Source organism: Candidatus Blastococcus massiliensis AP3 (assembly GCF_000582785.1).
Lineage (GTDB): Bacteria > Actinomycetota > Actinomycetes > Mycobacteriales > Geodermatophilaceae > Blastococcus > Blastococcus massiliensis.
Map to the genome: position 1 here is coordinate 1,511,546 of NZ_HG931173.1, position 54,537 is coordinate 1,566,082.

Genomic DNA, 54,537 nt, shown 5'->3' on the forward strand with positions numbered 1-54,537 from the left:
GGCGCCGGCCCCCTGCCGGACACCGGACCTCCCCCGAACGCCGGCCCGCTCCCGAACGCCGGACCATCGCCTGACGCCGCCGGCCGCCCGGACGACTCCACCCGACCGGCCGACGCACGGCCCGTGACCGCACCGGCCTCCGACCCGGAGCGCGAGACCGCCGCATCGGGCGTCGGGCCGACAGCGAGCACCGGTCCCCCCGCCTCCCCGCATGCCGCCGGGACCGGCGACGGTGCCGACGCGCACGTGGCCGAGCCACCGGACGCCGTCCAGCCACCGGACGCCGTCCAGCCACCCGACGCGGTCCAGCCACCGGACGCCCCCCGGCTCTCCACGACTGCCCCCGTCCGGACCGCCGGGCTGTTCGGCTCGGGCGACCGCGATGCGCCCGCCCACGAACCGCTCGCGCCGGGGGTGGCCTCCTCCGGTGGGTCCTCCGGCACGTCGTCGACCGGGGGTTCCGGCTCGGGGCCGTCGGTCCCGTGCGCGGTCCTCGGCACCCATGGCACGTTCCCGGCGATGGGCGCAGCACCCCCGCCGGGCCCGGACGTCGGCGGCCGCCTCCTGAGCCGCGCCGACGAGCCGACGACCAGCCCCGGATGAGAGGGCGGGCCGGCTCCGCCTGAGCGGACCCGGCCACCGCCTGCTGCCTGCACCCGCCGGCGCTTCCGTCGTCGGTCGCGCCCTGCGCACCACCGCCAGCGAGCGCTCCCCGTGCCCCTTCCGGCCGGGCGAGCCCCGCGCATCAGCACGCACCCCAGACAAGGACAGTCCGATGAGTCAAGCAGCGCACTCACCCACCGCTCCCCGTGCCGGGGAGCCCGAGCACGTCCCGTCGATGCGACCCGTGCCTCCCCGCCTCGCCGCCGTCCGCCGTGACCGCATCGCGGTCGTCGGCTACGGCTACTGGGGCTCCAAGCACGTGCGCGTCCTCAGCAGCACCCCGGGCGTGGACGTGACCATCGTCGACGGCGTGCCCGGACGCCTCGCGGAGGCGGCCGCCCAGTTCCCCTCGGCCAGGCTGGCGGCCTGCCTCGACGACGTGCTGGACAGCGTCGACGCCGTGGTGATCGCCACGCCTCCCGCCACCCACGTCTCGCTCGCCCTGCTCGCCCTCGAGGCGGGCAGGCACGTGCTGGTGGAGAAGCCACTGGCCACGTCGGTCGAGGACGCGGAGCTCCTCGTCGAGGCCGCGGCGCGGCGGCGTGCCTGCCTCATGGTCGGGCACACGTTCGAGTACAACGCGGCCGTCTGGAAGCTGCGCGACCTCGTCCGGTCCGGCGAACTGGGCAAGATCCTCTACGTCGACACCGCCCGGCTGAGCCTGGGCCGCTACCAGAGCGACGTGAACGTCATCTGGGATCTCGCGCCGCACGACATCTCGATCGTGTCCTTCGTGCTGGACGAGATGCCGGCGGGCGCGACGGTGTGGGCACACAGCCACATCAGCCGGCAGCACGCCGACGTCGCCCACCTGCGCTTCGACTTCCCGCGGTCCGGGACGCGGGCGTACGTGCACGTCAGCTGGCTCACCCCCAAGAAGGTCCGGCAGGTGACCGTGGTGGGCGAGCACCGGATGGCCGTCTACGACGACATGTCGGACAACGAGCGGATCCGGGTCTACGACATCGGCGTCGACGTGCAGGAGATGGACGGGCCCGAGGCGGCGCACGCCCTCCCGGTGACCTACCGGACCGGCGACATCGTCTCCCCGTACGTGGCCTTCGAGGAGCCGCTGCTCGTCCAGGACCAGCACTTCGTCGAGTGCATCCGCACCGGCGCGGTCCCGCGGACGCCCGGCGAGCGCGGGCTGGACGTCGTCCGGGTGCTCGCCGCCACCGACGAGTCGATCGCGGCCGAGCACGCCGACGTGGGGGAACAGCGCGACGACCGCACCCGGGCGACCCGGGTGGCGTCGTGAGCGGCCAGGCGATCCCGTTCCTCGACGTCGGGGGCATGGTCGAGATGCTGCGCGAGGACCTCGACGTGGCCTGGAAGGCCGTGCTGTCCCACGGCCGCTTCGTCGGCGGTCCCGAGGTCGAGGTGTTCGAGGCGCGGTTCGCGGAGTACTGCGAGACCGCGTCCTGCGTGAGCGTCGGCAACGGGACCGACGCGCTGGAGCTGATCCTCGCCGCGGCCGGCATCGGCCCGGGCGACGAGGTGATCGTGCCGGCCAACACGTTCGTGGCCACCGCGGAGGCGGTCTGCGCCGTCGGCGCCCGGCCACGGTTCGTCGACGTGCAGCCGGACACGCTGGAGGTCGATCCCGACGCGGTGGCGGCCGCCGTCGGCCCCCGGACGGCAGCGGTCGTGGCGGTGCACCTGTTCGGTCAGATGGCCGACGTCGACCGGCTCGTGCCGTTGACGCAGCGGCACGGACTGGCGCTCATCGAGGACGCCGCCCAGGCCCACGGCGCCCGCTTCGGGGGCCATCGGGCCGGCAGCGTCGGTCTCGCGGCGGCCTTCAGCTTCTACCCGGGCAAGAACCTCGGCGCCCTGGGCGACGGTGGGGCGGTCGTCTCCCGCGACGAGCAGCTGATCGGGCGGGTCCGGCAGCTGGCGAACCACGGCCGGGCGGTCGACCGGCGCCACGTCCACGAGCTGCGCGGGCGGAACAGCCGGATGGACACCCTGCAGGCGGCCTTCCTGACCGCGAAGCTCACCTATCTCGACACGGACAACCAGCTCCGCCGGGCGCTGATGCGGCGCTACCGGGAGGGCCTGCCGCCCGGCTGCCGGCCGCTGACCCAGGACCCCCGGTCCGAGCCCGTCCACCACCTCGCCGTGGTGCGGACGGCCGACCGCGACCGCGCGATCGCGGCGCTGGACGCCGCCGGCATCGGCTGGGGCCTGCACTACCCGGTGCCCTGTCATCGGCAGCCGGCGTTCGCCGAGTTCGCCGACGGGCCGCTGCCGGTCGCCGAGGAGGCGGCCGAGCAGATCCTCTCGCTGCCGATGTCCCCGAACCTGTGGGCCGAGCAGGTGCAGCGGATCTGCGCCGTCCTCCGGCAGGTGGCCGCATGACCCCACGGCACGCGCTCGCCCGGCCCGCACACCACCCGGCCCCGCGCCACCGGCCGCCCCCGCGCCGGTGGGACGAGTGGGTCCGCCGGGTCCTCGACGTCGCGGTCTCCGCCGTCCTGCTCGCCGTCACGGCGCCGCTCTCGCTCGCCGTCGCCGCCTGGATCCGGTCGGACGGTTCCGGACCGGCGGTGCTCCGCCAGGAGCGGGTGGGGCTCGGCAGGCGCCCGTTCACTCTCTACAAGTTCCGGACCATGCGCGTCGGTGGCGACGACGGACCGCACCGCGCCCTGATCGCCGCCGAGCTGCGCGGCGAGGGCACGTCCAGCGACGGCAGCACCAAGCTTGCCGAGGACGACCGGATCACCCGCCCGGGCCGGTTCCTGCGCAGGACCAGCCTGGACGAGCTGCCGCAGCTGGCGAACGTCCTGCTCGGGGACATGACGCTGGTCGGGCCGCGGCCCTGCCTGCCGTGGGAGGCCGACCTCTTCCCGGAGCGGTACGCGGAGCGGTTCGACGTCCGCCCCGGCCTCACGGGCCTCTGGCAGGTGAGCGGGCGCAGCACGGTCGGCACCCTCGACATGCTGGAGCTCGACGTGCGCTACGTGCGCACCCGCAGTCTCCGGCGCGATCTCGGACTGCTGCTGGCGACCGTGCCGGCCCTCCTGCGCGGGGACGGTGCCCGATGACCGCCGGACCGGCCGGCACCCGGCACGTCGACCCCCGCACCGACCCGCTGTGGCGGGAGCTGGTGAGCAGCCCGGGGGGCAGTCTGTTCACGTCCCCGCCCTGGCTCACCGCGGTGAGCGACACCTACGGCTTCACGCCGGCGGCCCGTGTGCAGCTGGACGCGTCCGGCCGGCCGAGAGCAGGCTTCGCCTGGACGGACGTGGACGACCTGCGCGGCCGCCGGCGGATCGCGCTGCCGTTCTGCGACCGGGCCGATCCGATCGTGCCCGATGTGGCGGCCTGGTCCGCCGTGGCCGACGAGGCCCTGGCCGGCGACCTGCCGCTGACCCTGCGGTGCCTGGACGGCTCGCCGATCGTCGACGACGGCCGGCTGGCGCTGACCGGTGAGGCCGCGTGGCACGCCACCCCGCTGACCGGGGGACCGGACGACCTGCACGCCGCGCTGCGCCCGCAGGTGCGCCGCAACATCGCGACGGCCGAGCGGTCCGGCGTCCAGGTGGTGCTCAGCGACTCCGTGGGGGCGGTCCGGGAGCTGCACACGTTGCACGTGGAACTGCGCAAGCGGAAGTACCGGCTGCTGGCCCAGCCGCGCGAGTTCTTCGACCGGATCTGGACGGCCTTCGCTCCGTCGGACGGCGTCCTCACGGCTCTGGCGATGGTCGACGGCCGGCCGGTCGCCGGTGCCATGTACCTCGTCTGGCAGGACGTCGTCTACTACAAGTTCGGCGCCTCCCGGGCCGAGTTCCTGCCGCTGCGACCGAACGACGCGATCCACTGGCAGCTGATCCGGTGGGCCGTGGAGCGGGGGCTGCGCGTCCTGGACTGGGGTCTGTCGGACCTCGACCAGCCGGGGCTGCGCCACTACAAGGCGGGCTGGGCGGCCGTCGAGCGCCGCATCCGCACGTTCAACGTCGGGGGGCCGCCACTGGGGCGCCGGTTCGACGTCGAGGAGCTCCTGTCCGTCGTCACCGAGTTGCTCACCGACCCCGACGTACCCGACGACGTCACCGCGCGCGGCGGCGCCGCCCTCTACCGGTACTTCTGCTGATGACGACGGCAGCCACGGCGGACGGCGGGGCGCCCGCGGGAGGCTCCCGCCCGGTGCCGCGCGTCGTCGACCGGCCGGACGGCGCTCGGCTGCGCGCCTGGGACGGGCTGGTGCAGGCCTGCCCGCTCTCCGACGTCGCGCAGACATCGGCCTGGGCGAGGGTCCGCGCGCAGGTGGGGTACGGGGCGCGGTACGTCCTGGTCGAGGACGGCGGCCGCCTGGTCGCCGGCGCCCAGGTCCTCGTGCGCCGGCTGCCGCTCGTCGGCGAGATCGGCTACGTGCCCTACGGGCCGCTGGTGGCACCGGAGGCGGCGACGCGCACCGAGGTCGTCGACGCGGTCGCCGACGGGTTGCGCGCCCTGACCCGCGACCGGACCCGCGTGCTCTTCGTGCAGCCGGCGGAGGGCGGCGAGGCGGCCGCCGCCGCGCTGCGTCGCGCCGGATTCCGGTCCTCCGCCGCGGAGGTGGCACCGGCGGCGTCCCTGCACGTGGATCTCGGTGTCGACGAGGAGGTCCTGCTGCACGGGCTCAGCCGCCGGCTGCAGCGCTGGACCCGCACCTGGGAGCAGCGCGGCGTCACCGTCCGGCTCGGGTGCGCCGACGACCTGCCGCTCCTCTCGGCGCTGCTCGCGCAGACCGCGGAGCACCAGAGCTTCGTCCCCCTCGGACACGACTACCTCCAGGGCATGGTCGCGGAGCTCGACGTCGACGGCCACGTCGTGAGCTTCGTCGGCGAGGTCGACGGTCGCCCGGTGGCGATGGCGCTGCTGACCGGCTCCGGCTCGGTGCTCAAGGCCCGGCTCGTGGGGCTCGACCGCAGCGACGAGGCCGCCCGGCTCAACGTGGCCGCCGCCGTCTACTGGACGGCGATGCGGTGGGCCAAGGATCAGGGCTACGGCTGGTTCGACTTCGGCGGCCTGCTGCCCGAGTCGGTTCCCGCCCTGCTGGGCCCCGGTGCGCCGCGGCTGGACGACCTCGCCGGACCGGACCGGTACAAGGCCCGCTTCGGCGGCGTCCCCTACCGCTGCCCCGAACCGGTCGAGATGTTCTCGTCGCGGGTGGTCCGGCTCGGCTACGACGTGGCCCGCCGGTCGGCGACCGGCGCGCGGTTGCTCGAGGCCGCCCAGCGCACCGCCCGCGGCGGGAGCCCGTTCGGGCGGCAGGGCGGTCGCGGCCCCGGCGCGGCGTCGTGAGAGCACTCTTCTCCGCCGTCGTGCGGCCTCCCTACGTGCGTGCGCGGGACGCCGCGCGCACCGCTCTCTTCGATCGGCGGTACGGCGTGGACACCGAGGGCGTCGTCAGCCCCGCCGACGCGGGCATCTCCGAGCCGGACAGCATGGAGTACAGACCGGCCGGACTGCTGGCGCTGCGCCGCATCCTGCCGCCCCGGCTGGTCGGCCCGGACGACGTCTTCGTCGATCTGGGGTCCGGCAAGGGCAGGGTCGTGCTGCAGGCCGCCATGGGCTATCCGTTCCGGGCGGTGTACGGCGTGGAGCTCTCGGCGGCGCTGCACACGGTCGCCGAGCGGAACGTGGCCACGCTGCGCGACCGGTTCCGCGGTTCGGAGGTCCGGCTGGTCCACGGGGACGCGCGGACGGCCGAACTCCCGGACACGGTCACGGTCGCCCACCTCTACAACCCCTTCCGCGGAGCGGTGTTCGAGGCGGTGGCGCACCGCCTGCTGGCCTCGGTGGACCGCAACCCCCGGCGGCTGCTCATCGCCTACGGCAACCCCGTCGAGGAGGCGGCGCTGCTGGCGACGGGGCGGGTCCGACAGGTGCGCGCCGTGCGCGGATGGCGACCGGGACGCGAGTGGTCGAGCTCGAACTCCTACCGGCTGTACGAGGTCACCCCGGCGAGCTGACCGGCCCTCAGGTGGGGAACCCGCCCAGCACCCGCTCGTAGGCCGCCAGGTAGAGGGGCTTCTGCGCCTCCCAGCTCAGCGTCCGGCAGCGGTCGCGCGCGGTCTCCACCAGTGACCGCCGCCGCTCGGGGTCGTGGGCCAGGGCCACGAGCGCCTCCGCGAGGCTTTCGGCGGAGCCCGGCTCGAAGTACTGCACCGCGTCGTCGTCCAGGTAGCGGGCCGTCGACCGCAGCCGGCTCGCCACGACGGGCAGGTCGAAGAGCATGTACTCGTACATCTTGTTGGTGTGCACGAGGTTGGAGTACGGAGAGCTCTTCTGCGCGACGATCCCGACGTCGGCCCGCTGCAGCTCGCCGACCAGCGTCGGCATGTCCACCCAGCCGAGGTACTGCACGCGGTCGCCCACCCCCTCGGCCTCGACGAGCTGCCGGAGCTCGTCGACGTAGTCGCCGGTGCCGGTGATGCGCAGCCGGAGGTTCGGCACCCGGTCGGCGGCCAGGGCCACCGCGCGCACCATGAGGTCGTGGCCGTACCGGTCGTCGACCAGCCCGTGGCAGACGGCGGTGAAGTACGCGGGATCGGGCCGGGCCGAGTCGCTGCGGTGCTCCAGCAGGTGCCGGGCGTCGGGGCCGTTGAGCACCACGGCGATCTTCCCGGGATCGGCGCCGCGACCGACGTAGACCTGCTTGAGGTCCTCGGTCACGGTGATCGCGCCGTCCGCGTAGCGCAGGGCTGCCTGCTCCACCGCCTGCAGCACGCGGCCCAGTCGCGGCGAGCCGTACTTGGTCTCCCCCAGCTCGGGTGTCGGCTCCTTCAGGAAGACGATCGCCTTCGCGCCCAGCAACCGGGGCACCAGGGCGGTGAAGGCGAGGACGTCGGGCATCGAGTTGGCCTGCACCGCCCGGAACGGCCGCTGCAGGTGCAGCCGCGCGACGGTGACGGTGGCGGCGAGGAAGAAGGAGAAGTAGTCCAGCAGGTAGTTCAGCGGGCCGCCGCGCCGCCGCCGCAGCGGGAGCCGGTGCAGGGTGACCCCGTCGATCACCTCGACGGCGGGGCCACCGGGTTCGCGGAGGCAGACGACGTCGACGTCGAACCCGGCGTCCCGCAGCGCCTCGGTCTCCCGGCGCAGGGAGAGCTCGTAGTAGTCGCGCTGCCGGACGATGCAGACGCGGTGGGACGACGCGGACCGCTGGGCGGTCCGGCGCCGGACGGCCGGGAACTGCACGTGCCACCTCCTCCGTCGGGTCGTCATCCTGCGGGCCCGGAGCCGCTGCGTGCCGGTTCCCCGGTCGTCGGCCGGGGAGCCGGTTCGCGGTGGGTCCACGCCACCACGCCGCCGCCCAGGCCGAGCAGGACGAACAGCACGTCCCCGGCCCCGCGGAACGTCAGGTGCGGGTCGAACAGCATGAGCACCGCGAGCGTCCCGGCCACCGTCGTCAGCAGGACGCCGACGGCCACGGCGGCCGGCTCGGTTTCGGCCGTCAGGCGGCGGCCGGTCCGCACCATCACCACGAGCAGGGCGATCACCGCGGCGAGCAGCACGATTCCACCGGTCCACACGACCCAGGCGTACCCGCTCTCGATGTACACCCACTCCCGCCAGCGCTCGCGGCCCGGGACACGGGCGGCGGTGCGCACACCGAGGACCCACTGGAAGTCGGCGGCGATGTCGGGCAGGAAGTACTGCTTCAGGTTCTCCCACCGCCCGTAGCGGCCGGTCCAGGACTCGGGGAGCCCGGTCGAGGGATCGGTGTCCTGCAGGCGCGCGTCGAGGACCGGCCGGAGCAGCGCCAGCGCGACGAGCCCCAGCCCGGAGCCCGCGAGCGCCAGGTCCCGCACCATCCCGGTGACCAGCGCGAACACCACGCCGGCGACGACCACGCCGACGAGGACCGAGGCCTGCCCCGAGGCGACCGCGCCGAGGGTCAGGGCCCCCGCTACGGCGAGCAGCCTCGGCCGCGCGCGGGGGGTGGTGGCCGCCAGCGCTCCCGCCGCGATGCCGGCGTAGATCATCACCACGCCGTAGGCGACGGGGTTGCCGAGCGTGGAGGTCGCCCGGCCACCGTCGAGGGTGTAGCCGCCCTCGGGCAGCGGGAGCAGCGCGGCCAGCAGGTCGATCACCGGGCCCACCCGCAGCGCCTGCAGGACGCCGACGGCGCCGATGAGACCGGCGGAGACCATCACCGCGACGAGGGCCCGGCGGGCCAGCCGCGGGGTGCTCAGGACGAGCCGGGCCGCGGTGTAGACGGCGAGCAGCTTCCACCAGGAGACGGCGTAGAGCAGGTCGTCGGTGGTGATCTCCTGCCCGCGCGCGAACATCGCCAGCAGCGGGGACACCGAGCCGGCCACGCCGACGGCGACGACCGCGAGGTCCAGCGGTTGCCGCGGGTACGGAACCGCCCGCCCCGCCCGCAGCCAGCGCACGACCAGCCCGGCGGCCACCCCGATGAGGAGCGGCACGAGCAGGACCTCGTTGAGCCGCAGGCCCGGCACCACGGCCCCCCGGTCCGAGCCCGCCACGAGGGGGGCCAGGGCCAGGTACGCGATCACCGCCCCGGCGGGCCAGAGCCCTGCCAGCAGGACCGCCAGCGCTCCACCGGCGAGCACCACGGCGGCCACGGGCCGGGCGGCCACCGCCGGCACGAGGAGCACGGCGAAGGCGAGCAGCACCGCACCGACGAGGAGGTCCCGCCGGTGGACCGGTCCGCCGGCCGTGAGCGGCTCAGCCATGGCCCCGGCCAGCGACCGCGCCCCGCCCGCGCAGCAGCGCCAGCATCCCGGCCAGCTCGGGGGACCGCAGCGCCCACTGGACGCCGCCGTAGACGAGGGCCCCGGCTCCGCCGGCGAGCAGGATCACCAGCAGCCCCTCGCCCCGTCCGGACACCTCTCCGGCGAGTGCGCGCACCCCGAGGACGACCGGCAGCATGGCGAGGCCCGCACCCGTGGTGCGCAGCAGCGTGGGGACGGCGGACGACGTCCCGCGGGCGAGCGGGTGCGTGATCGCCCAGCAGAGGAACGCCGCGGCGACGAGGTCGCTGACCGCGATGCTCAGGCCGACGCCCAGCAGCAGCGCCGGCCCGTCGAGCAGGGCCAGGCTGCCGAGCATCCCCGCGACCGCCAGGACCGCCCGCAGGGCGACCGCGCGCAGCGGACGTCCGGCGTCCCCCCGCGCGTAGGCGGCCGGCGTCGCCACGTCGAAGGCCGCCTGACCCACGATGCCGAGGCTGATCCCGAGCATGCAGTGCTGCAGGAGTTCGCGGCCGGCCGGCGTCGCCATCTCGCCGAAGGCGACGACGGTGGCCAGCGGACCGCTGAGGACGGCGTAGAGCACGGCGGCCGGGACGGCGAGGAACAGCACGAGGCCCAGCCCGCGGTCGAAGCCCTCGCGATAGCCCGCCTCGTCCCCGGCCGCGTGGGCGCGCGAGAGGTGCGGCAGCGAGGCCTGGGCGATCGGCCGGGCGGTGACCGCCGAGGGCAGCATGTAGAACGCCCACGCGACGGTGAACGCCACGACGCCCCCCGGAACGGCGGCCGCCACGACCAGGAGGCAGAAGTAGCGGGCGGCGGTCAGTCCGGCGTGCCCGACCGACGGGACCGCCAGGCGCACGATTCCGCGGACCTCCGGGTCCCGCCGGCCGCCCCGGGCGAGTGCCAGGCGGACGCCGCAGCGGCGCGCACCGGCCCACTGCACGGCCGCGTGCGCCAGGACCGCCGCCGTGGTCCCGCCCCCGAGGAGGAGGATCTCGGCCGTCCCGTGCTCCCCGGCCCGGCCGGTGCCGAAGAGCACGGTGTACGCGCCGAGGACGACGGTGATGGCCACGTTCTCCACGCTCGGCGCACCCGCGGCGAGGGCGAACCGCCCGCTCGCCTGCTGCACCGCGGCCGCCACCCCCACCACCATGTACAGCGGCACCTGCACCAGGAGCAGGGCGAGGAGCAGCCAGGCCGATCCGCCGGGAACCGCCCGCTCCCCCTCGGGGATGCCCGCCCGGAGCAGGCCGACGACCCAGGGCCCGGCGAGGACCACGGCGAGGGTGAGGACGACGGCGGTGCCGACCGCCAGGGTGAGGAACCGGCTGGCCAGCCGGGCCGCGGCGACCGGATCGCCGGCGTCGACGTGCCGGACCACGGCCGGGACCAGCAGCGAGGCGAAGAGCGCGCCGACCAGCAGCTCGAACAGCAGGTTCGGCACGGTGTTCGCGGCCTGGTAGAGGTCCGCGAACTGCGTCGGGCCCAGGACGGCCGCGACCGCGACGATCCGGACCAGGCCCGTCGCCCGGCTGACCATGATCCAGGCCGAACCGACCACGGAGTCGGTCGCCACCCGGCGCGTGGTCGCGCCCGGCGGGGGCCTGTGGGGGGTCACGGCTCCGGGCGCCGGTTCCCGCTCCCCCGGAACCGCAGCAGCGCCATGAGGGCCACGGTGAGGACCAGGCCCACGAGCAGTCCCGCGGCGGCTGCGCGCACCGGCTGGGGTCCGACCGGGTCGTCGAGGACGGCCGGCGGGATCACCGTGCTCACCCGCCCGATGTCGGACTCCGAGGCCAGGCCGGACGAGATGCTGACGTAGCGATCGGCCAGGAAGTCGGCCGTGCGGCGGGCCCGGTCGGCGTCCCGGTCCACGACCCGCAGCCGCAGCACGCTGCTGGCATCGACGATCCGGACGCTGGCGTCGCGCGCCAGGGCCTGGGCGTCGCGTCCCACCGAGGAGGCGGCGTCCTCCACCAGGGGCCGGCCCAGCATCAGCACCTGGTGGGTGGCCAGCTGCCGGTCGACGTCCTCCGCGCTGGTCGCGTCGCCGGGCTCGTGGAGCAGGTCGACCTCGACGGCGTACGTCGTCGGCTGCTGGTAGTAGCTCCAGGCGGCGGCCCCGGCCGATGGGATCACCAGGAGCGCCACGACCAGCAGCCCTAGCAGCACCTGCCCGCGCCGGCGGGAGCGGTGATCGCGAACGCGCACGCCCATGCACCCACCCCTGTCCGACGGGCGGGGCGCGGAACGCCACCTCCCGGATAGAGGCAACCTATGCGGTTCAGCTGCGTCTTTCATCCCGGACCGCGTGCTAGCTTCGGCGACCTCGCGGACACCCTGCGAGCCGGGCGGCGGTGCGATGAACCGGGTGGAACGACTGCTGGACCGCGGTCCGGCGCGGCTCAACGCGCGCCTGCGGCTGGCCAAGAAGGCGTGGCAGGGCGACCGGTTGCTCCCGTTGATGCGCCGGCTCGTCGGTCCCGGGGACGTCGTGGTCGACATCGGAGCCAATCGCGGCGTCTACACCGTCCTGCTCGAGCGGCGGGTCGGCCGGCAGGGCCGGGTGCACGCCGTCGACCCCTTCCCGGACAACGTGCGCATGCTGCGGGCGGCCACCGCCGGGCAGACCTCCGTGCACGCGGCGGCGCTGTCGGACCACACGGGCGTCGCGACGCTGTTCGTGCCGGTGCAGGACGGCCGTCCGATCCACGCGCTGGCCACCCTGGTGCCGCCCGATCGGAGCGGGGACGTCGAGTACACCGAGACCCCGGTCGACGTCCGCCGCCTGGACGACCTCGTGGGTGCGGAGGCCGGGCGGGTCACGTTCGTCAAGTGCGACGTCGAGGGGCATGAGCTGCCGGTGCTCGAGGGAGCGGCGTCCATCATCGAGCGCGCGCGACCGCACCTCGCCGTCGAGATCGAGCAGCGTCACCAGCGGCAGGACATCCGGGAGGTGTTCCACCGCATCGAGGCCTGGGGCTACGACGGGTACGCGATCTTCCCCGGCGGGCTGCGTCCGGTGGCCGAGTTCGACGTGACGCGCGATCAGCTCGCGTTCACCGGCGAGGGGTTCGTGCCCTACGGGATGCCGGACGGGTACGTGGGCGACTTCCTGTTCGTCCGCGCGGGCACGCCGGTCGAGGGGTTGCTCGGCTAGGGAGGGGCGAGCCCGCTCCGGCTCCGGTGGGTGAGGTTGGCGGGGTCCTCGATCACCGTTGCGTGCACGTAGGCGGTGTCGAGGACGAGGGCGGCGGCCGAGGACGTGCTGCGCGAGGCGCCGTAGACGAGCAGGTTCTCCGTGGGCGGCCACCAGGCCCCGGCGCACCAGGCGGTGACGTGGAAGCCGTAGTCGTTGAACCGCTCGTAGGTCCGCGCCGCGAGCGCGGACCACCGCTCCGCGGACTCGTCCTTGGCCCAGCCGGTCTCCCCGATGTAGCCGGTCTCCCCCTCCAGCCAGGAGTGGAAGGCGTCGATCTCCGCGACCGCGCGGGTGTGCAGCGCGTCGGGCCTGTCCCCGGCCGTGTACCCGAGGGACTCGGCGAACTCCACCGCCCGGGCGTAGCTGGTGCCCTCGTCCTCCAGCGTGAAGTACTGGTGGGCCTCGTACCAGATCGGATTGGCGACGCCGGTGATCCACGGCCCGCCGCCGTGCGAGACGCGTGGGTCGGTGTAGAGGTTGTAGCCGTAGACGCTGACCGCGATGGGGGTCGCGGGGTCCACGGCGGCGACGGCCTCGCACGCGGCCTGCGCGGCGCGCTCCCAGAGGGCCGTCGCGGAGTACCCGTCGACGGCGTCGAGGAGCGGCTCGCCCGTCAGGCCGTACGCGGCGAGGGAAGGGCGGCCGGCCAGCGCCGTCGCCAGGCGCGACCAGAAGTCGGCGAACTGCTCGATGCCGGGCCCGCGGGCGGAGCCGATGGCGCGCCGGACACCCACGCCGTCCTCGTGCACCCAGTACGCGCCGTACGAGGCCAGGGCCGGGACCACCCGGATCCCGTGGGCGGCGGCGAGATCGAGCGTGCCCTCGAGCCGGCCGAGCTCGGCCGGCTCGAGGGGGGCGTCCCAGGTCGGCTGCAGGCGCTCCCACCGGACCGGCAGACGCACCATCCCGACGCCCCGCCCGGCGAGGTACGCGAAGTCGCCGTCGGTCGGGTAGTGGTATGCGCGCAGGTCGGAGCCGTCGTGCGTTCCCGGGTCGAGATTGGAGAACGTGTCGCCGGATCCGGTGCCGCCGAGGTTCCTCCCGACGCCGAACTCGGGCCCGTTGAGGTTCACCCCGCGGAGCACCTCGCGAGCCGGGGGCGCGGGCGGCTCGACGGGCGCACCGCTCCGGGTCAGCCCGTAGGTCACGGCGCCGATCGCGGCGAGCTTGAGTGCCGTGCGACGGGACACCGGCTCCGCGGCGCGGTGCCGTCCGCTGGTCGCCATGGCAGTCCCTGGAGCTCCCGTCGCGCGTCGCGGTGGGACCGGCGGCCCCGTGCACCGATCCTCGCCCGCGGAGCGCCGCGGAACCAGCCCACGCGGCGCGCGGAGCCGGGTGGCCGCGGTCAGTCGCGCCGGCCGCCGTCGCCGGGCAGGGCGCCGGTGTCGGTGAGCTCGAGCGCGACGTCGACGAGCTTGCGGTTCAGCTCCTGGGAGACGCGGGCGAGCACGCCGAACGCCTGCTGGGCGGTGAGCCGGTGGCGCTCCATGAGGATGCCCTTGGCCTGACCGATGAGGTCGCGGCTGTTCATCCCCGCGCGCAGGTGCTCCTCGTGCTCGGCCCCGGCCAGCGCGACCGCGGCGTGGCTCGCGAAGATCTGCCCGATCTCCCGGCTCTCGGCGTCGAAGGCGCCCGGGGTCCGCGTGTAGAGGTTCATCGCACCCAGCTGATCGCCGACGACGAACAGCTGGAAGCACACCATGCTCCCGATGCCCCGCGCGGCGGCCTGCACCGCGAAGCGGGGCCAGCGTTCCTCGGATCCCATGTCGTCCACCAGGACCAGCCGGCTCTCCCAGATGGCGTCCAGACAGGGGCCCTGCTCCAGCTGCTGCTGGAGCTGGTCCAGTTCCTTCGCCAGCTCGCTCGTCGACGCCCGCGGCTCCACCAGCGAGCGGCCGATCACGTAGCTGACGCTGCACTCCTCGGCATTCGGCACCGTGGCCACGGCGGAGGCGGTGATCGACCGGAGCGTGGCCTCGACGTCGCCGTGTTCCTCCTGGAGCTCCCTGGCCACCCGGCTCATGGCGTCGCCGAGGTGGAGCCTCGGGTCGGGGACGGTGTCGTGGGCTGACATGACGGGAGCCTAGTGACGTCGGGGGCCGTGGATGCCTGCCCACGACGCGGGACGAGGGGACGCCGCGAGGTTGGGCGGGGCGTGGCAGGGAACATCGCTGCTCAGGCCCTGTCGGCCGGTCCCGGGAAGCCGCGGGGGCCCAGGTCCCGCCAGTCCAAAGCCGCGGGCTGGCGGGGCCGCCCGGGTCGCTGACCACGACGGGCCATGTGCCCTCGGTCGGCGGGTACTCTCACCCGCACACCGCCTCGGCGGTCTTCGGGTCAGACAGCGGCCTCGGGATCACGGCGCCCCCATCGAGGGAGCGCGCTCCGGACGAGGGCTCACCTCGGCAGCCGGACCCGACAGGCTGGATCAGTACGTGACGACCGACATCCCGTCTCCGCGCCCGCTCGAGGGTGCCCGCGACGCCTTCGCCGAACTCGGGCGGGTCTCGTTCGAGAACACCTCGATGGAGGACCTGCTGCAGCGGGTCGCCGAGCTGGCCAAGCAGGTCATCCCAGGAGTGGCGGAGGCCTCGGTCAGCCTCGTCGTCCACGACCGGCCGACGACCGTCGGCTTCACCGGACCGCTGGCGCTCGACCTGGACGAGTCGCAGTACGGCTACGGCTACGGCCCCTGCCTGGAGGCCGCCGTCGGTCAGGAGATCCGCGAGATGACCGACGCCCGGGAGGAGCGGCGCTGGCCCGAGTACACCCAGGTGTGCATCGAGCGCGGGTCGCTGAGCTCGTTGTCGGTGCCGGCGCCGATCCGGGAGTCCATCCAGGCCGCGGTGAACCTCTACGCGCGGGAGGCGCACGCCTTCGACGACGTCGCCCGCGACACCGGGCGGGAGTTCGCCTCCTACGCCGCCCTTGCCGTGGGCAACATGCACCTGTACGAGACCACGCGCGAGTGGGCGCTGAACCTGGACGCCGCGATGCGCAGCCGGGCGGTCATCGAGCAGGCCAAGGGCATCCTGATGAGCCAGCGCCGGTGTGACGCCGCGGAGGCGTTCAACATGCTCGCGGCGGCATCGCAACGGTCCGACCGCAAGCTGCGGGACATCGCGCAGTCCCTCGTCGACGGCGTCAGCGGCACCTCGCACAGCCAGAACTAGCCAGAACCCACACCGAGGCGCGCGGTCTGCCACGCTGGTGCCGTGTTCCTCCGGAAGCGGGTCGCGTGGCTGACCCAGGCGCGGCGCCGGACGAGCATCCGCCGTCCCGCCCCGTGGCACGTGCACCGGTTCCGTAGGACGGGCGACGACCCCCTCGGCCCGGACGGGCTCTACGCGTGCCGCTGCGGCGAGATCCGCTCGGGCATCTGACGAGGCACTCTTTGGGGGCTGCTCCCGCCCACAGCGGACCAGTTCGTCACTTTGTGCCCGCGTGGGATCACGGAGAATCACTGCCGAGCCCGTAGGAATGGGACATGGCCTTGGTGATCACGGTGGGAGCCGCGTGGGTGACGCTCGCCCTGCCCGTGGCGGTGCTGCTCGGCCGGGGCATCCGGCTGGCCGACGACACCGCGCGGGCGCCCTTCCGCACCGACGGCGTCGAGCGCTTCCTGCGCGAGCAGGCGTCGGCCCCCACAGCCTGACGCGCGGAGCTCACTCCGTGCCGGGGTGCCTCGGCGCCTGACGGCGCTCGGGCCGGTCCAGGTAGCGGGGGATGACGTCGCGCCAGCCGGGAGGCGAGAAGCCCGTGGCGATGATCTTGCTGAGGTCGAGCACGCTGTTGAGCGGCCGGTGTGCGGAGTCGGGCTTGTCGGCCAGGTAGTCGCGGGTGCTGATCCCGGTCACGTCCGCGGCGTCGCGGCCGCAGACGGCGAAGACAGCCGCGGCCACCTGGCACCAGGAGACGGGGTCGCCGTCGCTGGTGATGTTGTAGGTGCCGAAGTCGGCGCCGACATCGAGCAGGTGGACGATGCCGTCGGCGAGGTCGCCGGCGAAGGTGAGCCGGCCGATCTGGTCGTCGACGACGCGCGGGGAGACGCCGTTGTCGGCGAGGCCGGCCATGGTGCGGACGAAGTTCCGGCCCTCCCCCACGACCCAGGTCGTCCGGGCGATGTAGTGCCGCTCGACCGCGGCGGCGGCGAGGTCGCCGTCGGCCTTGCTCTGGCCGTAGACGCTCAGCGGCGAGGGCGTGAGGTCCTCGGGCATGGGGCCGGGGTGGGTGCCGTCGAAGACGTACTCGCTGGAGACGTGGACGAGCGTGGCGCCGGCCCGGTCGGCGGCCTCGGCGAGATGGGCGACGGCGTCGACGTTGGCCGCGCGCACCGCGGCCAGGTTGGCCGGGTCCTCGGCACCGTCGACGTCGGTCCAGCCCGCGGCGTTGACGATCGCCCGGACGCCGCTCCAGTCGTGGGCGCGGACGGCCGCGGCGTCGGAGACGTCGAGCCCCTGCCGGTCGAGCGCGACGGCGTCGGGCAGCCGCTCCTGCAGCGCCCGGCCGAGCTGGCCGTTGGCGCCGACGATGACGATCGCGCTCTGCGGGATCACTGGCCCTGGGCCGCGTACTGGGCTTCGACCTGCTGCTTCTGCGGGCGCCACCAGCTCTCGTTCTCGCGGTACCAGTCGATGGTGGCGGCCAGGCCCTCTCGGAACTCGGTGTAGCGGGGCGCCCAGCCGAGCTCGTCGCGGAGCTTGGTGGCGTCGATCGCGTAGCGCAGGTCGTGGCCGGCGCGGTCGGTGACCGAGTCGAAGGCGTCGGTGGGCTGGCCGGTCAGCTCGAGGATGAGCTGCAGGACCTCGAGGTTGTTCTTCTCGCCGTCGGCACCGATCAGGTAGGTCTCGCCGGAGCGGCCCTTCTCCAGGATGGTGTGGACGGCGGAGTTGTGGTCGTCGACGTGGATCCAGTCGCGCACGTTCTCACCCTTGCCGTACAGCTTGGGGCGGAGGCCTGCGAGCACGTTGGTGATCTGCCGCGGGATGAACTTCTCGACGTGCTGGTAGGGCCCGTAGTTGTTCGAGCAGTTCGAGATGGTGGCGTGGATGCCGAACGAGCGGACCCAGGCACGCACCAGCAGGTCGGAGCCGGCCTTGGTCGAGGAGTACGGGCTGCTCGGGTTGTACGGCGTCTCGGCGGTGAACTTGGCCGGGTCGTCGAGCTCGAGGTCGCCGTAGACCTCGTCGGTGGAGATGTGGTGCAGCCGGACGCCGTGCTTGCGCACCGCCTCGAGGATCGTGAACGTGCCGATCAGGTTGGTCTGCAGGAACGGCGAGGGGTCGCGCAGCGAGTTGTCGTTGTGCGACTCGGCCGCGAAGTGGACGACGACGTCGTGGCGGGCGGCCAGCTGGTCCATGAGGTCGGCGTCGGCGACGGAGCCGTGCACGAACTCGATGTCGTCCTTGACCGGCGCCAGTGACGCCTCGTTGCCGGCGTAGGTGAGCGCGTCGAGCACGGTGACCGAGTGCTCGGGGTGCTCGCGCAGCGTCTGGTGCACGAAGTTGGCACCGATGAATCCGGCACCGCCGGTGACGAGCATGCGCATCGTCGAAGAACCTCCGCTGTCGTCGCCCAGCGCGGCTGCGCCACCCGGGTCCCGCCGCGGCGGGAAATGGTCAGTGGACGACGGTAGTCGCGCCGGCAGCGGCGTGCGCGCGGCCGTGCGTCAGATGGGGCACGAGGGAGTCAGGTGCCCGGCTTACGCCGTCAGTGGGATGCGGGGCGCCGTACGACATCGGAGACCGGCGCGTCCAGGGTCTCGGCGTCCGCCGTGCGGCGCAGCGCCCATTCGGCGGGGAGCACCAGACGCGGAGCAACACCGAGCATGACGGCCATGAGGAAGGCGACGCCGGCGAGCGCCTCGCCGGACTCCTCGAGGTAGGTGGCCGCGGCGGCGATGTTGACCCCCGCGCCGCTGACGGAGGCAGAGATGGCGGAGAGACCGACCGAGGCAACGGCGTAGAGACCGAGGACGCCCAGAACCCGGCGCCGGTCACGGCGTTCGGTGCGGCTGAGGAACCAGAGGGCACCGATCACCGCGACTGCCGCGGCGACGCTGACAACAAGCGCACCGGCGTCCCCGAAAGCGTCAGTGAGCGAGGACATGGCGTTGACGTGAACGGTGCTGCCGAGCTTCACGGTGGCGATGACTCCGGCTACGAGTCCGACACCCAGCCACCAGGCGCGGCGGCCGGGCATGCGGGCTGCGCCGGCGACGGCTGCGACAGCCGCGGCGGCGAAGAGTGCGGCGACGAACGTGCGGGGCGCGGAGTAGGCGGCGTCCATGGAGAAGGCACGAGCGATCGGACCGGTGTCTCCGCGGAGACGGGCGACGAAGCCGGCGGTCTCGAGCGCGACGGCGAGCGCGGCGAGGCCGACGCCGATAGGCGGAAGAGGCACGGCGCGGCGGCGGGCGCGCGCGCCGGTCGGCTGCCATGCGGGGGCGACGTCCGGCCGGTCAGCGGGGACCAACCAGCTCGTGGGCCGGAGCTCACGCTCGTCGGCCATGCGCATGCCTCGGCCCAGGACGACGCCGCCGACGACGGCGAGCGCCGTCCACACGGCTACTGCTGCCAGAACCCAGACCCACCACACGCCTGCACTATCGGCAGGTTGACGTGGAAACGTGAATGTCCCGTCACGCGCGTCCGTGTGTCAGGGGCTGGTGAGTCAGCCGGGACGAAGCCTTCATCGCCGACCGCCGCGGCTGCCCATTGACTGGCCCAGAGCGCGGCTGGCTAGCCGGTGGCCCTCCGGCCCAGCGGACTCCTCCTCGGGGATGCGCTGCGCTAGCTCTTGGACCTCGGCGTTGGCGATGGCCAGCCCCCACCACAACGCGCAGACGACTCCAGTGCTCGTCCAGGCGAGCAGCGCCCAGCCCCACCAAGGCATGACCGGACGATGCTCGCGGTCGGCGGCGCCCACAAGGGCCCTTGGTCGCACGGACTGGGGCGCTCTGGTGCGGCTCCAGGCGCCCTGATGACTATCCGGCGCGGCGCCCCAGGGCGCGATACGCCCAGCCGGCGGCGGTCCACGCGTCGCGGTCCAGCGCATTCCGGCCGTCGAGCACGCGCTTCTGTGCGACGACCTCGCCGAACGCCACCGGATCGAGCTCGCGGTATTGCCGCCACTCCGTGAGCACGAGAACCGCGTCGGCGCGTTCGGCCGCCTCCTCCGCTGTCTCCGCATAGTCGAGCTGCGGCCACAGCCGCCGACTGTTCTCGACGGCCGCTGGGTCGGTCACCCGGACAACGGCCCCCTGCAGCTGGAGCTGGGCGGCAACGTTGAGCGCCGGGGAGTCGCGGATGTCGTCGCTGTCGGGCTTGAAAGCCGCACCAAGCACGGCCACCCGCTTGCCGAGCAGCGAGCCGTCGCAGACCTCACGGGCCAGCTCGACCATCCGGATGCGGCGGCGCATGTTGATGTTGTCGACCTCGCGCAGGAACGTGAGGGCTTGGTCAGCACCCAGCTCGCCCGCTCGGGCCATGAATGCGCGGATGTCCTTCGGCAGACAGCCGCCGCCGAATCCGAGTCCAGCGTTGAGGAACTTGCGGCCGATGCGGTCGTCGTAGCCGATGGCGTCAGCCAGGAGCTTCACATCGGCGCCCGTGGCCTCGCACAGCTCGGCCATGGCATTGATGAAGGAGATCTTCGTAGCGAGGAACGAGTTCGCGGCCGTCTTCACCATCTCGGCCGTGGCGTAGTCACTCTCGACCTTCGGCGTGCCCCGTTCCACGATCGGCGCGTACACCTCGTCGAGCAGCGCTCGCGCGGTATTGCCGTCGGATCCGGAGGGGAGTCCGTAGACCAGCCGGTCGGGGTGCAGCGTGTCCTGGACGGCGAAGCCCTCACGCAGGAACTCAGGGTTCCAGGCGAGCAGCGCTCCAGGCACCTTGCTCGTCACGAGCTCCGCCAAGGAGGAGGCCGTGCCGACAGGAACGGTCGACTTGCCGACGACCAGTTCGCCCGGCCCCAGAACACCGATCAGGGACTCGACGGCACCCTGCACGTAGCGCATGTCGGCGGCGTACTCGCCGCGCTTCTGAGGCGTGCCGACACAGACGAAGTGGACCGATGCGCCAGCCGCATCCGCGAAATCAGTGGAGAACCGCAACCGGCCGGTGGCCAACGTGCGAGCGAGCAGCTCCTCGAAGCCGGGCTCGAAGAAGGGTGCCTGAGCCTGAGACAGCGCTTCGATCTTGGCTTGGTCCACGTCGATGCCGACGACGTCATGGCCCAACTCCGCCATGGACGCGGCGTGCACCGCGCCGAGGTAGCCACAGCCGATGACTGAGATTCGCACTGGTCCTCCGTGTTCCCCGAAATGCCACGGCCGGGCTCGTGGCACTCAAACCGTACGGGTCCATTGGGGTGCCCGGCCAGGCCACGAGCGGGTGGTCCGTCAGCGGCCTGACTGCCGCTCACCACCTGTGTGACCTGCAATGCTCGTGGCGGTTTGGCCGCGGGATGCGCTCACGCCCTACCCCCTGGGGTGAGGGATCGCTTTGACAGAGCAATTGCCGCCGTACCCTCGGCATAGTGGTTCGGCTAACGGGGGTCGCATGAACGCCGACGAGTACGACGCGTCCGCCAAGGACGCCGAGGACCGCAACCTTGGGCCCGACCCCATGTCTGCCTCCGAGGGAGACGAAGGCGCTACCGCGGACGGAGACACAACCGAGTCGACGGGAGACGAGTCCGCCTCACCCGCCCGTCGTCGCTCGACCCTTCGGCGGGTGCTGATCGGACTAGGGGTCCTGGCACTCGTACTCAGCCTGATCATCGGAGGCGGCGCTTGGTACCTCGTCAATCGGTACGCCGGCAACATCGACCGTGTCGCCGACGTCTTTGACAGCCTGGACGAGGAGGCACGACCGGCCCCTCCCACGCCGGCCGAAGCCACGTCCGAGGACCCGGTGACCTTTCTTCTCGTCGGTTCGGACACCCGCGTGGGCCCTGCGGAGGACGAGGACCCGGGTGGACGGTCGGACGCGATCATGATCGCGAGGTTCGCCGGGGATCGAGAGAACGCGCAGCTCATCTCCATTCCGCGCGACTCCTGGGTCGAAATTCCCGGTCGCGGCATGAACAAGATCAACGCCGCCTATGCCTTCGGTGGTCCGTCCTTGCTGATCCAGACTGTCGAGCAACTCACCCAGGTGCGCATCGACCACTACATGGCTATCGACTTCGACGGGCTCATCCAGGTGACTGACGACCTCGGCGGTGTGGACGTCGTCGTGGCCGAGACCACGAAGAACGGCCGGTATACGTTCACCGCCGGCGTGAACCGCCTCGATGGCGAGAAGGCACGCTGGTATCTGGGCCAGCGCTACGGCCTTCCGGGTGGTGACTTCGACCGGGTGCGGCGTCAGCAGCAGTACCTGCAGGCGATGTTCAGCAAGCTCTTCAGTTCGAACACGTTCACCGATCCGGGGCGGCTGGACAGCGCCCTTCGGGCGGTGACCAGCGCGGTCAGCGTGGACGACACCCTGTCCAACACCGACCTGATCGGTCTCGCGTTGTCCATGCGCGGCGTCAGGCCTGAGAGCGTCGACTTTTTCACCGCGCCGGTGCTCGGCACTGGGATGGAAGGACCGGCGAGTGTCGTCTATCTCGACGCAGTCGCCTGCGAACGCATGTGGGGGTACCTGCAGAGCGATTCGCTGGCCCAGAACTCGGCCCAGTTCGCAGAGGACAGCCTTCCGGACGTTCCTCGCTGAAAGAGCCGACTCCGCAGCGGCCATCGATTCAGCGCAGGTCGGCGAGACGTCGCAGGAGCGGGAGGAGCGCTTCGGTAATCGCCTCGCCCACCTCTTGGTGAACGTCGAGCGGCTGCCGGATGGGGTCTTGGATGTCGTCTTCGTCGCCACCACCCTGGCGCCGCGAGCGAGCGGACGCCAGAGCAGCAACGAGGCTCTCCGCGCGCTCGGCAGCCGACTCACCAGCCAAGTCGGCCGCCCTGGGCACATCGTCGAGCAGGGCCGCCGCCTCGCGCAGGGTGAAGGTGCGAGCGAGGCCTCGCGGTGCCATGGCGAGGACGTCCCGTCGATGGCTTCGCGTCATGGTCAGGATGAGGTCTGCTCGCGCTGGAAGTCGCTCTGTGAGCTGCTGGGCTCGGAAGTCTCCGGGCTCTGCGCCGAACCCCGCGAGGACCAGGGCACTGTCCGGGTGCATCGCTGAACCCACCACGGCGCGAGTGCCGGCGCTCACCAGCCCGATGTCAGCCGCTGCCGCACCCATGATCTCGTCTAGATACGCCCGCCCTAGCCGCTCCGCCAGCGCGGACCGGCAGATGTTCCCGGTGCACACCATCAGAATCGTGAAACCCGGGGGCATGCCTCCGGAACTGCTCACCGGCACATTGTGCGGTCAGTACGCCCCTGAGCCGCGCAGCACTGCCCCGAGCGTCTTCCACAGGATCATGAAGTCGAAGGTGAGCGACCAGTTCTCGACGTAGCGAACGTCGATCCGCACCGAGTCGTCCCAGGAGAGGTCCGAGCGGCCGCTTACCTGCCACAGCCCCGTAAGCCCGGGCTTCACCAGGAAGCGACGATGCATGTCGAAGCCGTACCGCTCTACCTCTGTCGGCAGCGGCGGCCGAGGGCCGACGAGGGACATGTCGCCCCGGATGACGTTGAACAACTGGGGCAGTTCGTCGAGCGAGTAGCGGCGGATAAACTTGCCGACGCGGGTAACGCGGGGATCGTCCCTCTTCTTGAACAGGACGCCGTTGCCGTCGTTCTCGGCTTCCAGAGCCGCGACCATCCGGTCGGCACCGGTGACCATGCTCCGGAACTTCAGCATCGAGAAAGTCTGACCGTCGCGGCCCACCCGCTCCTGCCGGAAGAGCACCGGCCCGGGACTCGTGAGCTTCACCGCCAGCGCGAGGCCGAGGAGCACCGGCAGGAGGAAGAGAACACCGAGGGTGGCCGAGACACGGTCGACCGCGGCCTTGGCCAGCCGGCGAATACCGGTGAGTTCAGGCCGCTCCATGTGCATGAGAGGAAGCCCGCACACCGGACGGATGCGAACGCGGGTACCGACGATTTCCGTTACGGCCGGCGCCAACAGGAGCTCGGCATCCGTCTTCTCGAGGTCCCAGCCGAGCCGGCGCAGGGCAGCCCCGTCCAGCTCGGGACAGGGGAGAACAGCGACCGTGTCGACTTCGTACTGCCTGACGACGGCCGCGACATCGGATAGGTCCCCGAGAATGGGCAAGCCGTTGAAGGCGTCAGCTGACGGCCGGTACTGATACTCCGGCAGGCAGCAGCCGATGACCCGGTAGCCGTGAAAGGTCTCGCGGGCCAACTGCTCATCGAGGGCAGCGATGGCGTTGCGGTGACCCACGAGCACGGTGGTCTGAAGACGCTCCCCGTGGCGGCGAGCTCGGTGGAGCGACTTACGTTGCACGTACCTGTGCGCCAGCGTTAGCAGGAGCGCCATCGGAACGGCCAGGACGACGAATCCGCGTGCCACGTCGAGCTGGAATGCCCAGGAGACGGTCCCGAGGGTCGCCAAGAGCATCATGGCCGCGAAGAAGACGCGACGAAACTCCTCTGCACCAACCCAGAGGAAGCGCTCTTCATACGCCCGAGCGATCGTGATTGAGATCAACCACACGCCAGGGAGCGCAAGACCCGCCAAGGTGGACGCACCCGCCGTCTGAGCGTTCTCGGGGCCGAAACGTACGAGGTAGGCGGCCAGCCCCGCGACCATCGCGCACAGCAAGTCTCCGACGACGAGCCGGCGAACGTAGGACCCTCGCCAAGCGCGCCGCGCACCGGTGCCCTCTCCCCCGAGGCGGGCAGCGTGCCAAGCCCACCCACTCGCCACAGAGGTCGACATGCGCTCCTTGGAGCTGCTGCCATTCTCGTTGCTGCGGACATCGAGCATCGGAACTGGGCACCCCCGTGCGCCTACCCGGGCGGAATCGCCCTTGTAATCCCTGAGCGCCGGGAACGCACCGTCCAGCCGGCAGACCCGAACCTTACAGGCAAGGCGGCCGACGCGTCAGGGATAGAGCAGCATGTGATCGGGGGCACCCGTTGTGGGGATGCTCGCCGCGGCTCGCCAGCCGAACTCGCTGCGCACAGCGCACCAATCCGATTCCGGGCAGTCACCTGATTGCCTCGGCACCGATCAGTGAAACGACCCGCGGCGCCTACGACCAGCAGTGCGTTCCGCGCGGCCCCCGCCCGATTCGGCTATCCCGAAGCACTCCGGCCACAGCGAGCTCTATGCGAACCGAACGCCGATGCAGTCCAGGTTTCTCCCGGAAGCCTGCCGACGACGAAATCCGAAAGACCTGGTGGTCAACCAGCGGGTGTAGCCTCCTCCGACATGGATGAGTGGGGACCGCTGCAGGTGGCACTACGACTGGTCGGTAGCGCGTCAACCCCAAGAGACAAAGCAAAGGTGGCTCTTCACCTGCTTGGGCGACGAATCCCCGCGCTACACAACTTCGCCGCCGTATCAGTCAACCTCGCGGAACTCAGCGGGCCGCTGAACGTTTCCGATGACACTGGCGGGCTGGCGACGTACTACGAGATTGTCGCTCGCCAGGTCTACACGCCGGATCCAACTATGCGACCCAAGGCCGGCGAGACCGTGGTCGACGTAGGCGCGAACATTGGCGTGTTCTCCATGTGGTCTGCACATCTGGTCGGCTCGACTGGTCGCGTCCTCGCCGTGGAGCCCAACCCCCTGGCAGCCGAATACGCATCCAGGAACCTGATTGACCAGTCTAATGTCACCGTGGTGCAGGCGGCCTGCGGAAGCGAGGCTGCGACCGCAACGCTTTCCTTTCCACCTGGGAGACTGTCGGTGGGCAGCCTGTACCTACGTCCGGACCGCACGGAGTCTGTCGTGGTTGACGTTCGCCCGCTCGACGCCGTCTTGGACGAGGCCGGGCAAGACGCCGTTGACTTCTTGAAGGTTGACGTCGAGGGCCACGAGTTGGAAGTTTTGGCTGGCGCTAAGGATACCCTTTCAAGGACACGCCGCGCGGCACTTGAAGTCGACACAGTCAACTTGCAGCGAGTCGAGCAGATAATGCAGTCCCACGGCCTGCGTCTCACAAACACATATAGCGGGATGTGGCATCTGCACACTTCGACGATTGCTTGCTTCTCACGAGCGTGAATCAAATCGGAACACAGGGCGATCGAACGGTGCGAGTCGCTCGCCACTACCAAGTTTTCTAGCCCTCATCCCGAATGGTAGTCATACCCATAGCCCTGTGCGCGAGCGATGTCAGCGCGCGGGGGGACCAGATTCAACACTGCGCCGAGAAGGCGGGCGTTCACGCGCTCAAGCTTCATTACGGCCTGCTGCAGCTGATCCCGCTTAGAGCTTCCGAATTTGACGCAAAGCACCACGCCATCTACTAGGGCTGCTAAACCGGATGCGTCAGCCACGGGAAGCAGTGGAGGAGCGTCCAGCAAGACGAAGTCGTTAGCCTCCTTTAGGTCATCCAGCATCGTCCGCATGGTCGCGGACGAGAGCAGTTCACCCGGATTCGGAGGCGTGGGCCCTGCCAGGATCACCGAGAGATTCGAACCTCCATACTGCTGGACCACATCACTGTATTGCGCTGCCCCCGCAAGTACATTGGTGAGACCGACGCCTCCCACCATTCCCAGATACGAAGCGACTTTTGGCCGCCGCAGGTCGGCTTCCACGATTACCACGCGATGACCCGCATCCGCGAGAACGAGGCCCAAGTTGCAGACTAGGGTCGTCTTTCCTTCTGCCGGCAGGGAACTCGTGACCATGATGGTTTTCGGCGGTGCGTCCACGTTGATGAATTGCAGGTTGGATCGTAATTGTCGGAAGTCCTCGGCCGACCGGTTTGCCGCATCCCGTTGGATAATGTGGCGCCGCTCGAGGTCACTACTGCGACTGACCATTCCGATCAACGGAGACTTTGCCAGATCGGCAATCTCATCAGGATCCGTTATCGAGCGGTTGAACCTGACGCGAGCAAGCACGACCGCCAGACCTATGAGACCCCCTAGGACCAACCCCAGAGCGACGTTCCGAGCAACAGCAGGCGAACTCGGCTCACTCGGGACCTCTGGGCTTCCAATCACAGAGACGCGGACCAAGGATTCCTCGTCGCTACTGGCCGGTTCCAGCTCCGCGACCATACCCTTGAATTCGGTTCCAACGGCATCGGCAATAGACGCCGCCCGCGCCGGCGATTCATCCACTACGGAGACATCGATCAGCACTGTCTCGTCGTCGGCGACTGCCTGGATGCGCTCGGCCAAGCTAGTCGCCGAGGAGTTCAGATCCAACCTCTCGATGACCCGGGCTGCCAAGTCCTCGCTCTCAATCAAGCGAGCATAGGAGGCCACCCGCTGCTGAGAGAACTGGCTGCCCTGGAAAACCTCCACTGTTGAAACAGACGCCGTGGTCGAGAAGAAGAGTTGGGTCTGTGCGGTGTATTGGGGCACGGCGAGGAGGCTCACGGCCAAGGCGGCCGCGCCCCCCACCACCAGGCCAAGCGTTGGCAACCACCAGCTGACGCGCAGCGCCTTCAGAACACGATCCAGATCCACGAAGCCCCCGACGGTCTCGCTAGCCGACAGGCCAGCCCCAATACCCATAGTCTTGCAGCCACCGCGCCCTTGAGGCCGCCCTGGGGCGATTTCAGGGACGGTTGCACTACCTTCCGCTTACGACCCGAGTCGCCGCAGCAGCCTCCACGTCGGCCCAAACCAACTGGTCGGCCTCCCGCCGGATGGCCAGGCCGCGTTCCTCCAACTCCATGGCGATTCCCAACTGGTGATCATCCACATGCTCGCCGAACGCTTGACGCCGAGGAACCATGATCGGCAACTTCCCGGCTTGCAGTGCTCTAATGCCACTACCGACACCCGAGTGAGTGATGACCACGGAAGCCTCCGCCATCTCACGCTGTACTTCTGCATCCGTCATGAAGTGGTATGCGCGGCCGGGAAGCTGCTCGAGGGGTCCAGCCCATGAGCCCACCTGCCACACGACTTCGACGCTTGCCGGGAGAATTGCTCGTACGCGCTCAATCAGCCGGTCAAAGCTCCACGTTCGCACCGTGCCGACTGTCACGAAGACCCGCAACTCTTGTCGAAGGTCTTGATCTGTGACCCGCTGGAACGCGCCCAGTGCGGAGAGGTGGTATTCCCACCCCTTCCCGATGTTCCGGGGATACTGCGTCCATGTCGCGACACCGGGGACTCGACGGAGCACCTTGCCCGTGACACTCGGCCCGCTCGTTCGAGCAAGGGACTCGATATACGTGGTCCGAAGACCGAGGCTACGGGAAGCCAGACAGGCTGCGAGTCCCACAGCAGCGCCAGTGGAGTAGACCTGAGTGATCTCCTCTTGGGCGAAGATGCGGCGCAGGTTGGTAGCCGTCTTGAGAACCGCCACCCCGTCCCGGGCATTCACGAACGGAACGAAATGTACGTCTCGTCCGGCCAAGATGTCTTTCGCCTGGTCTGTGCCGTGAGATATCCAGAGGACCGCCCGCTCCTCTATTCCCGGTAGCGTCTGTGCCAGTAGGTCGAGCTGGACTAGGTGACCGCCCGGAGTAGCAACCAACGCGGCTCGCATACTCTTCTCCCCCATCGAGCGATCCATCATTGACTCCTCGAGCTAGCGTTAGCAAAACGGGCACTTCCGGCTACTGGCGTCTCGTCAAACTAGGGCCCGGATTTCCGCAATTTGGCCTTCGTAGCGAATGACCGCCAGCCTCCTCGCTTCCACGCATTCGGCTGCGAACTCCTGATAGTTGCGCTGAACGAGCTCGAGTGACGCGCCGATACTATCCGCGTTGTTTGCAGTGTGAACCGCAAGAGGGAAGGTGGTGCGCAACGCAGGCCAGCCACTTGTGACCAAGATTCGCTGTTGATAGACCGCCTCATATGCGGACCGCAGAATCGCATTCCGGTCTGTAGTCAAGGAAAGCACCACATGGCAGTCGGCCACCAACTGCATGTACTCATCGTAAGGGAGAAGCCCTGTGAGACGGATACTATCCGGGACGTGCTGGACCATTCCATCGTCGGCCATACTGGAGTCCCCCGTCACGAACAGCTGAACACCCGCAAGATTCGTCGCTGCATGGAAGACCTCAGCTATGGGCTCATCCGGTGCGAACGTACATGCGACAAGCACTCGTAGTGGCTGAACGCTCTCGGGGGCCGGGACCGGGAGTCCAGCTGGCGGCGGTTCATGCAGGACTATTCCCTTACCGCCCCAACTGTCGACTTGCCGTGCCAAATCATCGACGGTGACGAACGTGGCAGACGCCCCGCGCACGATTAGTCGAGTCAACGGTAGTAGGAACTTGTGCAGGGCGCTCCGATCACCGCCAAATGCGGAGGGGTGCGCATCAACAATGAATGGGGCGCCACTGCAAACGCTGTAAATGCGGACGATCGCTGCGGGGAATACCGGGGGATGCTGCACCACAACGACTCCAGGGCGAATCCGCAGGAGCATGACGATTGTCCTGGCCGCGGCCAGGACATAGAAGAGCGGCACGAGACTCCTAGGCCAACGAGCCGGCCTCGAGTACACAACCGCCCGCAGCCCCAGCTCACGCGCGAGATCGACGCAACGCCCGGGTCTTGTGGTCCAAGCGAGCGCCACTCCTCGGCGCCTACCATGCCGATCGCCCGACCGGTGCAACGGATTGCTAGGGCCTTCCGCGTCCGGAGTATCCACCCCGCCCCTCCTCGCGCTCGAAGCTTGCATACTTGACGCTGAACGTCGGACTCGTTCGCCTTCTGCCCATGGCGGCGCCTAGGAACCCCAGCGCGAAGGCTGTCCAGTTCTTCAAATCGACCGCACCTCAACCTTCGGCCATGCGAACGCTGCGACCGATACTCCCGCGGCGACACCGTATGCACACGCGGAGGTGATGCACGCGCCCACCACCCCGTAAGAAGGGACCAGCATGACGAGGCCCAAAACAGTCACGACGAGGCCACAGAGCTCGGCCAGACTGGCCAAGCCAGGGCGGCCCTCCGCTTGCAGCCCATAGACAGCCACCGTGCCGATGGCCCACAAGACTGTGCCCGGCAATAGGATCTGCACATAAAGACCAGCGTCTGAGAACGCGTCCCCATAGAGCAGCGGTATCGCGAAGTCCGCGGCTAGTCCCAGGATGAGCGCGATTATGCTTGCGCTCGCACCAACCGCCACACCTACCTTCATTGTTAAACGCCTGCGGGACGGGCCCGCGATTACCAGGCGTGGAAGGAGGATGTCACTCAAGCGACCGAACAGCACAACGACGATGGTCGATACGCTCGTCGCCACCGCGTACTGCCCTACCTGGTAAAGGGGGACGAGGAGTGGCAATACCAGCAGATCCAATCGTGCATTAAGAACCTTCGCTACGACGAGCCCCTGAGCCCTTAGGCCGAACGCGATCGCAGGTCGAACGATCTCGCGCGAGAGATGCCCCGATGCGATGAAGGTCCGCATCGTGAACATGGAGAACGCCGTAGCCAGGACCGCTGCCGCCAGGTAGATCCAGAGCACCGAAGTCAGATCAACCGCCTGACCCGACAACCCGAGCAGAGCCAAACCCACAACCTGCGCTCCGGGCGTAAGAAGGCGCGCGATCATTACAGTCCAAACCCTGCCGGCGACAGCGCTGAGCCCGATCACCACCTCCTGCAGCATGAGGAGGACGATGAGCGGAGCGAAGAGAATGATTGCGGTCCGAAGGTGCTGCTCCTCAACCAACAGTGCGGCTGCAATCTGAGCGAGCACCACCCCAAGCACACCCAGCACCAGGCTTACGGCCACACCCGATCGGATAGCCGCGGGCAGCCTGTTCGATCGCTGGGCAGCGACTACGACGAAACCCTCCCGGCTGCCGAGTGCCGCGAGGACACTACTAACCCCGATCCAGGCCAGGGCGACACCCAGGCTGCCTCTGCCCTCGGGGCCCAACATGCGGGCGGTCAGGACTCCGGTGGCCAGGTTTAGACCCAGCGTCATCGCCGATGTGACCACCGTTGAGGAAAGTGCGATTGTACCTGCCCGGGTGGCCGATGTATCTGTCGTCATGTAAGCCCTGGTATCACTCGCGATTTGATCTGCGGGCCCGAAGACGGATTACAAGCGAAGTAGACAATGAAGATGAACGGTAGCATGAATGCGGGATTTGATAGAGGATTGTCGACCGCAGCCAAGATGGCAGCCGAGACCCAGAGCGCTCCGATCCTTACTCCCTGCGACGCACGCGCTCTCCGAGTTGTCGCGAAGGCAATATAGGCCAAGGCAACCCCGACAAGTGCGGAACCAACCAGACCATACTCGACCAGCGCTCGCAGATACTCATTGTGTGCAGCGTCGAAATGTCTTTCGAACAGCGTTCCTGAGACGAGACTGGGAATGCTGTTGATGCCTGACCCGAACCATGCATCGCTCCTACTGTCCAGGAGGAAGGACCATGCATCGGCTCGGCCCGTGGAACTGATGGACTCGCCTGTCGCCCCTTCTCTTGCAACGAAGGCCGTCAATATTGCAAGCACTACCGCGGTTATCGCGACGCCACTTCCAGCCAAGACGTCGAAGCGCAGCGTCGAGCGTTTAGGTGCCATGCTGTAGATCGACGCCAGGATCGCTACGACGATGACTGAGCCGGCCACGATTGATCCACGAGTCAACGTGGCTAGAAGGAGGACGAAGCTTACGGCCGCCCACGGCAGGAATCTCAGTCCTTCGCGCTGGATTAGGACATAAGCCGCCATCACCGAAACCAGGCATAGGAACGCGAAGTGAGCGGGGATCGTGGAGCCCTGGAGGCGAAGCTCGCCGGTCAGCCCATCGACCGCCAGGGGAGAACGAGCCAGTGGTGAGACCCAGAGAATGAGGCCGTATGCCAAGCTGACGTAAGGCAGATAGACGGCAGTCTTCAGGACGGTTGAACCCCATATGGCAGGCCACTTCACAGCCAACGGCAACCAATAGGCCGCAAAACCGACGCAAGCCACAACTCCCGTCGTGAGGGAATAGCCGCTCGGCATGTCGGAGAACAGCCAGGAGAGAAGCAGGACGGCCCAATACGCCATGACCGGCCATATCATGGAGACTCGAAGGCCATAGCGGATGATCGCTAGGCCGGCGGCCACAAGCGCGAACGCCTTAACGCCTTGCGTCAGATCCGGCAGACCAGAGATGTACGAGTTCGAAAGAGCAGGACTCAGTAGGATCAACGGCACGGCAAAGCGCAGGCTGTGCAGCAGTAGTGTTGCTATCAACAGCGCCGCTACGGCACCGATGGCCACGAACGGACTACGAGTGGCGACGGCGGCAGCGATGACTGAGAGGATGCCGGTAGCTACGCCAAGTAATCCGCCCTGCCTGAGGGTGCCGTGCGTCATACCTGCCTCCATCCGGGCCCCTCGAATAGGTCCCAGGGCGCACAACTTTTCATTCTACCGTCCCCGATTCGCTACCCATCCCTCCCATGCCGAGGTCAGCATCTGACCAACGTCGTGCCGTGCCCGCCAGCCCAGCGCGTCACGGATTCGATCCGTTGCCGCCACGACACGCGGCGGGTCCCCTGCTCGAGCCGGCGCGACTATCGGTTCCGCCCACGCATCGGATTCGTGCCCAGTGATGACTCGCAGCGTCTCAACGATCTCGCGTACCGAATACCCGACCCCCGTACCAATATTGGCCGTGAGAGCCTTGATATCCCCTCCTGCCAGCGCATTTGCTGCCGCTGCGTGAGCGGATGCAATGTCCGCCACATGGACGTAGTCGCGGACGCAGGTTCCGTCTTGGGTTGGATATGAATCCCCGAAGATCATCGGCGCTTGCTGCGCGTCAAGTCGCCGCAAGACCATTGGCACGATGTTGGCGCCGCCGAGATCTGCGAGAGTGGGAGAGCTACAGCCCGCCACGTTGAAGTACCGCAGGTTTGCGTAGCGCAGACCTGCTGCCGCGGCCGCAGCCTCCACCATCCATTCGCCGGTCAGTTTGGTGTGCCCGTACGGATTGATCGGGCTGCACTGCGTGTCCTCGGTCACCCAGCTTTCCGTCGGTGCGCCATAGACAGCTGCACTGGATGAGAAGACTATAGCCTCGACGTCCGTAGCTATTGCGGCCTCAAGCAGCCGTCTGAGGCCTTCAACGTTCTCCCTATAGTAATAGAGGGGCAGCCGTACCGATTCATCCACCTGCTTCTTGGCTGCTAGGTGGACTATTCCTGTTACCGCATGTCTGCGTAAGGTGTGTTCCACCAGTTGATAGTCTAGGACGCTGCCATGAACCAGCGGAACACCATCTATGCGGGTGGCGTGTCCAGTCGATAAGTCGTCGAGGACCACGACAGTCTTGCCTTCAGAGCGCATGGCCTGAACGATGTGCGCCCCGATATAGCCTGCGCCACCTGTCACCAGCCATGTCATGGACGCCGCCTCCCTTGCAAACTCGCGGCCCTACTGGCCATCACGGGCGCGTCTGAGGATCCTCGTGCTTCGATCCGCTGGACTTCCCGTTGTAGTGCACTCGAGAACGCCTGAGTGGAGAACTTGCGCGCGTGCGCCACTATCTCCTCGGCGACCCATTCTTTGGCCTCAGCTTGCTGCAGGGCGCTACGCAACGCTGAAGGCGTTCTGGGCTCGAAGAAGACGCCATTGATTCCCTCCAGGACCGTATCCAGGTAGCCGCCTGCCCGAGGCACAACTGCCGGTTTTCCGAAGCTTCCCGCTTCAAGAGGCGTGAGTCCGAAATCTTCATGACTGGCTGAGACTACGGCGCGGGCCTCGTCGTACAGCCAACGCATCTGCGCATCCGTCAAGTCTGACCGAAAGGCGACGCGATCAGACGCCCGTCGGCGAAGTTGAGTCAATTCAGGTCCGACGCCAACCACCACCAACCGCCGCTCGGCGGAATCGAACGCGTCCACGACAACGTCAACGTACTTGTAGGGCAGGAGTCTGCTGACACACAGGTAGAACCCGTCCTCTATGTGCTCACGCGGGAGATCCACAGGTTCTCGAGATCCACTTGCGTCAAGCGAATGAGGCGCCGGCAGAACTTCGGACTCGATGCCGTAGGCCCTCTGGACCCTCTCTCGAACGACCGAGGAGATGCTGAGGTATCCCGCCGCCCGCCGTGCCACGTGTCGGTCCCACAGGATCAGCGGCCTACGGACGATTCCCAGCAGGGCACGTTGCGACCGCTTCGCATCAGTGCCGAGATACTGCTCCTTTTCGTACAGCCAGCGAGCTGGCGAATAGCAGTAGACCAGGATCTTCCCGGTCGTTCGTACGCCGTGCGCCCATCCACTCGAACTCGCGACAACCACGTCGGCGTCGACCTTCATGGATCTGGCGGCGAAGGGTAGGAGCGGAAGTGCAAGCCTATGGTGCCGACGGAAGAACGGGATGCGATCCAGCCATGATGTCTTGATGTTCACACCGGAGAATTCGGGGTACGAGCTGGAGGGCTCATAGAGGAGCGTGTGCAGTTCGGCCCCCGGGAACGCCTGAAGCATGGCCAAGACCACGCGTTCGGCCCCACCGCGTTGGGTGACGTAGTCGTGCGCGATCGCCACTCGAGGCGAGCTACTCATTCACAGTCCCCCTGAAGGTATGGACAACGATGTTCGCGGGGCCACGCACCCCTGCCTGTATCAAATCATCGGCTCCGCTTGCCCGCCTGGCCCCGGTGACGGGCCCTAGCACACCGCTCAACGCGCAAAATGCCGAACTTTGCGTGCGCACTGTCCATGCAGGGTGGACGGGGCGGTGCATCGGATCGGGGCGGGCGGAGTCAAGTGTTCACTAATCTGAGCCCTCATCGGCTGGCCTTCCGCTGCGGTCACGCTGGAGGGTGATGAAGATGCTGCAGGGGCCTGGGTCGGCTGCGCATCCCGGAACCGTCAACTAGCTCCGAGGCTCAAGTTCTGGAAGGAACGCGACGGCATGCTTGGCTCGACGGCGGGTCAGGCACTGTCGGAACGACGATCGGGGCCGTCCTGCATGCGCCGGTCTGGCCACTCCACCTGTTGGCGGGCGTCGTTGCGCGCCGGGACTAGGCGGGGCGTGCCGGCAGGCATCGCATGTCCAAGTGGGTAGCCGAGCTGCCTAGGTCTCAGATGCAGTCGGCTGGGGCGCCTGTGGCGGGCGTGTTGAGGCGTTAGCGACACGTCGCGCTCCTGGGGTATGTGCGCACCCGATTCCTCCTAGCCTTCGGCCATGCCTTGTCCCACGTGTGGGGCGACGGACGAACGCACACAGATCCTTCCCGGTTACTGGCGGTGCGATGCCGTCGTCCGCGTCGACGAACTCGTGAGCGTCCCCGGCGGGACCGCTCCCCAATCGGCGGCCGGCCCGGCCGAGTCGAAGACCTGCGGCGCCGTCTACTTCCAGACCGGCAGCGGCGACGAGGACGACGCGGCCCTCTGCCGCTGCGGCGACCCGGCCGTCGGCGAGTGCACCGAGTGCACCCGCCCGGTCTGCGCCGACCACTCCGACCTGTGGCTGGGCTGGCGGGTCTGCGACCGCGACCTCGCCAATGCCCGCCTGCGCGCCCGCCAGGCCGCGGTCGAGGAGGAGCGCCGCCGCGCGGCCGAGGCCGCCGCCGCGGAGGCCGAGCGCGAGCGCCAGCGCACCACGCTGCTCGACCTGCCCCCCGAAGACGCCGCCTGGCTGCTCTACCTCCAGGACGGTCCGCGCACCGACCAGGAGATCCGCTCCGCGGTGCACACCCTGCGCGGCCTCACCGCCGAGGACTTCACCGCCGTCTGCCTGCACGTCCTTCCCCACGCCTCGGAGCCGGAGACCCGCCGCACCGGCCTCACCCGGCTCTCCGGGTGGGCGTTCGAGGGCGCCGACTACCACGGCCGCTCCTGGTTCCTGACCCGCAAGGGCGAGTGGCACCGCAGTGGCGCCTACGGCGCCACGGAGACCGACGGCCGCTGGAAGAAGGTGCGCTTCGACGACGTCGAGAAGCGCGCCGTCATCGACGAGATGGCCTGGCAGAAGCGGGTCGAGAGCGGCCTGAGCTGACCGGCCAGGGCGCCCGCCGCTGCAGTGCCGGCCGCTCGACCAGCCAGTAGGTCGCCGACGCCAGCACCGCCACGATGGCCATGACCAGCAGCGTCGTCAGCACGAGCCCCTGCGTCGACTCCCCGAAGGTCAGGGACCGCACCTGCAGCCAGGAGATCACCGGCAGGTGCCACAGGTACACGCTGTACGAGATCAGGCCGGCGTATCGAGCCGGGGCCCACTCCAGCGCGCGGGCGAGCCGGTTGGCCGGTTCCCCGGTCCGGCTCGCCGGAAGGACGACCACCGCCAGCAGCCCGGCCGCCGCGACTCCGATCAGGTTGTCGCGGAACCCGCCGGCGACGCCGGCGAGAGCGGCCACGGCGGCCCCGGCCGAGAGCACGAGCCCGCCTGCCTTCACCGCCGTCGACAGGCTCTCCACTCCCCGCACCTGGAGGTAGACCACCAGCAGCGCGGCGAGCATCCCGTAGCCGAAGAGATCGGCGTGCGCCAGGAGCGACCGGGCGACGGCGGCCGAGCCGGTCTGCCCCCACTCGGCCAGCACGGCGTCCTCGGCCGACATGCCGCGGCGGTGCCGCGCCAGCACGAGCGTCGTCGCCAGCCCCACCCCGATCAGCGCGACCGGAGGCAGCAGCACCGCCACCAGCCGGTGCACCCGCCGGCGGACGAGGACGCCCGCGCTGAGCGCGAGCAGCGGGAGTGACACGTAGAAGGCGACCTCCACCGACAGGGACCACGCCGGCCCGATGCCCGTGAGGATGTAGCCGGGCACGTACGTCTGCAGCAACCCGAGGTTCAGGGCGACGGCCACCGGATCGGTCAGCCGGCCCACGCTGTCGGCACCGTGGATGAGGGCGGGCCCCTCCGTGTAGGCGACGCCGACGACCAGCGCGACCAGCACGAAGATCACGAGGTAGGCCGGCAGGATCCGGAGCGCCCGGTTGACCGCGTACCTGCGGATCGACGGGAGCGGATCGCCGTCGACGACGGCCTGGGCGAACGGGCGGAACAGCAGGAACCCGGACAGGACGAAGAAGAGCGTCAGCCCGTGCAGGGACACCTCGGACAGCTGGCCCAGGAACCCGGTCCGTTCCTCGTCGGTCGTGTGCTGGCCGACGTGGCGGAACAGGACGAGCAGTGCCGCGATCCCCCGGAGCCCCTCGATGCCCAGGAGACGCCGAGCTCCCGAGGGCCGGGCCGCCAGGCCGAGTTCGTCGGCAGCAGTCACGGTCAGCCGGCTCGACGGCCCAGCGCGCGGTAGGCCCACCCGGCGGCGGTCCAGGCGTCGCGGTCGAGGGCGTTGCGCCCATCGAGGACCCGCTTCCGCGCGACCACCTCGCCGAAGGCCACCGGGTCGAGGTCGCGGTACTGCTTCCACTCGGTGAGCACGAGGACGGCGTCGGCGCGCTCCGCCGCCTCCTCCGCGGTGTCGGCGTAGTCCAGCTGCGGCCACTCCCGGCGGCTGTTCCCGATGGCCGCGGGATCGGTCACGCGCACGACGGCTCCCTGCAGCTGCAGCTGCGCGGCCACGTTGAGCGCCGGGGAGTCGCGGATGTCGTCGCTGTCGGGCTTGAACGCCACCCCCAGGACGGCGACCCGCTTCCCCAGCAGGGAGCCGTCGCAGACCTCGCGCGCCAGCTCCACCATGCGGATCCGCCGCCGCATGTTGATGTTGTCCACCTCGCGCAGGAAGGTGAGCGCCTGGTCGGCGCCCAGCTCGCCCGCCCGGGCCATGAACGCCCGGATGTCCTTGGGCAGGCAGCCGCCACCGAAGCCGAGCCCCGCGTTGAGGAACTTGCGCCCGATGCGGTCGTCGTAGCCGATCGCATCCGCCAGCAGCTTGACGTCGGCGCCCGTGGCCTCACACAGCTCGGCCATCGCGTTGATGAACGAGATCTTGGTGGCCAGGAACGAGTTCGCCGCCGTCTTCACCATCTCCGCCGTCGCGTAGTCGGTGACGACCTGCGGCGTGCCACGGTCGACGATGGGGGCGTACACCTCGTCGAGCAGCGCCCGCGCCCGGTCGCCGTCCTCCCCCGGCGGGAGCCCGTACACCAGCCGGTCGGGGTGCAGGGTGTCCTGGACGGCGAAGCCTTCGCGCAGGAACTCGGGGTTCCAGGCCAGGAGGGCGCCGGGCACCTTGTCCGCCACCAGCTGCGCCAGCCGGGCCGCGGTGCCGACGGGCACGGTCGACTTCCCGACGACCAGTTCCCCGGCGCCGAGAACCCCGATCAGCGACTCCGTGGCGTCCTCGACATGGCGCAGGTCGGCGGCGTACTCCCCGCGCTTCTGCGGCGTCCCCACGCAGAGGAAGTGCAGCTGCGCGCCGGCGACGTCGGCGACGTCCGTGCTGAAGCGCAGCCGACCGGAGGCGAGCGCGCGGCTCAGCAGCTCCTGGAAACCGGGTTCGTAGAACGGAGTACGCGCTTCCGAGAGCGCGTCGACCTTCTTCCGGTCGACGTCGATCCCCACGACGTCGTGGCCCAGCTCCGCCATGGAAGCCGCGTGCACCGCACCGAGATAGCCGCAGCCGATGACCGAGATCCTCACGAACACTTCCCTCTCCGGCCGAGCTGCGGAGCTGCTGCGTCCACGACCGCCCACCCTGGACGAGTGCGGACCGACCGAGGGCATCGCGGGGATGTGAGTGACTCGATCGAGTGAGCGCTGCCCCTCGGCCGGCGGTCCCGGCAGGCCCGCGATGGGAAACTTCTCCCGGTTTGTGGAGCGGCCGTCCCGCCGCCACCGAGCCCGCAGCCAGTCCGGGCCGCCTGGCCCACCGTGCTCGTCGACCACCACGGCAGCAGTCCGTCGACGCCCGTCGGAAAGGCAAGGACGTTGACGCACCCGAGCGCACGACGAGTCGTCATGTCCCGGCGGTCCCCGGTCGCCCTGCTCGCCGGCGCCCTGCTCGCCGTCCTCCCTGCCTGCTCCTCGACCGGTTCCACCCCGAGCGAGCCCGCACCGTCGACAGCAGCTGCTCCGGACGACGTCCGGGTGGAGGAGGGCCTCACCTACTGGTCCGGCGACGGCGTGGAGCTGAAGCTGGACGCCTGCCTGCCGCCGTCCGCCGAGCAGCCGAGCCGGGCCGTGCTGATCGTCCACGGCGGCGGCTTCACCGAGGGCTCCCGGGACGACACCGCGGTCCGCAGCCTCTGCCAGATGACCGCGCAGCTGGGAGCCGCCGCCTTCAGCGTCGACTACCGGCTGGTGCCGGAGGAGACCTACCCCGCCCAGGTCGACGACCTGGCCAACGCCGTGCGGTGGCTGCGCGAGCCCGCCCAGGTCGAACGCTTCGGGATCGATCCCGAGCGCATCGGTGCCCTCGGCAGCTCGGCCGGGGCCGTCATCGCGCAGAGCCTGGCTACTCAGGGCGAGGGCCCGCTGGACAGCGGTGCGCGGGTGAAGGCGGTGGTCTCTCTCAGCGGTGTCTCCGTCCTGTCCCCCGACGGCCTCCGGCTCGGGACCCCCAGTGAGCAGGCCGTCGCCCTGGTGCTGAGCTACCTGGGCTGCACCTCGCCGACCGAGTGCCCCCAGGCCGTGCCGGCCTCGCCCATCAGCGCCGTGGATCCCTCCGATCCGCCCATGCTGCTGGTCAACGGCACCGGAGAGCTCGTCCCCGCGGAGCAGGCGGTCGCCATGTCCGATGCTCTGCGCGCCGCCGGCGTGCCGGTGGAGCTGCTGATCGTCGAGGAACCGAAGCACGGGATCGGCCTGCTGAGCGGGGACGTCCGGCGCGAGGTGCTCGCCTTCCTGGAGGAGCACCTGTGACCGGCTCCCGCGGACCCGTACCACCCGAGAGGACCACCGAGATGACGACACCCGCCCTGCCCGCCCGCCGGTCGGGCCGCGACACGGGGGGCCAGGCCTGATGCAGCTGCGCGAGGTGCTCTCCGTCATCCGCCGGAACAAGCTGGTCATCCTGCTCACCGTCGTCCTCGGACTCGCTGCCGGCTGGACGGTGACCGCACTCGCACCGGAGACGTACGAGACCGAGACGAAGGTCCTGATCGAGCCGGTCGTCTCCGGCCCGGTCGCTGTCGACCCGGGCCAGGCGGCGGCGATCGTCGCCAACCAGGTGGCCACGTACGCCGTCCTCGCGGAGACACCGGCGGTGCTGGAGCCCGCGATCGAGGCCTCCGGCGTGGACGTGGCCGCCACCGACCTGGTCGGCCAGGTCTCGTCGGAGCTCATCCCGCGGACGTCCATCATCACCATCACCGTCCAGGCCGAGACGGCGACCGACGCGGCCGATCTCGCGGAGGCGATCACCAGCAGCCTCGTCGGTCAGATCGAGGAAGCCAGCGCACCCGCGGCCCAGGTCGGGGTCACCGGCAGGGTGGTCGAACCTCCGGCGGTCCCCGACGGCCCGAGCTCACCCAAGCTGGTGGTGAACCTGCTCGTCGGCTTGGCGATCGGCCTCCTGGTGGCCTTCCTGACGGTCGTCTTCCGGCAGGCCCTCGCCGCGGGGAGTCAGGAGCGCTGATGCCGGCCCCGCCGATCCCGGCGCAGGCACCCCCACGGGCTCCGTCCAGGGGGTTCGCTCTCCTTCCCTCGGCGCTGCTGGCCGGCACCTCGACCGTGCTGCTGGTCGCGCTCGCCGCCTTCGGGCCGGTCGTGCCGCTGGCGGTCCTCGGCGCTCTGCTCGCGGTCCTGACGGCCACGTTCCGGCCGAAGGCGTTCGCCCTGATCGCGCTGGTCGCGATCGTCGTCGAAGCGCCTCTCCGGAACGTGCTGGGCCCGGTGGGTGGGTACGCGGGCGAGGGGGCGATCGCCCTCGCCGCCGTCGCGCTGAGCACCCGCCGCCTGGTCACCGAGGGACGCCTGGTCTGGCTGCCGGGCACCGGATGGTTCGCGGGCTACCTCGTCATCGGCCTGCTGAGTTCGGTCGCGGCCGAGGTGCCGGCGGACATCACGCTGCCCGCCTCCTACGTCGCCCTCAAGGGCGTGATCTTCGCCTTCGCACTCGCCCAGCTGGACTGGACGCGCGAGGACCTCGTCGTCCTCGTCCGGGTCGGCATCACCGCGATCGTCGTGATGGCCACGACCGGGCTGGTGAACCTGGTCTTCCCCGCGACGTGGACCGGGCTGACGACCGGGAACCCACCGCTCAGCTACGTCGGCCCGATCCCGGCCCTCAACGGCGTCTTCCAGCACCCGGCCGCCTTCAGCCGCTTCTGCGGCGTGCTCGCCGTCGGGGCGCTGGTCTACGGCCTGGTGGTGCGCCGGTCCTTCGCGAACGGGGTCCTCCTGGTCGCGAGCGGCGGATTCGCCCTCCTCAGCTTCCAGGTGAAGTCCATCGTGGGGCTCCTGGGCACGCTGGCCGTCCTGGGCGGCCGCTACCTGCGGCCGGTCGGGGCCGCAGCGGTCGTCGCGGTGGCCCCCCTGGTGCTGCTGGTCGCGGCGCCTCCCGTGGTCAGCCTCGTCAGCGGCGACATCACCATGTACGTCGACCCGGACTCCGCGCGGTTCCGGCTCGTCCAGGGCGGGGCGACCGTGGCCGCGGAGTACTTCCCGTTGGGCGCGGGGTTCGGCCGGTACGGCAGCTCCACCGCGGCGGAGAACTACAGCCCGCTGTACTACGACCTGGGTTTTCCGGACCGGTACGGCCTGACACCGGAGCCGGACTCCGGTCAGTTCCTCAACGATTCCCAGTGGCCCGCGATCTACGGGGAGACGGGCTGGATCGGCGCCTTCTTCTTCGCGGCCGGGCTCGCGTGCATGCTGGTCTCCCTGCTGCGCCGCACCACCGTCGCGGAGCAGCCGCTCGTCCACTGGATCCGGATCACCGGCGTGGGGTGGCTGTTCCTGCTGCTCGTGGAGTCCGTGGCGTCCCCGGTCTTCGTCTCCTCGCCGTCGTTCCCCTTCGTGTTCGCAGCGGCCGGGATCGTCGCCGCGTTCCGCGCCACGGGGCAGGACGGGCGGCCCGGCCGGCATCGGCTCTCTTCCCCGCACGGCTGACCGCGGGCCGGCACGGGTGCCGTGGGTGCGGGGATCCCGTGCTACGCGGTGGCGTCCGCCTCGGTACGACTCGTCCGGTGCGCCGCAGCGGCGGTGATGACGCCGGCGTCGAGCTCGTCGACCTCGACCGCGAAACCGATCCCGGTCTCGTTCACCATCCGCCCCAGCTGCTGCTGGTGGTCGTCGACGTGCTCGGCCCGGGATCGCCGGCGGATCACCACGACGGGAGCGATGCCCATGTCGAGCAGCCCGAGCACGCTGCCCACGCCGGCGTGGGTGATCACCACGTCGGCCTCGCGCGCGTAGCGCCCGAAGTCGCCCGTCGACACCTCCCGGAACACCCGGCCCGGCAGGTGCACGCGGGGCTCGGTGTCTCCCAGCTGCCAGACCGTGTGCTCGTCGGCGAGCCCCAGTTCCAGGATCCGGTCGATCACCGCGTGGAATCCGTAGCCCCGGATGGTTCCCAGGGTGACGAACAGCCGCGGCTTCCCGGTCGGCTGATCCGGCCGCCGCACGATCCGGTAGGTGGACAGGACACTGGGGTGCAGTCCCCACCGGCCGCCCGCCCAGGACGGGCTCTGCGTCCGCATCTCCGCGAGGCGGGAAGCAGCGAGGATCCGGCCGCTGAGCGAGGGCCCGGCGAACCGCGAGACGCTCTCGATGTACAGCGCCGGGATCCGCGCCAGGCGCGCCGCGGGCAGCGCGGCGAGGGCCACGCCCGAACCGGTGCTGACCGCCGCCTCGTAGTCCTCCCCACGCAGGCGGGCCAGGATCTGGGGGAACGCCTTCGCGATCGACAGCCCGTCCCGCGGCCGGATGTAGGGGACGTAGAGAACGTTCCGCCCCTGCATCAACGACTCGCTCTGCGGGGTGCGGAAGGTGATCCAGAGCGAGTCCTCGGTCGCGCCGAGCCCCGGAGCCAGCCGGACCAGCTGCGCGAGATGCCCGCCGGTCGAGGCGGCGAGGACCAGCCGGCGACGCGCTCCCCGGTGGAGGTCCGGCGCGGGGACCTCGCTCATCGCGCACTCCTGCCAGGGGGCCGGGCAGCCGCCCCGGCGGGACCGGTGAGCCCCGCCTCCGCCTCGGCGACCTCCGCCTCCGGGGCGACGGGCTCACCGCGTGCGCCCCGGAGGAAGGCCGGCGGCACGTACAGCCACGTCACCCGGCTGGTCAGCCGGGCGAGGCCGAAGGCGCCGACGAGGGTCACCAGGGTCAACGACACCTGCACACCGACGTCGACCCACCGCGGCCAGGCGGGGTCGAGCTGGTCGAGGAGCGCGGTCGCCGAGACGACGATGAACAGGTGCAGCAGGTAGAGACTGAGGCTCGCCCGACCGATGCTGCTCAGCAGGCGCGACACCCGGAACCGGAGGAGGAACCGGCAGAACAGGAGGCCCACAGCCACCGCAGCGAGCTGACCGACCAGCACGACCGGCGGCAGCCCGCGCAGGCCCAGGAGGATCAGCGCGGCCGACACCCCGAACGCGGCCAGTGCGACCCCGAGGTGGATCGGCCTGGCCGCGGGCACCAGGTCGAGGAGCTGCCGGGAGAACACCGCCCCCAGCACGAAGAAGAAGAACAGCGCACCCACGCGGTCCCAGCCGAGGTTCCCCGTCTCCACGAGCCGGCTGGTGAACACCGCCGACACCGCGCCGCTGCCCGCCACCTGCACCCAGACCGGCAGCCCGGCGATCAGCCAGCGCACCAGGGTGAAGAGGAACAGGGCGTAGAGGAACCAGTAGCTGCTGCTGGGCCAGAACAGGATCAGCGGCAGTGCGAGCGGGTCGGTCGCCGGGATCTCGCCGAGCTCGCCGTTGAGGCCGGGGACCACGAGGTAGAAGACGGTGCGGACGACCGACCACACGACGTAGAGGTAGAGGAGGGAGAGCAACCGGTCCCGCCACAGGGCGGGGAAGGCCGACTCGGCGTGGCGGGCGGCGAACAGACCGGCGGCGAGGAAGAACGCCGGCATCGGGAACAGCTCGAAGACCGCCTTGGCGCGGCCGAGCACGGCGTCGACGCCGGCCGTCTGCACGTACGCGGTGACGTGGTACGCGATGACCATGAGCATCGCGAGCCCCTTGGCCGCGTCGACCCAGTCCAGCCGCTGAGGCGCCGACGCGGACACGGTGCTGGGGCCCTCGTCCATCGCTGCCGGCTCCTCGTGTCGGTCGCTCTCCTTTCGAGCAAGCGCTCCGCACTCAGAACGTGCCGGGAGCCTGATCACGATCTAAGCCACTCCGCCGGGCCGAACCTAGGGAAGTACCCCGGACGAGGGATGGGCGCCGCGACGACGGACCGCGGGAGTCAGACCGCCCCGGCCGGCTCCGACCCGCCGGTACCGGGCTCCTCCAGGCGGCGCAGCAGCCGGGCGGGGACGCCCCCGTGGACCGTGTCCGGTTCGGTGTCCGCGGCCACCACGGCTCCGGATGCGATGACGCAGCCGGCTCCGACGGTCACACCACCGAGCACGATGACGCCAGCGCCGAGCCACGCCCCGTTCCCGATCCGGATCGGTGCGCTGGTGCTCCTCCCGGCGCGCTGGCCCGGTGGCCCGAGCTCGTGCGACGAGGGCAGCAGGCTCACCCCTGGCCCCACGTGGACCCGGTCCCCCAGCACGATGTCGGCGTGGGCGCCCACCGTCAGGCCCACGTTGACGACCGCCCCGCGGCCGATCTCCAGGTGCTCCACCCCGCCGATGAAGCGGATCCCGGGATAGACCCGGGCGGGGCCCCGGAACCGGACGCCCACCATCCGCAGCAGCCGCGCCCGGGTGCGCGCGGACCAGACCGGGCTGGCCACCAGCGTGCTGGCCAGGACCCCTCGCAGCCTGCCGGCCATCTACTCCTCCGCTCCCGGGGCGGCCAGCCCCGCCGTGTTCCGCCCGGCCAGGGAGACGACCCCCGGCAGGGCCCGTCCGATCGATGCCCGGGCCGCCGAGTCGCCCGGGAGCACCTGGTCGATCACCTCGATGACGTCCGCGGAGAAACCGGGAGCCGCCTCGATGCGGAGCTGCGGGGTCCCGAACAGCTGCATCAACCCCTCGACCTTGCCCTGCGAGGCGAGGGTGAGAGCGGGAACTCCGTTCATCAGGGACATCACGGCCAGGTGCATGCGCCCGGTCACCGTGATGGCGGCGCGGGCGGTGAGCCCGCGGACCTGAGCCGGTGGCAGCACGGTGGGCAGGCTGCTGACGTCCTCGCGCCGCCCCAGCCTCGTCATGACGGCGGCGCAGGCGGCCTGATCCCCGCCGTCGGTCCGTGCCACGTGCGCCAGCACCACCACGTGCAGGCCGCGGCGCAGCAGGTGCTCGACGATGGCCAGGTAGTCCTCCGTCTGGTCGAAGCGCGCGGCGAGCAGCCCGCTGACGTTGACCAGCGCGACCGGCTTGGACACCCCACGGAGCAGGGTGTCCGCCGCCGAGCCGTCGACCGTGCGGGCCGCGAAGACGACGTCGGCCGCATCCTCGACCGGACGGATCCCGTCGCGGCGCGCCCGGTCGGCGGAGATCGGGTCACGGAGGAGCAGGTGCACGCCGCTGCGTGCCGCGGCCGCGAGCGAGCGCCGGGCCGCGACCCGGGGGCGATCGCTCCAGCTGAAACCGATGATGCGGGTGTCCACCCCGGCGCGGGCGGCAGCGGTGGCCAGGGTGGAGCGGCGCACGGAGGCGGGCAGGGAGTACCGGCCGTCCATCACGTCGGCGCCCACGACGGACAGGTGCGCGGCCTCGGCCAGCGCGCGACCGAAGCGTGCGACGGCGGCCCGGTGCTCGGCGCCGGTTCCGTAGACGAGGTGTGGGATCTCCAGGACCTCCACCCGGCGCCGGAACGCCTCGGGGAGCTCCAGCCCCTCCCGGTCGGGGACGACGAGCGTCAGCAGGCCGCCGATGTTCTCGAGCAGCGCCTCGAGCAGTGCCTGGTCGCCCATGTTGCCGCCGCCGGGGGCGGCGAGGAGCAGGTGCGTCCGCGGCCGTCGCGGCGCGGTGCGGAGCTGGGCGCGGATGATCGTCCGGTCGACCAGGCCCGGCAGCCCGGAGCCGACCACCGCGCGCCGCCACACCCGCTGGGCGCGACCGGTCAGCAGTTCCATGGTTCCGGTGCTCACGTGTCCGTCCCCGCCTTCGGCGTGAGGGCGGGCTCGGGGCCCACCGGGACGGCGACCTGCGGCTCCCCGCCGGCCGATCGCCGCGACCTCGACCCGAAGTACCTCCGCATCGCCGCGATCGCGAGGAGGTCCCGCCGGAACGCCGGCCAGACGAGCGCGATCACGACGGCGGCGACCAGGACGGCGAGAGTTCCGATCAGCAGCCGCCAGGCGTGCGCGTCGGCGGGGAACGCCGCGGTGGAGGCGAACGAGAGGGCGGCTGCCACGGTGACGACCGCCCCGGTGCGCACGCCGTTCCAGAACATGGTCGCGACGGGGGCGTCGGACACCCACCGGATCCAGAGCAGCGCCGTCGGCCACAGGAGGGCGGCCCCGACCGTGTACGCGACGGCCACGCCCTGCAGGCCCCACGCCGAGCCGCCGACGATGATCGCGGCCAGCACGGGACGGGTGGTCAGCGCGTAGCGGAACTGCTCGCGGGTGAGGCCCTTCGCCAGGAACACCCAGCTCGTCGCGTAGCCGGCGGCCTGGAAGAACCCGGCGACGAGCAGCGCCCGGAAGATCGGCACGGCCTCCATCCACTGGTCCCCGAGCATGACGGCCACCAGGGCGTGGGCCTGCGCGAACATCACGGCGAACACGCCGCCGATGAGGGTGAGCAGCGTGATCTGCCCGAAGCCGATGAACTCGGCGAACCGCTTCCGGTCGTCCTGCAGCCGGGCGAGCACTGGCAGCGCCACCCGGGTCGAGGGCGCCTGGACCTGCAGCAGCGGCATCATCACCAGCTGGAAGGCCCGGTTGTAGAGGCCCAGCGGGGCCGCCCCGAACCGTGCTCCCAGGACGAGCGTGTCCATGTTGCGGCCCGCGTAGTTGAGGACCTGGGTGCCGAGCAGCGGCATGCCGTAGCGGAGGAACGGCCGGATCGACTCCGAACGCGCGACCCGGCCGGGCAGCCAGCCGCTGGTGAGTCCCAGGGCGAGGAGCGCCACCAGGCCCTGGGTGAGCTGCTGGGCGACCAGCGCCCAGTACCCGGAGCCGCCGACGGCCAGCCCGATACCGACGGCCACACCGGCGACCTGCCCGCCGATCTCCGCGACGGCGAGCCTGCCGAACCGCAGGTGCCGGGCGTGCATGGCCCGGTACTGGGTCGACAGCCCGTTGAGCACGAAGATCCCGGACATGACGACGGCGACGAGCGTCAGCCGGTCGTCGCCGAAGGCGAGGGCGACCAGCGGCGCCGCTGCGCAGAGGAGCAGGGCCAGCGCGGCCCCGATGCCGGCATTGAGCCAGAAGAGGTTGTCGCGCTGGCCGTCGGTGAGCACCTTCGCCTGGACGGCGGCCGAGGAGAGCCCGAAGTCCCGGAACAACTCCCCGAAGCCGACGATCAGCGCCGCGATGGCGAGCAGGCCGTAGTCCTCCGGCGACAGCAGGCGGGCGAGGACCACGATCCCGACCAGCTGGACGAGGATCCGGACCCCCTGGCCCCCGAGGGTGACCGCCGCACCGCGGGACGCCGATGCCGCCAGCCCGGCCGTCATGACCGCCCCGTCAGCGCGAGCGCCCGGCGGTAGGCGTCCCGGTGGAGGAGGCCGATCCGCGCCCAGTCCCGGTCGTCGAGGCCGGGCTCGCCCTCGGGCGGGGTGAGCGTGGCGTGGACGGCCTTCTCGAGCACCTCGGCGGTGAGCTCGCCGGGGTACTCGAGGATCCAGCCCGGCCCCACCTCGTCGCTGAGCGCGGCGTTGGTCGGTGACTCCGGCACGAGCACCGGCCGGCCCAGCGACAGCGCGGCGAACAGCGCCCCGGAGTTGTGCATGCTGCCGCGGTACGGCAGCACCACCAGCTGAGCGCGCGAGATCTCCTCGACCAGTTCCCGGTCGCTCACCTTGCGCAGCAGGCTCTCGATCCGGCGGTCCCCCCGGCCGGCCGCTTCGACGAGCTCCGCCTGGCCCGGATGCGGCGCCCCCACGATCCGCAGCCGCAGGTCGGCGCGGTCGACGCCGCGGAAGGCCTCGATGAGGGTGTCGATGCCCTTGTAGGGCCGGATGATCCCGACATGGAGGAGGCGGCCGCGTTCCGCCGCCGGCTGGTGGTACCGCGAGAACGGCTCCCGGTAGTGCCCGTGGGGAATGGTCACGCGCTCGCGGCCGATGGTGACCGGGCTTGCGGAGTTCAGCCGGATGACGAGGTCGACCCGCCGGGAGAACCTGTCCAGCGCGCGGCGGTCGGACCGCGTCCCCTGCTCGTGCGGATCGAGGTTGTGGGCGGTCCAGACCAACGGGATCCGCTGCACCCGCAGCCGCAGGAGCAGCAGCGCGAGCAGCCGGCGCTTGACGAACCGCAACCACGGCCGGCGGCTGTCCCGGATGAGCAGCTCGGGCCAGTGCACGTGCAGCACGTCGTACCGCCCGACCAACGCCGTCGACCAGTCGAACAGGCGGATCCGCACTCCTGGTGGCGTGCCGCCGATGATCTGGTCCACGTACTGCGTGGTCCCGTCCGGCTCGCGCAGCGAGTGCAGCACCACCAGGTCGCGCCGCGAGTGGTTCGAGATGGCTTCCCCTACGCATTCGTGACCGGCTGCACCACGTGCAGAATGGCCCGGTTTTCCCGCCGGCACGTCGGACGTCGGAGCATCGCACACGCCCGGCCGGCGCCGATTCCCTCTTTAGGACTACGCCCGCCCCGTTTCCACCGGTAGCTCATCCGCGTCATTCGAGAATGGGCCGACCCACGGTTTTCCTGTGACGCGGCTCCGGCTGCCCGCTGCCCCTTGGCCGCCCACTGCGCCGAGCCCTCTGAGGAGACATGTTCATCAGCGTCGTCCTGCCCGTCTTCGACGACGAGGCACACGTGGGCGACGCCGTCCGCCGGGTCCTGGCCCAGGAGGGCGTGCACCTCGAGCTGGTCGTCGTGGACGACGGCTCCACCGACGGATCCCGGGAGGCCGTCCGCGCCGCAGCCGACGGCGACGAGCGGGTCCGGCTCGTCGCGCTGCCGGAGAACGGCGGCGTCGCCCGGGCCCGCAGGCGAGGTGTCGAGGAGGCGCGGGCCGACTGGATCTGGTTCGTCGATTCCGACGACGGCTGGGGCCCGGACGCCGCGGCGCGGCTGGGGGCCGCGGCCGCCGAGGTCCCCGGTACCGACATCGTGGTGGCCGGGGCGCGCTACACCTTCGAGTCCGGCCGCGCCCCCGCCGTCCTGGCCGCGCCCGAGGGACCACCGGTCTCGGGCCGCGAGGCCTTCTCGCGGTTCCTCGGCGGAGAGCTCACCGGGCACCTGTGGAACAAGCTGTTCCGCCGCGATCTCCTGCTGGGGATCGACGTCACCCCGGCCCGCGTGCAGTCAGACCTCGCCATGGTGGCCCAGGCGGTGGCCGCCGCCGACCGGGTCGCCTTCCTGCCCGTGCCGGTCTACGAGTACCGGGTCCGCAGCAACTCGATCATCACCACCCACCCCCGCCGCGCGGAGTCCCTCGAGCTGATCGCGGCCGCCGTGGAGACCGCCGCGCGGCGCGTCCGACCACCGGCGACCGACACCGACGACTACCGCTACTTCGTCACCCGCCGTCTGGTGCTGTCCGGGCTCAAGGACGCCGTGCTGGGTCCGTACACCGCTGCGGAGCGCCGTCGCCACGTGGCCCGGCTGCGCCGCCGGCTGGGTGCGCGGGAGTTGGTCCTGCTGGCCCGCCGCCGGGATCTCAGGGGACTCGCACTGGCGGTCTCGGCCAGGGTGTCGCTGCGCGCCCATCGAGCGCTGCTCGCCGTCGGTGATCGCTGATGCGCCCGAGGAAGGTCTTCGCGATCGGCCGGGGACAGTTCGAGAACATCGGCGACGTCATCCTGCGCCGTCAGCTGCTCGACTGGGTCCGGGAGACCGGCGAGCTGCACGTGTACGTGGGCTCGTCCCCCGCCGGCTACGACGAGGGGCTCGGGCTCGGCCCCGACGACCGGGTCTACCGGTCGCTGCGGGCCTGGTACCGGGTCGCGCTGACCTCCGCCCTGCGCGGCGGTGCCGCCTACGTCTTCAAGCCCGGCGAGATCCAGCTGACGCTCGCGGGCCTGAAGGAGCACCTCTCCGCCCTGCCGTTGCTGCTCGCGCTCCGGCTGCGCGGCGGCGCGGCCGTCCGGGCCGGCGTCGGCACCCGGAACTTCGCACCGGTGCCGCGGGCCCTGATGCGCCCCTCGATCGCGCTGTCGGACCTGACCCTCTGGCGGGACGACGCCACCGGCGCCTACATGGGCACCGGCGAGGTCATGCCGGACCTGGCCTTCGGGGAGGGAGCCGACGACGACGCCGTCGCCTCGTTCTCCGTCCGCTCCCCCGAGCGGGACGTCCTGGTGGTGTCCATGCGCGGCGACGAGGCGAGCCGGCCCCATCCGAGCGACGCCTGGCTGGCCGGCGTCCGGGCCTACGCGGCGCAGAACGCCCTGACGATCTGGGCGGTCACCCAGGTCCGCACCGACGACGCCCGCACCGTGCGGCTGGCGGCGGACCTGGGCGGGCGCGCGCTCACCTGGCCGGAGTCGACGCCGCACGACGAGCAGGAACGCCGGCTCCGCGAGCTGTACTCGCGGACGGCGGTGGTGATCTCCGACCGGTTGCACGTGCTGATCGCCGCCTTCACCGAGGGCGCCGTCCCGGTGGGTGCGTCGGTCGAGGGCTCCGACAAGGTCGACCGGCACTTCGCCACCATCGGCCTGCACGGGGTGTCGATCCCGGCGGGCTCCGGCGAGGAACTGACCGGGCGGCTGAAGGACCTCGCCGACCGGCGGGCGGAGATGTTCGGCCGCCTCCTCGAGGCCCGCACCCGGCTGCGCGTTTCTCGCGACCGGATCCGGGACGTGGTGAGGGGCGCCGACCGGCCGACCGTGCACCACCTCGGCCGCGTCGGTGACATCCCCGGCGGCATGACCCAGGTACTCAACGGCTACGTGGCGTGGGACTTCCCGCGGGTCGACGTCGCCATCATCACCTCGCGCGGCAACCCGCACGACCTCCGAGCCGCCGCCCTCAAGGCGACGGGGGCGCTGGTGCGGGTGCTCCGCCTGCCCCGGCGGCGCTCCGTCGTGGTGGCGCACCTGTCGGAACGAGGCTCGTTCGTCCGCGAGGGCTTCCTGCTCCGGGTGGCCCACCGCCGCGGCATCGCCACAGTCGCCCATCTGCACGGCAGTTCGTTCGCGACGTTCGCCGCCCGGCACCCGCGGCTCACCGGCTGGGCGCTCCTGCATGCCGACCGGGTGATCACGCTCTCGGCGGAGACGTCGGAGGTGTCGGCTCGCTTCGTCCCGGCGGACCGGGTGGTGCTGATCCCCAACGCGATCCCCTCCAGCTCGCCGACGGAGAAGGACCCACTCGTCGTCTTCGGGGGCGTCGTCTCGCACCGCAAGGGCATCGACGTCCTCCAGGAGGCCTGGTCACGGATCGATGCGCCCGGCTGGGAGCTGGTGGTCGCCGGACCGGTCCGCGAGGCTCACCTGGTGCGCGAGGGCATCCCCGGTATGCGGCTCGTCGGCTCGCTGGCGCACGAGGAGCTGATGGCCCTGCTGGACCGGTCCCAGGTCGCCGTGCTGCCCTCCCGGGACGAGGCGATGCCGATGTTCATCCTCGAGGCGATGGCCCGGAGCAACTGCGTCATCTCGACCGACGTGGGTGGCATCGCCGCGGTGCTGGGCGAGGGGCGCGGCATCGTCGTCCCCCCGGCGGACGTGGACGCGTTCCACACCGCGCTGCAGTCCGTGCTCTCGGACGGCGACCGGCGTGCCCAGCTGGCCGCTGCCGGGAAGGCTGCCTTCGAGGAGCGGTTCAGCGCGGCGGCGGTGTTCCCCCGGCTCGAGCAGCTCTGGCTGGACGCACTCGCCGACCGCCGGGCGAGCTGAGACTGCTCACTGCTCCGGGCCGGCGCCTCTGCGTCCGCGCAGCTGGAGCACCGTGACGGTCGCCGCCGTCGCGGCCACCACGCCCGCGCCGCCCAGCACCACCGCCGTCGTCGTCCCGTCCAGGCCGCCGTCCTCCGTGCTGCCCTCCTCGGCAGCCGGTGTCTCCGGTGCGGGCTGCACGGGTGCTGGAGACGGTTCCTCGGCCGGCGCCGGTTCCGGTGGCGGCTGCGGAGCCCGTGCGGCCAGCACCGCCGCCACCTCGGCCGGGAAGACGTCGCGCACCAGCGGATAGGCGGCCTCTCCCGGGCACGTCGTCTCCGACATGTCGCGGTGCCCGGCGATCGTCGACGCCGTCACCGCCGCCCCGGCCGGCCACCGGTTCGACCCGCGCGAGACGAAGTTCGTCGTCGCCCCCGGGCTCGGGTCGATGCCGTGCCGCTCGGCCAGCGCCGCCAGCACCAGGATCATCGAGCGCTGCGCCTCCGGCGTCGGCGGCTCGGTCGAGTGGTCGCCGATGAAGCAGGCGATCTGCGAGAACCCCTGGCTGCCACCGGTGGCGTCCGGCAGCACCGGCCCCTCGAGGCTGCCGGCCCGCCCCTCCCAGACGACGCCGAACCGGTCGACGAAGAAGTTGTAGGCGACGTCCGGCCAGCCCTTGTCCGCCCCGGTGTGGAAGCCGTGGAACCCGCGCAGCACCCCCGGCACGGCATCGGGCGCATAGCCGTTCGGCGACGCCGAGTGGTGCACGATCAGGAACCGCACGTCCTGCTCCTGGGGCAGCGGCGACGGCGTCGGCAGCCCCTGCGCCCAGGCCGAGCGCGGGCGCACGTCCAGGCCGGTCAGCCCCGGAGCCGCCGACGCTCCCCGCGGCAGCGCACCCACCAGGGGCACGGCGAGCGCGGCCGCCGACGCCCCGAGCAGGAACGCCCGCCGGCTCGTGCCGCTCACCGCCGCACTCCGGTCAGCACTGCCACGTCTGGTCGGGCGGCGTCGCGTTGTCCATCCGCTTCACGTACGCGGCGCCGCCGACCGCCGCCCGGGCGGCGCAGGCCGTGGTCTGGTCGGCGTACGGACCGATGTAGACGGTGTAGATGAGCGTGCCGTCGTCGAGCGCCTGGCGCATCGAGGTGCACGACCCCTGGGTGACCAGGTACTTGGCGTTCGGCTGGCTGTTCAGCAGTGCGCGGATGTCGGAGGCGTAGGTGGCCGGCTCGGTCGCCGCGCCCAGGAAGACCACCCAGGAGCCGTCGCACGCGGGCGGTGTCATCTCCACGCCGACGTCCAGGCTGCCGGCCGCCGGCGCGGGCGGGGTCGAGGGCAGCGGCCGGGGCGACACGGTCCGGGTCGGGCGGGACGACGACGGCTCGTCGTCCTCCCTGGTGCGGGGCGCGCGCGTCTCGTCGGACTCCCGCTCCTGTGTGCTGCTCGACGTCGCCGAGGTCCGGTCGGCCGCGGCCGCGGTGTTGTCGTCGTCCGAGCCGCTCAGGAACACGACGAGGCCGGCGATCAGGGCCGCGACGACCAGGACGCCGAGGACCGACCAGCCGACCGTGCCCAGCCCGCGGCGGGGGGCGGCCGGGCTGTCCGGCGGTTGCTGCCCCACGGCGGCCTTGGCGGCCCACGGTGCCGTCGGTGTCGCCTGCTGCTGCGGAGGCGCCGCCGCCGGTGTGGATGCAGGTGCGGGGGTGCCGCAGTTCGCGCAGAAGTCGGCGCCCGGCGTCCGCTGAGCGCCGCAGTTGCGGCAGAAGCCTTCCGTCACGTGCCCGCTCTCCTCAGCATCAGTTCTCCGGGTCGAGGACGGCGGTCCACCACTCGCCCTCGACCAGCAGCAGGCCGGACTCGAGCTCGAGCGTCATGGTCAGCACGTCCTCGCAGATGCCGCCCGAATCCTCCATGACCGCCTCGACGGTCACGCTCGTGTCATCCCGGGAGATCTCGTCCCAGAAGCCGTAGCAGCCCAGATCCCGGAAGGAGATGTCCCCGGTCAGCGGCCGGCTCGGGCCCCCGTCCGGGTCGTACTGGCCGACCTGCATCGCCAGCTCGCCGGACAGCTCCCCCGAGGCATCGCCGGACCAGTCGTCGATGAAGTCGTCGGAGACCACCTCGTCCCCGCCGACCGACCCGGTGGCCGGCCCCGCGCCGCCCTGCAGCTCGACCAGGAAGCCGGGGAGCAGCCCGTCGACCTCGTCGACCCGGTCGGACCCCACGTCCAGGCCGATCACCGCGTTGCCCGACTGCAGCATGATCTGCGTGAACGGGACGCCGCCGCCGATGCCGTCACAGCTCTGCTCGAAGCGGATGTACGGCTCCAGCTCGACGTTCTCGGGTGCGGCGCAGGTGTCCCCGACCGAGCCGTTCAGCGAGATGTAGTCGTGCTCGCCGCAGTCCTCGATCAGCTCGCGGAACCGGTCCATCTCGCGCTCGGCGGCATCGGCGTCGGTGAGGATCTGCGCGGAGACGAAGATGCCGCTCCCGCCCGCGGTCCGCTCGACGAGGTCGGGGGAGGCGCCGTGCGCGCCCTCGCCGCCGCAGGGGACGGCGACGACCGAGTCCTCGGCGAAGTAGCTCCAGTCCTCGGCCTCGTCGTCGGCGACGGCGTCGAGGTACGGGGTCAGGGTGTCCACGGTCCAGAACGGCTGGGGAGCCTCGTCCTCCTCTTCCTCGTCGGCCGGCTGCTCGGCGGGTTCGTCGTCGGCGCTGGTGGACGACGCCGGCTCGTCGTCGGCGAACGGGCCCTGACCGGTCAGCGCGAGCACACCGACGGCCGCGAGGGCCACGGCGAGGACGGTGGCGAGAGCGATCACCACGCCGCGCCGGCTGTTCTTCCGGGCCGGGCCGGGTGGCGGGTAGGCGGCAGGTGGCGGGAACTGGCCCGGCTGCGGCGCTGCCGGAGGGAGCTGGGCGGCCGGTGCCGTCTGCTGCTCGGGCTGTGGCTTGCCGCAGTACATGCAGAACCGGTCATGCGGAGGGATCTGCGCCCCGCAGTGCACACACCACAT

Annotated in this window: 49 protein-coding genes; 19 read left to right on the top strand and 30 right to left on the bottom strand. The window is 70.9% G+C overall.

Features of this window, described 5'->3' with window-relative positions:
- Positions 1 to 123: 123 nt before the first annotated feature.
- The 7 genes from BN344_RS07515 (at position 124) to BN344_RS21005 (ending at position 6,623) form a co-directional block, all read left to right on the top strand.
- Entirely contained in the window at positions 124 to 603 is a 480-nt protein-coding gene (locus tag BN344_RS07515; protein WP_040337562.1) for a hypothetical protein, read from the top strand.
- 172 nt (positions 604 to 775) lie between these two features.
- Positions 776 to 1,921, top strand: a complete 1,146-nt coding sequence (locus tag BN344_RS07520) for a Gfo/Idh/MocA family protein (RefSeq protein WP_197022248.1) — start codon at positions 776 to 778, stop codon at positions 1,919 to 1,921.
- Positions 1,918 to 3,024 (top strand): DegT/DnrJ/EryC1/StrS family aminotransferase, encoded by a 1,107-nt coding sequence (locus BN344_RS07525; RefSeq protein ID WP_197022249.1) that lies wholly within the window; start codon positions 1,918 to 1,920, stop codon positions 3,022 to 3,024. Before BN344_RS07520 ends, BN344_RS07525 begins: the two co-directional genes overlap by 4 nt.
- Complete coding sequence (locus BN344_RS07530) at positions 3,021 to 3,710, top strand: sugar transferase (RefSeq protein ID WP_051515620.1); 690 nt, start codon at positions 3,021 to 3,023, stop codon at positions 3,708 to 3,710. Before BN344_RS07525 ends, BN344_RS07530 begins: the two co-directional genes overlap by 4 nt.
- Complete coding sequence (locus BN344_RS07535; protein ID WP_040337563.1) at positions 3,707 to 4,759, top strand: lipid II:glycine glycyltransferase FemX; 1,053 nt, start codon at positions 3,707 to 3,709, stop codon at positions 4,757 to 4,759. Before BN344_RS07530 ends, BN344_RS07535 begins: the two co-directional genes overlap by 4 nt.
- Positions 4,759 to 5,952, top strand: coding sequence for a lipid II:glycine glycyltransferase FemX (locus BN344_RS07540; protein WP_081788412.1), 1,194 nt, complete (start codon positions 4,759 to 4,761; stop codon positions 5,950 to 5,952). The genes BN344_RS07535 and BN344_RS07540 overlap by 1 nt, the downstream gene beginning before the upstream one ends.
- Entirely contained in the window at positions 5,949 to 6,623 is a 675-nt protein-coding gene (locus BN344_RS21005) for a class I SAM-dependent methyltransferase (protein ID WP_051515621.1), read from the top strand. Before BN344_RS07540 ends, BN344_RS21005 begins: the two co-directional genes overlap by 4 nt.
- A 7-nt stretch (positions 6,624 to 6,630) precedes the next feature.
- On the opposite strand, the gene BN344_RS07550 is transcribed toward BN344_RS21005, so the two are convergent.
- Genes BN344_RS07550 through BN344_RS07565 form a run of 4 tightly spaced genes read right to left on the bottom strand, consistent with a single transcriptional unit; the run spans position 6,631 to position 11,582 of the window.
- Positions 6,631 to 7,848: a glycosyltransferase gene (locus BN344_RS07550; protein WP_040337565.1), complete on the bottom strand. Its 1,218-nt coding sequence runs from the start codon at positions 7,846 to 7,848 to the stop codon at positions 6,631 to 6,633.
- Between the two features lie 23 nt (positions 7,849 to 7,871).
- Positions 7,872 to 9,353, bottom strand: a complete 1,482-nt coding sequence (locus BN344_RS07555) for a hypothetical protein (protein WP_040337566.1) — start codon at positions 9,351 to 9,353, stop codon at positions 7,872 to 7,874.
- Positions 9,346 to 10,947 (bottom strand): murein biosynthesis integral membrane protein MurJ, encoded by a 1,602-nt coding sequence (gene murJ, locus BN344_RS07560; RefSeq protein WP_040337567.1) that lies wholly within the window; start codon positions 10,945 to 10,947, stop codon positions 9,346 to 9,348. The genes BN344_RS07555 and murJ overlap by 8 nt, the downstream gene beginning before the upstream one ends.
- 38 nt (positions 10,948 to 10,985) lie before the next feature.
- On the bottom strand, positions 10,986 to 11,582 hold the full coding sequence (locus tag BN344_RS07565; protein WP_208091980.1) for a YveK family protein: 597 nt from the start codon (positions 11,580 to 11,582) through the stop codon (positions 10,986 to 10,988).
- Positions 11,583 to 11,742: 160 nt separating this feature from the next.
- On the opposite strand from BN344_RS07565, the gene BN344_RS18950 reads away from it, so the two are divergent.
- Positions 11,743 to 12,531 carry an FkbM family methyltransferase gene (locus tag BN344_RS18950; RefSeq protein WP_166518197.1) on the top strand — a complete coding sequence of 263 codons (789 nt, stop codon included), beginning with the start codon at positions 11,743 to 11,745 and terminating at the stop codon, positions 12,529 to 12,531.
- On the opposite strand, the gene BN344_RS07575 is transcribed toward BN344_RS18950, so the two are convergent.
- Both BN344_RS07575 and BN344_RS07580 read right to left on the bottom strand, forming a co-directional pair.
- Positions 12,528 to 13,799: a glycoside hydrolase family 5 protein gene (locus tag BN344_RS07575; RefSeq protein ID WP_040337569.1), complete on the bottom strand. Its 1,272-nt coding sequence runs from the start codon at positions 13,797 to 13,799 to the stop codon at positions 12,528 to 12,530. The genes BN344_RS18950 and BN344_RS07575 overlap by 4 nt on opposite strands.
- 119 nt (positions 13,800 to 13,918) lie before the next feature.
- On the bottom strand, positions 13,919 to 14,647 hold the full coding sequence (locus BN344_RS07580; protein ID WP_040337570.1) for a GAF and ANTAR domain-containing protein: 729 nt from the start codon (positions 14,645 to 14,647) through the stop codon (positions 13,919 to 13,921).
- Between the two features lie 358 nt (positions 14,648 to 15,005).
- On the opposite strand from BN344_RS07580, the gene BN344_RS07585 reads away from it, so the two are divergent.
- From BN344_RS07585 to BN344_RS19865, 3 genes are all read left to right on the top strand, one after another.
- Entirely contained in the window at positions 15,006 to 15,743 is a 738-nt protein-coding gene (locus BN344_RS07585; protein ID WP_231486577.1) for a GAF and ANTAR domain-containing protein, read from the top strand.
- Positions 15,744 to 15,785: 42 nt separating this feature from the next.
- Positions 15,786 to 15,953 carry a hypothetical protein gene (locus tag BN344_RS19860; protein WP_155858781.1) on the top strand — a complete coding sequence of 56 codons (168 nt, stop codon included), beginning with the start codon at positions 15,786 to 15,788 and terminating at the stop codon, positions 15,951 to 15,953.
- Positions 15,954 to 16,057: 104 nt separating this feature from the next.
- Positions 16,058 to 16,225: a hypothetical protein gene (locus BN344_RS19865; RefSeq protein ID WP_155858782.1), complete on the top strand. Its 168-nt coding sequence runs from the start codon at positions 16,058 to 16,060 to the stop codon at positions 16,223 to 16,225.
- A gap of 10 nt (positions 16,226 to 16,235) precedes the next feature.
- Here BN344_RS19865 and BN344_RS07590 read toward each other — a convergent pair whose 3' ends face one another.
- The 4 genes from BN344_RS07590 to BN344_RS07610 all read right to left on the bottom strand — a co-directional run bounded on the left by BN344_RS07590 (position 16,236) and on the right by BN344_RS07610 (position 20,875).
- Entirely contained in the window at positions 16,236 to 17,126 is an 891-nt protein-coding gene (locus BN344_RS07590; RefSeq protein WP_051515623.1) for an SDR family oxidoreductase, read from the bottom strand.
- Positions 17,123 to 18,118 (bottom strand): dTDP-glucose 4,6-dehydratase, encoded by a 996-nt coding sequence (rfbB, locus tag BN344_RS07595; RefSeq protein ID WP_040337571.1) that lies wholly within the window; start codon positions 18,116 to 18,118, stop codon positions 17,123 to 17,125. The genes BN344_RS07590 and rfbB overlap by 4 nt, the downstream gene beginning before the upstream one ends.
- A gap of 161 nt (positions 18,119 to 18,279) precedes the next feature.
- Positions 18,280 to 19,134 carry a hypothetical protein gene (locus tag BN344_RS07600; RefSeq protein ID WP_231486580.1) on the bottom strand — a complete coding sequence of 285 codons (855 nt, stop codon included), beginning with the start codon at positions 19,132 to 19,134 and terminating at the stop codon, positions 18,280 to 18,282.
- A gap of 421 nt (positions 19,135 to 19,555) precedes the next feature.
- The gene (locus tag BN344_RS07610; RefSeq protein ID WP_040337574.1) at positions 19,556 to 20,875 is read right to left on the bottom strand and encodes a UDP-glucose dehydrogenase family protein; all 1,320 of its coding nucleotides are present in this window, start codon (positions 20,873 to 20,875) and stop codon (positions 19,556 to 19,558) included.
- Between the two features lie 259 nt (positions 20,876 to 21,134).
- Here BN344_RS07610 and BN344_RS07615 point away from each other — a divergent pair, with 259 nt between their 5' ends.
- Positions 21,135 to 22,295: an LCP family protein gene (locus BN344_RS07615; protein ID WP_051515624.1), complete on the top strand. Its 1,161-nt coding sequence runs from the start codon at positions 21,135 to 21,137 to the stop codon at positions 22,293 to 22,295.
- Positions 22,296 to 22,323: 28 nt separating this feature from the next.
- Here the strand turns inward: BN344_RS07615 and BN344_RS07620 are convergent, their stop codons facing one another.
- Positions 22,324 to 22,929 (bottom strand): arsenate reductase/protein-tyrosine-phosphatase family protein, encoded by a 606-nt coding sequence (locus tag BN344_RS07620; protein ID WP_197022250.1) that lies wholly within the window; start codon positions 22,927 to 22,929, stop codon positions 22,324 to 22,326.
- 15 nt (positions 22,930 to 22,944) lie between these two features.
- Entirely contained in the window at positions 22,945 to 24,468 is a 1,524-nt protein-coding gene (locus tag BN344_RS07625; RefSeq protein WP_040337576.1) for a sugar transferase, read from the bottom strand.
- Between the two features lie 522 nt (positions 24,469 to 24,990).
- On the opposite strand from BN344_RS07625, the gene BN344_RS18955 reads away from it, so the two are divergent.
- Positions 24,991 to 25,716 carry an FkbM family methyltransferase gene (locus tag BN344_RS18955; RefSeq protein WP_051515625.1) on the top strand — a complete coding sequence of 242 codons (726 nt, stop codon included), beginning with the start codon at positions 24,991 to 24,993 and terminating at the stop codon, positions 25,714 to 25,716.
- 65 nt (positions 25,717 to 25,781) lie between these two features.
- On the opposite strand, the gene BN344_RS07635 is transcribed toward BN344_RS18955, so the two are convergent.
- From BN344_RS07635 to BN344_RS19480, 7 genes are all read right to left on the bottom strand, one after another.
- The gene (locus tag BN344_RS07635; protein WP_051515728.1) at positions 25,782 to 27,137 is read right to left on the bottom strand and encodes a tyrosine-protein kinase domain-containing protein; all 1,356 of its coding nucleotides are present in this window, start codon (positions 27,135 to 27,137) and stop codon (positions 25,782 to 25,784) included.
- Between the two features lie 106 nt (positions 27,138 to 27,243).
- Complete coding sequence (locus BN344_RS07640) at positions 27,244 to 28,197, bottom strand: glycosyltransferase (protein ID WP_166518198.1); 954 nt, start codon at positions 28,195 to 28,197, stop codon at positions 27,244 to 27,246.
- A 57-nt stretch (positions 28,198 to 28,254) separates the two neighbouring features.
- Positions 28,255 to 28,554: a hypothetical protein gene (locus tag BN344_RS07645; RefSeq protein WP_155858783.1), complete on the bottom strand. Its 300-nt coding sequence runs from the start codon at positions 28,552 to 28,554 to the stop codon at positions 28,255 to 28,257.
- Positions 28,555 to 29,397: 843 nt separating this feature from the next.
- Positions 29,398 to 30,588, bottom strand: coding sequence for an oligosaccharide flippase family protein (locus tag BN344_RS07650; protein ID WP_208091981.1), 1,191 nt, complete (start codon positions 30,586 to 30,588; stop codon positions 29,398 to 29,400).
- Positions 30,589 to 30,638: 50 nt separating this feature from the next.
- Entirely contained in the window at positions 30,639 to 31,961 is a 1,323-nt protein-coding gene (locus BN344_RS19470) for an O-antigen ligase family protein (protein WP_166518199.1), read from the bottom strand.
- Positions 31,962 to 32,015: 54 nt separating this feature from the next.
- Positions 32,016 to 32,993 carry a UDP-glucose 4-epimerase GalE gene (gene galE, locus BN344_RS19475; RefSeq protein WP_081788419.1) on the bottom strand — a complete coding sequence of 326 codons (978 nt, stop codon included), beginning with the start codon at positions 32,991 to 32,993 and terminating at the stop codon, positions 32,016 to 32,018.
- Positions 32,990 to 34,144 (bottom strand): glycosyltransferase, encoded by a 1,155-nt coding sequence (locus tag BN344_RS19480; protein WP_197022251.1) that lies wholly within the window; start codon positions 34,142 to 34,144, stop codon positions 32,990 to 32,992. The genes galE and BN344_RS19480 overlap by 4 nt, the downstream gene beginning before the upstream one ends.
- 736 nt (positions 34,145 to 34,880) lie before the next feature.
- Between BN344_RS19480 and BN344_RS07655 the strand changes: the two genes are divergently transcribed.
- The gene (locus tag BN344_RS07655) at positions 34,881 to 35,600 is read left to right on the top strand and encodes a hypothetical protein (RefSeq protein ID WP_040337579.1); all 720 of its coding nucleotides are present in this window, start codon (positions 34,881 to 34,883) and stop codon (positions 35,598 to 35,600) included.
- On the opposite strand, the gene BN344_RS07660 is transcribed toward BN344_RS07655, so the two are convergent.
- On the bottom strand, positions 35,551 to 36,825 hold the full coding sequence (locus BN344_RS07660; protein ID WP_166518200.1) for an acyltransferase family protein: 1,275 nt from the start codon (positions 36,823 to 36,825) through the stop codon (positions 35,551 to 35,553). The two genes, BN344_RS07655 and BN344_RS07660, sit on opposite strands and share 50 nt — an antisense overlap.
- 2 nt (positions 36,826 to 36,827) lie before the next feature.
- Positions 36,828 to 38,147, bottom strand: coding sequence for a UDP-glucose dehydrogenase family protein (locus tag BN344_RS07665; RefSeq protein WP_040338127.1), 1,320 nt, complete (start codon positions 38,145 to 38,147; stop codon positions 36,828 to 36,830).
- A gap of 318 nt (positions 38,148 to 38,465) precedes the next feature.
- Here BN344_RS07665 and BN344_RS07670 point away from each other — a divergent pair, with 318 nt between their 5' ends.
- From BN344_RS07670 to BN344_RS07680, 3 genes are all read left to right on the top strand, one after another.
- Positions 38,466 to 39,368: an alpha/beta hydrolase gene (locus BN344_RS07670; protein ID WP_040337580.1), complete on the top strand. Its 903-nt coding sequence runs from the start codon at positions 38,466 to 38,468 to the stop codon at positions 39,366 to 39,368.
- Positions 39,369 to 39,468: 100 nt separating this feature from the next.
- Entirely contained in the window at positions 39,469 to 40,083 is a 615-nt protein-coding gene (locus tag BN344_RS07675) for a YveK family protein (protein WP_040337581.1), read from the top strand.
- Positions 40,083 to 41,558: a hypothetical protein gene (locus BN344_RS07680; RefSeq protein WP_040337582.1), complete on the top strand. Its 1,476-nt coding sequence runs from the start codon at positions 40,083 to 40,085 to the stop codon at positions 41,556 to 41,558. Before BN344_RS07675 ends, BN344_RS07680 begins: the two co-directional genes overlap by 1 nt.
- 41 nt (positions 41,559 to 41,599) lie before the next feature.
- Here BN344_RS07680 and BN344_RS07685 read toward each other — a convergent pair whose 3' ends face one another.
- From BN344_RS07685 to BN344_RS07710, 6 genes are all read right to left on the bottom strand, one after another.
- Positions 41,600 to 42,577, bottom strand: a complete 978-nt coding sequence (locus BN344_RS07685) for a glycosyltransferase (protein ID WP_081788422.1) — start codon at positions 42,575 to 42,577, stop codon at positions 41,600 to 41,602.
- A complete protein-coding gene (locus BN344_RS07690; protein ID WP_040337583.1) occupies positions 42,574 to 43,707 on the bottom strand; it encodes an acyltransferase family protein in 1,134 nt (377 codons plus the stop codon). The genes BN344_RS07685 and BN344_RS07690 overlap by 4 nt, the downstream gene beginning before the upstream one ends.
- A 158-nt stretch (positions 43,708 to 43,865) precedes the next feature.
- Positions 43,866 to 44,399 carry an acyltransferase gene (locus tag BN344_RS07695; protein WP_040337584.1) on the bottom strand — a complete coding sequence of 178 codons (534 nt, stop codon included), beginning with the start codon at positions 44,397 to 44,399 and terminating at the stop codon, positions 43,866 to 43,868.
- Positions 44,400 to 45,662: a polysaccharide pyruvyl transferase family protein gene (locus BN344_RS07700; protein ID WP_040337585.1), complete on the bottom strand. Its 1,263-nt coding sequence runs from the start codon at positions 45,660 to 45,662 to the stop codon at positions 44,400 to 44,402.
- On the bottom strand, positions 45,659 to 47,200 hold the full coding sequence (locus BN344_RS07705) for a lipopolysaccharide biosynthesis protein (protein ID WP_081788423.1): 1,542 nt from the start codon (positions 47,198 to 47,200) through the stop codon (positions 45,659 to 45,661). The genes BN344_RS07700 and BN344_RS07705 overlap by 4 nt, the downstream gene beginning before the upstream one ends.
- Complete coding sequence (locus BN344_RS07710; RefSeq protein ID WP_208091982.1) at positions 47,197 to 48,186, bottom strand: glycosyltransferase; 990 nt, start codon at positions 48,184 to 48,186, stop codon at positions 47,197 to 47,199. The genes BN344_RS07705 and BN344_RS07710 overlap by 4 nt, the downstream gene beginning before the upstream one ends.
- Before the next feature lie 281 nt (positions 48,187 to 48,467).
- Between BN344_RS07710 and BN344_RS18960 the strand changes: the two genes are divergently transcribed.
- Positions 48,468 to 49,439 carry a glycosyltransferase family 2 protein gene (locus tag BN344_RS18960; protein WP_051515628.1) on the top strand — a complete coding sequence of 324 codons (972 nt, stop codon included), beginning with the start codon at positions 48,468 to 48,470 and terminating at the stop codon, positions 49,437 to 49,439.
- On the top strand, positions 49,439 to 51,538 hold the full coding sequence (locus BN344_RS18965) for a glycosyltransferase family 4 protein (protein WP_051515629.1): 2,100 nt from the start codon (positions 49,439 to 49,441) through the stop codon (positions 51,536 to 51,538). Before BN344_RS18960 ends, BN344_RS18965 begins: the two co-directional genes overlap by 1 nt.
- Before the next feature lie 6 nt (positions 51,539 to 51,544).
- Here BN344_RS18965 and BN344_RS18970 read toward each other — a convergent pair whose 3' ends face one another.
- From BN344_RS18970 to BN344_RS07740, 3 genes are all read right to left on the bottom strand, one after another.
- Positions 51,545 to 52,486 (bottom strand): peptidoglycan recognition protein family protein, encoded by a 942-nt coding sequence (locus BN344_RS18970; RefSeq protein WP_051515630.1) that lies wholly within the window; start codon positions 52,484 to 52,486, stop codon positions 51,545 to 51,547.
- Between the two features lie 13 nt (positions 52,487 to 52,499).
- The gene (locus tag BN344_RS19870; protein ID WP_051515631.1) at positions 52,500 to 53,297 is read right to left on the bottom strand and encodes a zinc ribbon domain-containing protein; all 798 of its coding nucleotides are present in this window, start codon (positions 53,295 to 53,297) and stop codon (positions 52,500 to 52,502) included.
- Between the two features lie 19 nt (positions 53,298 to 53,316).
- On the bottom strand, positions 53,317 to 54,537 hold a 1,221-nt coding region (locus BN344_RS07740; RefSeq protein WP_155858784.1), incomplete at its 5' end, for a zinc ribbon domain-containing protein.

Coding starts and splice junctions, on each gene's coding strand:
- BN344_RS07705 (WP_081788423.1), bottom strand. CDS start 47,200: ATGACGGCCGGGCTGGCGGCATCGGCGTCCCGCGGTGCGGCGGTCACC.
- BN344_RS07680 (WP_040337582.1), top strand. CDS start 40,083: ATGCCGGCCCCGCCGATCCCGGCGCAGGCACCCCCACGGGCTCCGTCC.
- BN344_RS07520 (WP_197022248.1), top strand. CDS start 776: ATGAGTCAAGCAGCGCACTCACCCACCGCTCCCCGTGCCGGGGAGCCC.
- BN344_RS07555 (WP_040337566.1), bottom strand. CDS start 9,353: ATGGCTGAGCCGCTCACGGCCGGCGGACCGGTCCACCGGCGGGACCTC.
- BN344_RS18960 (WP_051515628.1), top strand. CDS start 48,468: ATGTTCATCAGCGTCGTCCTGCCCGTCTTCGACGACGAGGCACACGTG.
- BN344_RS18965 (WP_051515629.1), top strand. CDS start 49,439: ATGCGCCCGAGGAAGGTCTTCGCGATCGGCCGGGGACAGTTCGAGAAC.
- galE (WP_081788419.1), bottom strand. CDS start 32,993: ATGACATGGCTGGTGACAGGTGGCGCAGGCTATATCGGGGCGCACATC.
- BN344_RS07540 (WP_081788412.1), top strand. CDS start 4,759: ATGACGACGGCAGCCACGGCGGACGGCGGGGCGCCCGCGGGAGGCTCC.
- BN344_RS07615 (WP_051515624.1), top strand. CDS start 21,135: ATGAACGCCGACGAGTACGACGCGTCCGCCAAGGACGCCGAGGACCGC.
- BN344_RS07695 (WP_040337584.1), bottom strand. CDS start 44,399: ATGGCCGGCAGGCTGCGAGGGGTCCTGGCCAGCACGCTGGTGGCCAGC.
- BN344_RS19470 (WP_166518199.1), bottom strand. CDS start 31,961: ATGACGCACGGCACCCTCAGGCAGGGCGGATTACTTGGCGTAGCTACC.
- BN344_RS07670 (WP_040337580.1), top strand. CDS start 38,466: ATGTCCCGGCGGTCCCCGGTCGCCCTGCTCGCCGGCGCCCTGCTCGCC.
- BN344_RS07640 (WP_166518198.1), bottom strand. CDS start 28,197: ATGGATCGCTCGATGGGGGAGAAGAGTATGCGAGCCGCGTTGGTTGCT.
- BN344_RS07645 (WP_155858783.1), bottom strand. CDS start 28,554: ATGCAGTTGGTGGCCGACTGCCATGTGGTGCTTTCCTTGACTACAGAC.
- BN344_RS07580 (WP_040337570.1), bottom strand. CDS start 14,647: ATGTCAGCCCACGACACCGTCCCCGACCCGAGGCTCCACCTCGGCGAC.
- BN344_RS07535 (WP_040337563.1), top strand. CDS start 3,707: ATGACCGCCGGACCGGCCGGCACCCGGCACGTCGACCCCCGCACCGAC.
- BN344_RS07690 (WP_040337583.1), bottom strand. CDS start 43,707: ATGGACGAGGGCCCCAGCACCGTGTCCGCGTCGGCGCCTCAGCGGCTG.
- BN344_RS19865 (WP_155858782.1), top strand. CDS start 16,058: ATGGCCTTGGTGATCACGGTGGGAGCCGCGTGGGTGACGCTCGCCCTG.
- rfbB (WP_040337571.1), bottom strand. CDS start 18,118: ATGCGCATGCTCGTCACCGGCGGTGCCGGATTCATCGGTGCCAACTTC.
- BN344_RS07625 (WP_040337576.1), bottom strand. CDS start 24,468: ATGCTCGATGTCCGCAGCAACGAGAATGGCAGCAGCTCCAAGGAGCGC.
- BN344_RS07685 (WP_081788422.1), bottom strand. CDS start 42,577: ATGAGCGAGGTCCCCGCGCCGGACCTCCACCGGGGAGCGCGTCGCCGG.
- BN344_RS07530 (WP_051515620.1), top strand. CDS start 3,021: ATGACCCCACGGCACGCGCTCGCCCGGCCCGCACACCACCCGGCCCCG.
- BN344_RS07675 (WP_040337581.1), top strand. CDS start 39,469: ATGCAGCTGCGCGAGGTGCTCTCCGTCATCCGCCGGAACAAGCTGGTC.
- BN344_RS07575 (WP_040337569.1), bottom strand. CDS start 13,799: ATGGCGACCAGCGGACGGCACCGCGCCGCGGAGCCGGTGTCCCGTCGC.